General features: G+C 73.2%; 63 protein-coding genes (2 of these 63 only partly in view). 29 read left to right on the top strand and 34 right to left on the bottom strand.

What is annotated here, in order from left to right; translation table 11 throughout:
• Window positions 1-539: the 3' portion of a ZIP family metal transporter gene (locus C7S10_RS16665; protein WP_108345558.1), read on the top strand. The gene continues 226 nt to the left of window position 1, outside the view; only the last 539 of its 765 coding nucleotides appear in the window; the start codon falls outside the window, past its left edge; it ends in the stop codon at window positions 537-539.
• On the opposite strand, the gene C7S10_RS16660 is transcribed toward C7S10_RS16665, so the two are convergent.
• Genes C7S10_RS16660 through C7S10_RS16640 form a run of 6 tightly spaced genes read right to left on the bottom strand, consistent with a single transcriptional unit; the run spans window position 505 to window position 5,218 of the window.
• Window positions 505-1,002 carry a DUF6328 family protein gene (locus C7S10_RS16660; protein ID WP_108345557.1) on the bottom strand — a complete coding sequence of 166 codons (498 nt, stop codon included), beginning with the start codon at window positions 1,000-1,002 and terminating at the stop codon, window positions 505-507. The two genes, C7S10_RS16665 and C7S10_RS16660, sit on opposite strands and share 35 nt — an antisense overlap.
• A gap of 15 nt (window positions 1,003-1,017) precedes the next feature.
• Window positions 1,018-1,146 (bottom strand): hypothetical protein, encoded by a 129-nt coding sequence (locus C7S10_RS23025; RefSeq protein ID WP_279303176.1) that lies wholly within the window; start codon window positions 1,144-1,146, stop codon window positions 1,018-1,020.
• 34 nt (window positions 1,147-1,180) lie between these two features.
• Window positions 1,181-1,993, bottom strand: a complete 813-nt coding sequence (locus tag C7S10_RS16655) for a glycosyltransferase family 2 protein (RefSeq protein WP_207769420.1) — start codon at window positions 1,991-1,993, stop codon at window positions 1,181-1,183.
• Entirely contained in the window at window positions 1,990-3,009 is a 1,020-nt protein-coding gene (locus tag C7S10_RS16650; RefSeq protein WP_108345555.1) for a glycosyltransferase family 28 protein, read from the bottom strand. The genes C7S10_RS16655 and C7S10_RS16650 overlap by 4 nt, the downstream gene beginning before the upstream one ends.
• An 11-nt stretch (window positions 3,010-3,020) precedes the next feature.
• Complete coding sequence (locus C7S10_RS16645) at window positions 3,021-4,115, bottom strand: glycosyltransferase family 4 protein (RefSeq protein WP_108345554.1); 1,095 nt, start codon at window positions 4,113-4,115, stop codon at window positions 3,021-3,023.
• On the bottom strand, window positions 4,112-5,218 hold the full coding sequence (locus C7S10_RS16640) for a hypothetical protein (protein WP_108345553.1): 1,107 nt from the start codon (window positions 5,216-5,218) through the stop codon (window positions 4,112-4,114). Before C7S10_RS16640 ends, C7S10_RS16645 begins: the two co-directional genes overlap by 4 nt.
• A gap of 199 nt (window positions 5,219-5,417) precedes the next feature.
• Between C7S10_RS16640 and C7S10_RS16635 the strand changes: the two genes are divergently transcribed.
• The 10 genes from C7S10_RS16635 (at window position 5,418) to C7S10_RS22310 (ending at window position 14,437) form a co-directional block, all read left to right on the top strand.
• Window positions 5,418-6,230, top strand: coding sequence for a sigma-70 family RNA polymerase sigma factor (locus C7S10_RS16635; RefSeq protein ID WP_108345552.1), 813 nt, complete (start codon window positions 5,418-5,420; stop codon window positions 6,228-6,230).
• An 82-nt stretch (window positions 6,231-6,312) separates the two neighbouring features.
• Entirely contained in the window at window positions 6,313-7,386 is a 1,074-nt protein-coding gene (locus C7S10_RS22595; protein WP_207769419.1) for a polyprenyl synthetase family protein, read from the top strand.
• Window positions 7,383-8,267, top strand: a complete 885-nt coding sequence (locus tag C7S10_RS22590) for a phytoene/squalene synthase family protein (protein ID WP_207769418.1) — start codon at window positions 7,383-7,385, stop codon at window positions 8,265-8,267. The genes C7S10_RS22595 and C7S10_RS22590 overlap by 4 nt, the downstream gene beginning before the upstream one ends.
• Window positions 8,264-9,889, top strand: coding sequence for a phytoene desaturase family protein (gene crtI, locus C7S10_RS22585; protein WP_207769417.1), 1,626 nt, complete (start codon window positions 8,264-8,266; stop codon window positions 9,887-9,889). The genes C7S10_RS22590 and crtI overlap by 4 nt, the downstream gene beginning before the upstream one ends.
• Entirely contained in the window at window positions 9,886-10,236 is a 351-nt protein-coding gene (locus C7S10_RS16620; RefSeq protein ID WP_207769416.1) for a lycopene cyclase domain-containing protein, read from the top strand. Before crtI ends, C7S10_RS16620 begins: the two co-directional genes overlap by 4 nt.
• Entirely contained in the window at window positions 10,233-10,565 is a 333-nt protein-coding gene (locus C7S10_RS16615) for a lycopene cyclase domain-containing protein (RefSeq protein ID WP_108345550.1), read from the top strand. The genes C7S10_RS16620 and C7S10_RS16615 overlap by 4 nt, the downstream gene beginning before the upstream one ends.
• Window positions 10,562-11,953, top strand: a complete 1,392-nt coding sequence (locus C7S10_RS16610) for a cytochrome P450 (protein ID WP_108345549.1) — start codon at window positions 10,562-10,564, stop codon at window positions 11,951-11,953. The genes C7S10_RS16615 and C7S10_RS16610 overlap by 4 nt, the downstream gene beginning before the upstream one ends.
• On the top strand, window positions 11,950-13,122 hold the full coding sequence (locus C7S10_RS16605) for a glycosyltransferase family 2 protein (RefSeq protein WP_165807195.1): 1,173 nt from the start codon (window positions 11,950-11,952) through the stop codon (window positions 13,120-13,122). Before C7S10_RS16610 ends, C7S10_RS16605 begins: the two co-directional genes overlap by 4 nt.
• Window positions 13,116-13,601, top strand: coding sequence for a glycosyl-4,4'-diaponeurosporenoate acyltransferase CrtO family protein (locus C7S10_RS22315; RefSeq protein WP_165807194.1), 486 nt, complete (start codon window positions 13,116-13,118; stop codon window positions 13,599-13,601). The genes C7S10_RS16605 and C7S10_RS22315 overlap by 7 nt, the downstream gene beginning before the upstream one ends.
• Window positions 13,598-14,437, top strand: a complete 840-nt coding sequence (locus tag C7S10_RS22310; RefSeq protein WP_165807193.1) for a phosphatase PAP2 family protein — start codon at window positions 13,598-13,600, stop codon at window positions 14,435-14,437. Before C7S10_RS22315 ends, C7S10_RS22310 begins: the two co-directional genes overlap by 4 nt.
• A gap of 12 nt (window positions 14,438-14,449) precedes the next feature.
• Here C7S10_RS22310 and C7S10_RS16595 read toward each other — a convergent pair whose 3' ends face one another.
• Both C7S10_RS16595 and C7S10_RS16590 read right to left on the bottom strand, forming a co-directional pair.
• Window positions 14,450-15,541 carry a carboxylate-amine ligase gene (locus tag C7S10_RS16595; protein WP_165807192.1) on the bottom strand — a complete coding sequence of 364 codons (1,092 nt, stop codon included), beginning with the start codon at window positions 15,539-15,541 and terminating at the stop codon, window positions 14,450-14,452.
• A gap of 156 nt (window positions 15,542-15,697) precedes the next feature.
• On the bottom strand, window positions 15,698-16,435 hold the full coding sequence (locus C7S10_RS16590) for a GAF and ANTAR domain-containing protein (RefSeq protein WP_165807191.1): 738 nt from the start codon (window positions 16,433-16,435) through the stop codon (window positions 15,698-15,700).
• A 130-nt stretch (window positions 16,436-16,565) separates the two neighbouring features.
• Here C7S10_RS16590 and C7S10_RS16585 point away from each other — a divergent pair, with 130 nt between their 5' ends.
• Window positions 16,566-17,183: a methyltransferase domain-containing protein gene (locus tag C7S10_RS16585; RefSeq protein ID WP_243395430.1), complete on the top strand. Its 618-nt coding sequence runs from the start codon at window positions 16,566-16,568 to the stop codon at window positions 17,181-17,183.
• Between the two features lie 15 nt (window positions 17,184-17,198).
• Here C7S10_RS16585 and C7S10_RS16580 read toward each other — a convergent pair whose 3' ends face one another.
• Window positions 17,199-17,405 (bottom strand): CDGSH iron-sulfur domain-containing protein, encoded by a 207-nt coding sequence (locus C7S10_RS16580; RefSeq protein ID WP_108345544.1) that lies wholly within the window; start codon window positions 17,403-17,405, stop codon window positions 17,199-17,201.
• Window positions 17,402-18,436, bottom strand: coding sequence for an iron-containing redox enzyme family protein (locus C7S10_RS16575; protein ID WP_243395429.1), 1,035 nt, complete (start codon window positions 18,434-18,436; stop codon window positions 17,402-17,404). Before C7S10_RS16575 ends, C7S10_RS16580 begins: the two co-directional genes overlap by 4 nt.
• 186 nt (window positions 18,437-18,622) lie before the next feature.
• On the opposite strand from C7S10_RS16575, the gene C7S10_RS16570 reads away from it, so the two are divergent.
• Window positions 18,623-19,906 carry a cation:proton antiporter domain-containing protein gene (locus C7S10_RS16570; protein WP_108345543.1) on the top strand — a complete coding sequence of 428 codons (1,284 nt, stop codon included), beginning with the start codon at window positions 18,623-18,625 and terminating at the stop codon, window positions 19,904-19,906.
• An 11-nt stretch (window positions 19,907-19,917) separates the two neighbouring features.
• On the opposite strand, the gene C7S10_RS16565 is transcribed toward C7S10_RS16570, so the two are convergent.
• Window positions 19,918-20,364 (bottom strand): DUF1810 domain-containing protein, encoded by a 447-nt coding sequence (locus C7S10_RS16565; RefSeq protein ID WP_108345542.1) that lies wholly within the window; start codon window positions 20,362-20,364, stop codon window positions 19,918-19,920.
• Entirely contained in the window at window positions 20,361-21,053 is a 693-nt protein-coding gene (locus C7S10_RS16560) for an ANTAR domain-containing protein (protein WP_108345541.1), read from the bottom strand. Before C7S10_RS16560 ends, C7S10_RS16565 begins: the two co-directional genes overlap by 4 nt.
• 209 nt (window positions 21,054-21,262) lie before the next feature.
• On the opposite strand from C7S10_RS16560, the gene C7S10_RS16555 reads away from it, so the two are divergent.
• Both C7S10_RS16555 and C7S10_RS16550 read left to right on the top strand, forming a co-directional pair.
• Window positions 21,263-21,634 carry a hypothetical protein gene (locus C7S10_RS16555; protein ID WP_108345540.1) on the top strand — a complete coding sequence of 124 codons (372 nt, stop codon included), beginning with the start codon at window positions 21,263-21,265 and terminating at the stop codon, window positions 21,632-21,634.
• 13 nt (window positions 21,635-21,647) lie between these two features.
• Window positions 21,648-21,911 (top strand): hypothetical protein, encoded by a 264-nt coding sequence (locus C7S10_RS16550; RefSeq protein WP_108345539.1) that lies wholly within the window; start codon window positions 21,648-21,650, stop codon window positions 21,909-21,911.
• A 7-nt stretch (window positions 21,912-21,918) separates the two neighbouring features.
• Here the strand turns inward: C7S10_RS16550 and C7S10_RS16545 are convergent, their stop codons facing one another.
• Genes C7S10_RS16545 through C7S10_RS16530 form a run of 4 tightly spaced genes read right to left on the bottom strand, consistent with a single transcriptional unit; the run spans window position 21,919 to window position 25,413 of the window.
• On the bottom strand, window positions 21,919-23,508 hold the full coding sequence (locus C7S10_RS16545) for a phytoene desaturase family protein (protein WP_207769415.1): 1,590 nt from the start codon (window positions 23,506-23,508) through the stop codon (window positions 21,919-21,921).
• Complete coding sequence (locus C7S10_RS16540; protein ID WP_165807190.1) at window positions 23,505-24,446, bottom strand: SDR family NAD(P)-dependent oxidoreductase; 942 nt, start codon at window positions 24,444-24,446, stop codon at window positions 23,505-23,507. The genes C7S10_RS16545 and C7S10_RS16540 overlap by 4 nt, the downstream gene beginning before the upstream one ends.
• Window positions 24,443-24,877 (bottom strand): SRPBCC family protein, encoded by a 435-nt coding sequence (locus C7S10_RS16535; RefSeq protein WP_108345537.1) that lies wholly within the window; start codon window positions 24,875-24,877, stop codon window positions 24,443-24,445. Before C7S10_RS16535 ends, C7S10_RS16540 begins: the two co-directional genes overlap by 4 nt.
• A 35-nt stretch (window positions 24,878-24,912) precedes the next feature.
• Window positions 24,913-25,413 (bottom strand): hemerythrin domain-containing protein, encoded by a 501-nt coding sequence (locus C7S10_RS16530; protein WP_108345536.1) that lies wholly within the window; start codon window positions 25,411-25,413, stop codon window positions 24,913-24,915.
• Window positions 25,414-25,567: 154 nt separating this feature from the next.
• Between C7S10_RS16530 and C7S10_RS16525 the strand changes: the two genes are divergently transcribed.
• Entirely contained in the window at window positions 25,568-26,749 is a 1,182-nt protein-coding gene (locus C7S10_RS16525) for a zinc-dependent alcohol dehydrogenase (RefSeq protein WP_108345535.1), read from the top strand.
• Between the two features lie 23 nt (window positions 26,750-26,772).
• Here C7S10_RS16525 and idi read toward each other — a convergent pair whose 3' ends face one another.
• The 8 genes from idi to C7S10_RS16485 form a co-directional block, all read right to left on the bottom strand.
• Window positions 26,773-27,348, bottom strand: coding sequence for an isopentenyl-diphosphate Delta-isomerase (idi, locus tag C7S10_RS16520; protein ID WP_108345534.1), 576 nt, complete (start codon window positions 27,346-27,348; stop codon window positions 26,773-26,775).
• Window positions 27,345-28,385 carry an NAD(P)/FAD-dependent oxidoreductase gene (locus tag C7S10_RS16515; RefSeq protein ID WP_207769414.1) on the bottom strand — a complete coding sequence of 347 codons (1,041 nt, stop codon included), beginning with the start codon at window positions 28,383-28,385 and terminating at the stop codon, window positions 27,345-27,347. Before C7S10_RS16515 ends, idi begins: the two co-directional genes overlap by 4 nt.
• Complete coding sequence (locus C7S10_RS16510; RefSeq protein WP_108345532.1) at window positions 28,378-28,923, bottom strand: isoprenylcysteine carboxyl methyltransferase family protein; 546 nt, start codon at window positions 28,921-28,923, stop codon at window positions 28,378-28,380. Before C7S10_RS16510 ends, C7S10_RS16515 begins: the two co-directional genes overlap by 8 nt.
• Window positions 28,920-29,975: a type III polyketide synthase gene (locus C7S10_RS16505; RefSeq protein WP_108345531.1), complete on the bottom strand. Its 1,056-nt coding sequence runs from the start codon at window positions 29,973-29,975 to the stop codon at window positions 28,920-28,922. Before C7S10_RS16505 ends, C7S10_RS16510 begins: the two co-directional genes overlap by 4 nt.
• Window positions 29,972-31,156, bottom strand: a complete 1,185-nt coding sequence (locus C7S10_RS16500) for an NAD(P)/FAD-dependent oxidoreductase (protein WP_207769413.1) — start codon at window positions 31,154-31,156, stop codon at window positions 29,972-29,974. The genes C7S10_RS16505 and C7S10_RS16500 overlap by 4 nt, the downstream gene beginning before the upstream one ends.
• Window positions 31,157-31,164: 8 nt before the next feature.
• Window positions 31,165-31,989: a UbiA family prenyltransferase gene (locus tag C7S10_RS16495; RefSeq protein WP_108345529.1), complete on the bottom strand. Its 825-nt coding sequence runs from the start codon at window positions 31,987-31,989 to the stop codon at window positions 31,165-31,167.
• An 80-nt stretch (window positions 31,990-32,069) separates the two neighbouring features.
• Window positions 32,070-33,281, bottom strand: a complete 1,212-nt coding sequence (locus tag C7S10_RS16490; RefSeq protein WP_108345528.1) for an NAD(P)/FAD-dependent oxidoreductase — start codon at window positions 33,279-33,281, stop codon at window positions 32,070-32,072.
• Complete coding sequence (locus C7S10_RS16485) at window positions 33,278-34,258, bottom strand: TIGR03557 family F420-dependent LLM class oxidoreductase (RefSeq protein WP_108345527.1); 981 nt, start codon at window positions 34,256-34,258, stop codon at window positions 33,278-33,280. Before C7S10_RS16485 ends, C7S10_RS16490 begins: the two co-directional genes overlap by 4 nt.
• Before the next feature lie 86 nt (window positions 34,259-34,344).
• On the opposite strand from C7S10_RS16485, the gene C7S10_RS16480 reads away from it, so the two are divergent.
• Both C7S10_RS16480 and C7S10_RS16475 read left to right on the top strand, forming a co-directional pair.
• Window positions 34,345-35,001, top strand: coding sequence for an HAD family hydrolase (locus C7S10_RS16480; protein WP_108345526.1), 657 nt, complete (start codon window positions 34,345-34,347; stop codon window positions 34,999-35,001).
• Between the two features lie 71 nt (window positions 35,002-35,072).
• Window positions 35,073-35,504, top strand: a complete 432-nt coding sequence (locus C7S10_RS16475; protein WP_108345525.1) for an SRPBCC family protein — start codon at window positions 35,073-35,075, stop codon at window positions 35,502-35,504.
• 30 nt (window positions 35,505-35,534) lie between these two features.
• On the opposite strand, the gene C7S10_RS16470 is transcribed toward C7S10_RS16475, so the two are convergent.
• From C7S10_RS16470 to C7S10_RS16460, 3 genes are read right to left on the bottom strand one after another with little or no spacing between them, the layout of a single operon-like run.
• The gene (locus C7S10_RS16470) at window positions 35,535-36,233 is read right to left on the bottom strand and encodes a glycosyltransferase family 2 protein (protein WP_165807189.1); all 699 of its coding nucleotides are present in this window, start codon (window positions 36,231-36,233) and stop codon (window positions 35,535-35,537) included.
• Window positions 36,230-37,552 (bottom strand): bifunctional PIG-L family deacetylase/class I SAM-dependent methyltransferase, encoded by a 1,323-nt coding sequence (locus tag C7S10_RS16465; protein WP_165807188.1) that lies wholly within the window; start codon window positions 37,550-37,552, stop codon window positions 36,230-36,232. The genes C7S10_RS16470 and C7S10_RS16465 overlap by 4 nt, the downstream gene beginning before the upstream one ends.
• Window positions 37,546-38,613 (bottom strand): acyl-CoA dehydrogenase family protein, encoded by a 1,068-nt coding sequence (locus tag C7S10_RS16460; protein WP_108345522.1) that lies wholly within the window; start codon window positions 38,611-38,613, stop codon window positions 37,546-37,548. Before C7S10_RS16460 ends, C7S10_RS16465 begins: the two co-directional genes overlap by 7 nt.
• Window positions 38,614-38,717: 104 nt before the next feature.
• Here C7S10_RS16460 and C7S10_RS22305 point away from each other — a divergent pair, with 104 nt between their 5' ends.
• Window positions 38,718-38,864, top strand: a complete 147-nt coding sequence (locus C7S10_RS22305) for a hypothetical protein (RefSeq protein WP_165807187.1) — start codon at window positions 38,718-38,720, stop codon at window positions 38,862-38,864.
• Window positions 38,865-38,925: 61 nt separating this feature from the next.
• Here the strand turns inward: C7S10_RS22305 and C7S10_RS22300 are convergent, their stop codons facing one another.
• Window positions 38,926-39,099, bottom strand: a complete 174-nt coding sequence (locus C7S10_RS22300) for a hypothetical protein (protein ID WP_165807186.1) — start codon at window positions 39,097-39,099, stop codon at window positions 38,926-38,928.
• Between the two features lie 33 nt (window positions 39,100-39,132).
• Window positions 39,133-40,494: an FAD-binding oxidoreductase gene (locus C7S10_RS16455; protein ID WP_243395428.1), complete on the bottom strand. Its 1,362-nt coding sequence runs from the start codon at window positions 40,492-40,494 to the stop codon at window positions 39,133-39,135.
• Window positions 40,495-40,593: 99 nt separating this feature from the next.
• On the opposite strand from C7S10_RS16455, the gene C7S10_RS16450 reads away from it, so the two are divergent.
• The 5 genes from C7S10_RS16450 (at window position 40,594) to C7S10_RS16430 (ending at window position 47,230) form a co-directional block, all read left to right on the top strand.
• The gene (locus tag C7S10_RS16450) at window positions 40,594-42,756 is read left to right on the top strand and encodes a malate synthase G (RefSeq protein ID WP_108345521.1); all 2,163 of its coding nucleotides are present in this window, start codon (window positions 40,594-40,596) and stop codon (window positions 42,754-42,756) included.
• The gene (locus C7S10_RS16445) at window positions 42,753-43,178 is read left to right on the top strand and encodes a GlcG/HbpS family heme-binding protein (RefSeq protein ID WP_108345520.1); all 426 of its coding nucleotides are present in this window, start codon (window positions 42,753-42,755) and stop codon (window positions 43,176-43,178) included. The genes C7S10_RS16450 and C7S10_RS16445 overlap by 4 nt, the downstream gene beginning before the upstream one ends.
• 59 nt (window positions 43,179-43,237) lie before the next feature.
• Entirely contained in the window at window positions 43,238-45,253 is a 2,016-nt protein-coding gene (locus tag C7S10_RS16440) for an MFS transporter (RefSeq protein ID WP_108345519.1), read from the top strand.
• Entirely contained in the window at window positions 45,243-46,208 is a 966-nt protein-coding gene (locus C7S10_RS16435) for a formylglycine-generating enzyme family protein (protein WP_108345518.1), read from the top strand. The genes C7S10_RS16440 and C7S10_RS16435 overlap by 11 nt, the downstream gene beginning before the upstream one ends.
• A 110-nt stretch (window positions 46,209-46,318) precedes the next feature.
• Window positions 46,319-47,230, top strand: a complete 912-nt coding sequence (locus C7S10_RS16430) for a cation diffusion facilitator family transporter (protein ID WP_108345517.1) — start codon at window positions 46,319-46,321, stop codon at window positions 47,228-47,230.
• 122 nt (window positions 47,231-47,352) lie between these two features.
• Here the strand turns inward: C7S10_RS16430 and C7S10_RS16425 are convergent, their stop codons facing one another.
• Window positions 47,353-47,619, bottom strand: a complete 267-nt coding sequence (locus C7S10_RS16425; protein ID WP_108345516.1) for a hypothetical protein — start codon at window positions 47,617-47,619, stop codon at window positions 47,353-47,355.
• The gene (locus tag C7S10_RS16420; protein ID WP_108345515.1) at window positions 47,616-48,332 is read right to left on the bottom strand and encodes a TetR/AcrR family transcriptional regulator; all 717 of its coding nucleotides are present in this window, start codon (window positions 48,330-48,332) and stop codon (window positions 47,616-47,618) included. The genes C7S10_RS16425 and C7S10_RS16420 overlap by 4 nt, the downstream gene beginning before the upstream one ends.
• 77 nt (window positions 48,333-48,409) lie before the next feature.
• Between C7S10_RS16420 and C7S10_RS16415 the strand changes: the two genes are divergently transcribed.
• Complete coding sequence (locus C7S10_RS16415) at window positions 48,410-49,252, top strand: 3-hydroxybutyryl-CoA dehydrogenase (protein WP_108345514.1); 843 nt, start codon at window positions 48,410-48,412, stop codon at window positions 49,250-49,252.
• A gap of 37 nt (window positions 49,253-49,289) precedes the next feature.
• Window positions 49,290-50,465 carry an acyl-CoA dehydrogenase family protein gene (locus C7S10_RS16410; protein ID WP_108345513.1) on the top strand — a complete coding sequence of 392 codons (1,176 nt, stop codon included), beginning with the start codon at window positions 49,290-49,292 and terminating at the stop codon, window positions 50,463-50,465.
• A 58-nt stretch (window positions 50,466-50,523) separates the two neighbouring features.
• On the opposite strand, the gene C7S10_RS16405 is transcribed toward C7S10_RS16410, so the two are convergent.
• Window positions 50,524-51,096 (bottom strand): TetR/AcrR family transcriptional regulator, encoded by a 573-nt coding sequence (locus C7S10_RS16405; protein WP_108345512.1) that lies wholly within the window; start codon window positions 51,094-51,096, stop codon window positions 50,524-50,526.
• A 74-nt stretch (window positions 51,097-51,170) separates the two neighbouring features.
• Here C7S10_RS16405 and C7S10_RS16400 point away from each other — a divergent pair, with 74 nt between their 5' ends.
• Entirely contained in the window at window positions 51,171-51,749 is a 579-nt protein-coding gene (locus C7S10_RS16400) for a dihydrofolate reductase family protein (protein WP_108345511.1), read from the top strand.
• 90 nt (window positions 51,750-51,839) lie between these two features.
• Here C7S10_RS16400 and C7S10_RS16395 read toward each other — a convergent pair whose 3' ends face one another.
• Window positions 51,840-52,136: a hypothetical protein gene (locus C7S10_RS16395; protein ID WP_108345510.1), complete on the bottom strand. Its 297-nt coding sequence runs from the start codon at window positions 52,134-52,136 to the stop codon at window positions 51,840-51,842.
• A 218-nt stretch (window positions 52,137-52,354) separates the two neighbouring features.
• Entirely contained in the window at window positions 52,355-52,915 is a 561-nt protein-coding gene (locus C7S10_RS16390; RefSeq protein ID WP_243395427.1) for a TetR/AcrR family transcriptional regulator, read from the bottom strand.
• A gap of 69 nt (window positions 52,916-52,984) precedes the next feature.
• Between C7S10_RS16390 and C7S10_RS16385 the strand changes: the two genes are divergently transcribed.
• Window positions 52,985-53,311 carry a DMT family transporter gene (locus C7S10_RS16385; protein WP_108345508.1) on the top strand — a complete coding sequence of 109 codons (327 nt, stop codon included), beginning with the start codon at window positions 52,985-52,987 and terminating at the stop codon, window positions 53,309-53,311.
• 94 nt (window positions 53,312-53,405) lie between these two features.
• Window positions 53,406-53,772, top strand: partial view of an ABC transporter ATP-binding protein gene (locus tag C7S10_RS16380; protein WP_243395426.1) — the beginning only. It continues 1,430 nt past the right edge of the window; the window shows 367 of its 1,797 coding nt (coding positions 1-367); its start codon is at window positions 53,406-53,408; the stop codon falls past the right edge of the window.

Below are 53,772 nucleotides of genomic sequence, written 5' to 3'. Positions count from 1 at the left end.
GGCTGTCGGCGGGGGCGGTCGTGTTCTACGGCGGCGACGTCCTGATCGCGCGACGTGGGGGACGCCGGCGCAAGGACCCGTCCGGCACGTCGGCGGCAGCGGGGGCGTCGGGGGCCTCGGCTCTCGTGCTCGGTGCCCTGCTGGACGGCATCCCCGAGTCGGCCGCGATCGGCGTCAGCCTGGTGGACGGGGGATCGGTGGGCCTGGCCGTCGTCCTGGCCGTCTTCTTGTCCAACATCCCGGAGTCGCTCTCGGCCAGCGCCGGCATGCGCCGCGACGGCCGCTCGGTGGCGTACATCCTGGGCCTGTGGGCCGCGGTCGTCGCCGCCTCCACCGTCGCATCGGCCGTCGGCTACGGGCTGCTGGGTGGTGCGGGCGAGTCGACGGTGGCGTTCATCGAGACCTTCGCGGCCGGGGCGATCCTGACCATGCTGGCCGACACGATGGTGCCGGAGGCGACGGAGCACGCGGGCCAGGCAGTCGGGCTGTCGTGCGTGATCGGGTTCATCGCCTCGTTCCTGCTGTCGATGTGGGGCTGACGCCCGAGACGACCGGGACCACGAGCCAGCACACGACGAAGAAGACCAGGGACACGGCCAGCGCCACCAGGCCGGCCGTCGTCCCTGCCACGACGTCGAAGACCAGGAAGAGCGCACCCGAGCTGGTGAGGCCGAGCAGCATCAACCCGACGCGGGCGCACCGGTTGCCGGCCTCCACCAGCCAGCGTCGCTCGCGCTGGCGGAACAGGATGCGGTGGAACGCCACCGGAGCGACCACGAGACCGGTCGTGAGGACCGCGCCCGCCATCACGACCAGGTAGCTGGTGCGCTGCAGCCGGTCGAGGTCGGCGAACCGGTCGCTGAACGGCACGGTGAGGAGGAAGCCGGTCAGGATCTGGACACCGGTCTGGGTCACCCGAAGCTCCTGCAGCAGCTCGTTCCAGTTGCGGTCCAGCGTCTCGGGGTCATCCGGGTCGGGGTTCTTGGTGTCCGGGCCGTTCATCTGGTCACGCCGACTTCAGGAGTCCCGGGGGTCGGGGTCCGGGTCGCTGGCAGGCTCGGAGTCCGGGTCGAGCGGCTCGGTGTCCGGTTCCCGTCCGTCCGGGGTGGGAGGTTCGGCGTCCTGGTCGTGGTCGGTGCCTCGCATGGTCATGAGGATGCGTACCCCGATCGCTCCCAGGTCATCCCGGGGCGACGACCCGCCACCGGCCCTGCTCGTCCGTGCGGGCGAGGCCGCGACGCTCGAACTCGTCGAGCCACCCGCGCATCGGGATCTCGCCCCAGCGGGAGCGGAAGATCTCGGCGTTGCGCACGATGTCGGCAAGGTGCTCGACCGGGGGCCGGGAGACCGGGTGCCACTGGTGGAACGCGCGGGCCGCACCCACCCACCCGAGCCCGAGTCCGACGGAGTCGACGACGCGGGCGAAGTCGGTGTCCTCCCCGCCGTACCCCGCGTAGTCCTCGCAGAAGCCGTCGGTGCGCTTCCACGCGGCGCTCGAGCAGGCGAAGGAGAGCGACCAGAACAGGGCCGGGTCCGCGCCCGTCGTGAGCTCGCCGGGAGCCGGGGCGGGACGGGCGGGGTGGGGGGAGTCGAGCTCGTCCAGCCGGTCGAGGTCGTAGCCGCCGCGCGGCGGAGGGTCGAGGTAGGTCACCGGCCCCGACCACACGGTCTCGGGGTCGCCCCGGACCGCGTCGGCGTAGGCGCCGAGGAGCGACGGGCCGACCAGGCAGTCGACGTCGAGGAACACCACTACGTCGGCGCCCAGGCGCAGGGCCTCGTCGGCACCGCGGTTGCGGGCGGCCGCGAGCGGAAGACCCTGGGGCGTCGTGTCGACGACGACGCGGGCGATCCCGCTCGCCACGAGGTGGGGGTCGTCCATCGCGACGACGACGTGCGCGTCGGGCGTGCGCGCGGAGCGGTCGAGGGACAAGCGCTGGCCGGCGAGGTGGTCGTGGCGACCGTGCGCGACCGTGACGACGGCGACGCCGCTCACGGGAGCCCGGCCCGGTCGACCGCGCGTGCCACGACCTGGGCCGCCCGGTGCGCGGCGCGCCCGTCGACCCATCCGCTCCACGCCTCACCGTCCAGGCCCCTGGCGCGGTCGAGGACGTCGGCCCACGAGACGCCGGCGTCCGAGACGTTGTCCACGACCACGGCGGGCCAGCCGTGCCGGAGCGCGTCGGCCGTCACGTGCTGCTCGTCGAACGGGCGGGGAGCGGGCACGACGACGGCCGGCAGCCGTGACGCGGCGATCTCCGCGAGCGAGTTCTGGCCCGGGTGGATCACGGCCACGTCCGACTTCGCCAGCACCGAGGCGGGGTCTGCGTGCCAGGTGCCCAGGGTCCGGCTCAGCACGGTCCAGTCCCACCCCGGCGTCCGTGCCTGCATCGCGGCGACGGAATCGCGGGTGAAGCCGTCACCGCCGGTGCCGGCGAGCAGCACCGCGTGCGGGCGCCGTCGCCACGACCGGCTGCGGGCGGCGACCGGCAAACGGGACACGCCGCCCACGGCGTGGAAGCGCGTCGCCACCTCGTCGTCCTGCCCGGGCAGCATGCGGTCCGTCCAGCCTGCGGGCCACGGCCCGACGAGCTCGGTGCAGGCGTCGAAGCCGAGGCGGTGGGCAGGGTCGGTGCGGTGACCGGGGGCCGTCAGCCCGATGGTCGGCACCCCGTGCAGGCGGGCGAGCAGGCACACCTCGACGGACTGGTCCACGACCATGGCCTGCGGGGAGGTCCGGTCGATCCAGTGCGACAGCGACGCCATCCGCCCGCGCAGTCCCGGGTCGCCCAGCGGCACCCAGTGGAGACGGCCGTGGGCGGTGACGTCGCGCCCGGCGGCGTACCCCGCGGCGTCCCCGTCGTCGCGGGCCAGCTGGACCCAGTCGCCGGTCCACGTCCGTGGCCGGGGCAGTGACGAGAGCCCGGTGACGGAGACCTCGCTTGCGGCCGCGATGGTCTGGGCGCGGTGCAGGTGGCCGTTGCCGTGGTGGTGCACGTAGTAGCCGATCACGGCCCCCGCCCTCACGCGGCGGCGTCGCAGCGCGCCAGTCGCAGGTACATCGCTTCGTACTCGTCGACCATCCGGGTCAGGGAGAGCTGCTCCACCGCGTGTGCCCTGACGGCAGCGCGATCGAGGGTCGCGGCGTCGCGGATGGCTTCCGCGAGCATGTCCAGGTCGCCCGGCGCCGCGAGGCGGCCGACGGAGGGGCCGACGATCTCGGGGAGGGCGCCGCGGGCGTACGCCGCGACGGGGGTGCCACAGGACATGGCCTCGGCGGCGACGAGACCGTAGGGCTCGTCCCAGGCCGGCGTGACGACGGCGACCGCGGACCGCCCGACCAGGTCGGCGAGGGCGTCCTGGTGCAGGTGACCGGCCCAGGTGACGTCTCCACCGAGACGCGGCTCGACGCTCGCGCGGAAGTAGGCCGGGTCGAGGACGGGACCGGCCAGCACCAGGGGGACCCCGGCACGCCGCGCTGCGTCGATCGCCTCGTGGGGTGCCTTCTCGGGGACCAGTCGGCCCGACCACACGGCCGTCGGTCCGCCTGGTCCGGGCCTCCACCGCTCGGTGTCGACGCCGTTGGGGACGCACACGGAGTCGACCACCCCCGACCAGGCGTCGGCGGTGAAGGAGGAGACCGCGGCGAACGTGCTGGCGCCGGCGTCGATGCGGATCGCCGACTCGAGCCACGTCAGCGGTGGCGTGTGCAGCGTGGTCACCAGCGGGACGGACAGGGCCGGGGCCATCGCCACCGGGAGGTAGTGCAGGCTGTTGTTGTGCACCACGTCGAACCTGGTGGTGCCCTCCCGCGCCAGGTCGAGCATCAAGGACAGGTAGGCGTGGTGGTCCGCGACGGCCACCGGCGCCGGGGTGTCCACGTCCAGCCGGCCGGTGCCGTCACCGGGCAGTGGTGAGACGGGCAGGTCGATGACCTGCAGCTCGGGATCGGAGCCCGGGGCGGCGAACACGGCCACCTCGTGACCACGACGCACGAGCTCGTGGGCGAGGTGCCAGGTCATGGACTCCAGCCCGCCGGTGAAGGGTTCGCGGATCGGGAAGCGGCAGTGGGCGATCAGGCAGATCCGGAGGCGGTTCCTCTCGTCGACGGGCCTCATGCGGTCAACGATCGGTACAGGTCGTCGTGGAAGGCCGCCACCTCCCGACGCTGGGTGCGGCGCTCATCGATGCTCGCTCCCAGCTGGGGGCGGCGGACGAAGGCATCGCGCACCGCTGCGCGCAACGAGTCCGCGTCGAACGACTGCTCGTCGTGCACGTAGGACAGCACCGGGCCCTGCTCGGCGTAGAAGCCACACGTCGGCGCGACCACCGTGGCGCCGAGGTCCCGGCACGCCTCGAGCCAGCCGGAGTGCGTGCCGAATCGGTAGGGCAGCACCGACACGTCGAGGGAGGCGAGGTAGGACCAGAGCTCTGCCTCGGAGAAGTAGTCGTGCACGTGGAGCTCGACACGTCCTCGTCGCTCCTCGGCGCGCAGGAAGCCGACGAGCTCGGGGTCGTGGTGCTCGCCGGTGGGGTCGAACACGTCCCGGTGCCCGTTGACCTGCAGCACCGCACCGTCAAGGTCCGCCACGGTGGACACCAGCGTCGGCAGGATCTGCAGGGGGGCCATGTTGGGGCGCAGGCTCTTGAGGTGCAGCCCGACACGGAAGGGCCGGTCGAGCCACTTGGTCCGCACGTCCATGGCCACCGCCATCGTCTGCAGGTCCACCACGTGCGGATGGGGTGAGACATGGGCGGTGCGACCCCAGCGTGCACGGATCGCGTCTGCTGCGCCCTGGGTGAGGGTGACGATCTCGTCAGCCGCGGGGACCAGCACGTCGAGGTGCTCGTCGTGCAGTGCGCGGTCGCGGTGGTGGGGGTTGCGCAGGTCGTGCACGGTGAACACGAACGGCTTGCCACGGTCGCGGAGCGTGCGGGTGAGCCGATCGAGCTCCTCGGGTGTGCGGGCGTCGAAACCGAAGTGGAGGTGGAAGACGTCGAACGCGTTCTGCTCCGCCCATGACGGCTCGAGCATGCTCGGCGGCCACCACGTGTTCCCGGCCGGTCGACGAGGATCGGCGGGGTCCGGATCGAGGAGGCGGCGCGGCCCGCCGCCCGAGAGGGGCGAGAGGTGCCGGACGTACACGTGCCCCGAGGGCACGGACGCGATCGTGCAGGGCGACGCGTGCTGCGTCGAGCTGCGTTCGTGGGTGAGCGTCATGCACCCTGATACCCGCTCCCGGACGGTTGATTCTCGCCCATGTCGATCAGGGTTCACCTCCAGGCCCCGTGGCGCCCTTGCGGCCGATACCGGGGAAGGCTACGTTCGACGAGTGCGTCGGGCACCTCTCGTCTCGAACGGGTGACCCCTCGGCTCCAACAGCGGGCCTCCATCGCACCGTCACCGTCAGGTGAGCATCATGACCATCGTCCAGGAACGACCTTCTGTCCGCGCGTCCAGCCGGGACCGCGAGCACCGTAGGGATCGGACGGCCGCCCTGTTCGCCGCCGCCTCCCTCCCCGACAACATCGACCGCCTCGACGAGCTGCGTGAGGAGGTGTTGCTGATCAACATGGGAGTCGCGCGCAGCGTGGCTCGGCGGTTCGCCCAGCGCGGCATCGACCTCGAGGACCTCGAGCAGGTCGCGTGCGAGGCGCTGGTCAAGGCGATCCGTCGCTTCGACGCCTCGCGCAACCACGATTTCCTCGCCTATGCCGTCCCGACGATCCGCGGCGAGGTGCAGCGCCACTTCCGCGACCTCGGCTGGATGGTGAAGCCGACGCGGCGGGTGCAGGAGAACCAGCAGCGCTCCGCCCGGATGGCGGAGGACCTCAGCGCCGAGCTCGGGCGGCGACCGGACACCGCCGAGCTGGTCTCTGCACTCGGGATCTCGGCCCGGGAGCACGCCGAGGCCGAGTCCGCTCGCGGCTGCTTCCACGCGACGTCCCTCGACCAGCGCCTCTCCGACGACGGCGAGACGGGCGACATCGGGTCGACGCTCGCAGCCGACGACCGCGACCTGCCCGCGTGCGAGGCCCGGATGATGGTCATCCCGGCCCTGCTCGACCTGACCGAGCGCGAACGGCACGTGGTCTACATGAGGTACTTCGAGGACCGCACCCAGAACGAGATCGGGGCGGACATCGGGGTCGGTCAGGCGCAGGTCTCGCGCATCCTCGCCTCGGCACTCGACGGGATGCGCTGCACGCTGGAAGGGCGGGTCGCCAGCTAGTGGCGTCGGGGCACTGCGCGCATGGAGCCACCGGCACCGGGTACCGTCGCCTCTCGGGGTCGGAGGGATGAGAGGGACACGCATGCTGCAGGGGGACACCTCAGCCGTTCGTGGCGACCCCGCCCCCTGGGACGAGGCCATCGACCGGATGCTGGAGGCCGGACGTGCCCGGGCCGCGGCGAACGACGCCCAGCACGCCAGGCTGTGGGACGCACTGGCTGCCGCGACGCGCGGGGGCAAGCGCTTCCGGCCGGTCCTGGTCATGGCCGCGCACGATGCCTTCGGCGGCGACCAGCAGCAGGCGGCGGCCGCGGTCGGGGCCGCCGTGGAGCTGATGCACACCGCCTTCGTCATCCACGACGACCTCATCGACGGTGACGACGTGCGTCGCGGACGTCCGAACGTGAGCGGCACGTTCCGCGCGTCGGCGCTCGGCGACGGCGCGTCGGTCGACCAGGCCGACAGCCTCGCGCGGACGGCGGGGATCCTGGCGGGCGACCTCGCGCTGGCCGCGTCGGTGCGTGCTGTGGCCACGTGCGGGGCGTCCGAGGCGGTCACCCACGAGCTGCTGGACCTGTTCGACGCCGCGCTCCACACCACGGCCGCCGGCGAGCTGGCGGACGTGCGGCTCTCGATGGGCACCCACGCCGCGACGCTCGAGGAGAGCCTGGCGATGGCCGAGCAGAAGACCAGCGCCTACTCCTTCGCGCTGCCCCTGCGCGCCGGGGCCGTGCTCGCCGGTGCCGAGGGCGGCGCGGTCGAGCGGCTCGGCCGGGTCGGTCGCTCGCTGGGCATCGCGTTCCAGCTCTTCGACGACCTCATCGGGGTCTTCGGCGACCCGCGTCGGACCGGCAAGAGCGCCACCAGCGACCTGCGCACCGTCAAGCAGACGCCGCTCCTGACGCATGCCCGCTCGACCGGGGAGTGGACGCGCATCCGGACCTACCTCGGGCGCGAGCTGACGCAGGACGAGCTGGGCGAGGTGCGAGCACTCCTCACCACCTCGGGGTCGCGCGAGTTCGTCGATGCGTTGGCCGCCGGCCACCAGACGGCCGCTCGGTCGGAGATCGAGCAGCTGGGCGTCTCCATGGCCGCCCTGGAGGTCGTGCTGCGCCGTCCGCCGGCGTTGGCCGGGAGCGACGAGGTCGCGGCGTGACCATCCACCTGCTTCACCGCCGACCCGTGCGCAGCCTCTACGACTCGGTCTCCGAGGGCAGTGCGGCCATCGTGATCCGCGCGTTCTCCAGCTCCTTCGGTCTCGCGTCCCGGCTGCTGGCGGAGCCGGTGCGGACCGAGGTGCGCAACGTCTACGCCCTGGTCCGGGTGGCCGACGAGATCGTCGACAACCCCGACACCAGCCTCGGCGCCGAGCCCCGGGCCAGGATGCTGTCGTGGCTGCACGACGACGTGCGGCACGCGCTGCGCCACGGCTACAGCGCCAACCTGGTCGTGCACGCATTCGCGAGGACGGCTGTGCGGTGCGGCATCGGCGAGGAGCTGATCGACCCCTTCTTCGCCTCGATGCGGACGGACCTCGAGACCGACTCCCACACCGTGGAGACCTTCGACCGCTACGTCTACGGGTCCGCGGAGGTCGTCGGGCTGATGTGCCTGCGCGTCTTCCTCGCCGAGGTGGGGCCCGAGGACCGGTCGGACGACTACGCGCGCCTGGCACCGGGGGCCCGCCGTCTGGGCGCCGCGTTCCAGAAGCTCAACTTCCTGCGCGACCTCGCCGAGGACGTCGACCTGCTCGGGCGCAGCTACTTCCCGGACCTGGACGTGGACGCGTTCTGCGATGGCGACCGGGACCGGATCCTCGCCGACATCGCCGCCGATCTCGACGCCGCCGCGGCCGTCGTCCCCGACCTCCCCCCGAGCAGTCGTCGGGCGGTCCGGGTTGCTCACGCCACGTTCCTCGAGCTGGCCGACCGGCTGCGCGCCACACCGGCCGCGCAGATCCGGCAGACCCGGGTCCGCGTCCCCGACCCGGTCAAGCTGAGGCTCGTCGCCGGCGCGCTCTACGGCGGGCGGTCGTGACGTCACTGCTCCCTGGTCGTGGGGCAGAGGGCCGCACGTCGACGTCCGCGACCGACCGCGGGCCGCGGCGCGTGGTCGTCGTCGGGGGCGGCATCGCGGGTCTGGCCACGGCAGCACTCCTGGCCTCACGCGGCCACAGCGTCGACGTGCTCGAGAAGAACGACGACCTGGGCGGGCGCGTCGGGACCCTCGAGCGAGACGGGTTCCGGTTCGACACCGGCGCGTCGTGGTACCTCATGCCGGAGGTGTTCGAGCACTTCTTCGCACTGCTCGGCACCTCCGCCGCCGCGGAGCTCGACCTGACGGTGCTCGACCCGAGCTACCGCGTCTTCTTCGAGGGACACGACCAGCCCCTCGACGTACGCCCCGACCGCGCCCACAACCGGGCGGTCTTCGAGTCGATCGAGCCGGGGGCAGCGGAGCGCTTCGACGCCTACCTCGCGTCGGCCGAGGAGACCTACGACCTCGCGCTGCGCCGTTTCCTCTACAGCAACTTCGACTCCACCTCGTCGTTCCTGCAGACCGACGTCCTGCGGCGCACTCCCCGGCTGGGCAGGCTGCTGACCCGCTCGCTCGACGCCCACGTCGCCGATCGGTTCTCCGACCACCGGCTCCGCCAGCTCCTCGGCTACCCGGCGGTGTTCCTCGGGTCGTCGCCCACCCGCGCGCCGAGCATGTACCACCTGATGAGCCGCCTCGATCTTGGTGACCGCGTGCTCTACCCGCAGGGCGGTTTCGCGCGCCTGATCGAGGTGATCGCATCGCTCGCGGAGCGGCACGGCGCGCGACTGCACCGGGGCGCCACCGTGACGCAGATCCTCACGGATGCAGCGGCGGGACGGGGTCGGCCCCGGGCCTCGGGGGTCGTGCACACCACCTCCGCCGGCACCCAGCGCCTCCTCGCCGCCGACGTGGTCGTCGGCGCCGCGGACCTGCACCACCTGGAGACGACGCTGCTGCCGCCCGACCTGCAGTCCCACCCGCGCTCGTCGTGGCGGCGTCGTTCGCCCGGCACCGGTGCGGTGCTGGCCATGCTGGGCGTGGACGGGACGCTGCCACAGCTGCCGCACCACTCCCTGTTCTTCACCACCGACTGGGAGCAGAACTTCGGCGACATCTTCGGGCGCCACGCCCGCGTGCCCAGCCCGGCGTCGGTCTACGTGTGCAAGCCCTCCGAGAGCGACCCGAGCGTCGCGCCGGCGGGCAGCGAGAACCTCTTCGTCCTCGTCCCCGTGCCCGCCGACGTGTCGATCGGCGAGGGCGGGGCGGACGGCCGCGGGTCCGAGGTCGTGGAGCGCACGGCCGACGCGGCGATCGACCAGGTCGCGGCCTGGGCGGGGATCCCGGACCTGCGGGACCGCATCCGGGTGCGCCAGACCGTCGGCCCGGCCGACTTCGAGACGCGCTTCAACGCGTGGCGGGGGAGCGCCCTCGGCCTGGAGCACACCCTGCGCCAGAGTGCGTTCCTCCGGCCGGGCAACACGTCGTCGAAGGTCGACGGCCTGTTCTACGCGGGGGCCAGCACCGTCCCGGGCATCGGGCTCCCGATGTGCCTGATCAGCGCCGAGCTGGTGCTGAAGCGGCTGGCCGGCGACCGCTCCTCGTTGCGGGTGGCCGAGTGAGCTGGGTGCACTGGTCGTACGTCGCCATGCTGGCCCTCTGCCTCCTGGGCACCGTGCCGCTCGCCCCCGCCTTCGGGTTGCGCGTGCTGCACCGGCCGCTGCGGCTCCTGCTCACCGTCCTCGTCGCCGGGACGCCGTTCCTCCTCTGGGACCTCTACGCGACGTCGGCCGGGCACTGGCACTTCGACGCCGACCAGACACTGCCGTGGCGCGTCGCAGGCCTGCCCCTCGAGGAGATCGCCTTCTTCGTGGTGATCCCGCTGGTGGCGGTCCTGACCTTCGAGGCCGTCCGGGCGACGCGTCGCCACGGTCTGCGCGGGGCGCGTCGCGAGGCCGCGCGCCGATGACCTACACCGCGATCGCCGTCGTGGCGGTGCTGGTCGCCCTCGTGCTGGACCGCTGGGTGGCCCGCACGGGACTGACTGCGATGCGTGACTGGTGGCTGGCCTACGCCGTCATCGTCTTCTTCCAGCTGGTCACGAACGGCTGGCTCACCGGGCGCGGCATCGTCCGCTACGCGCCCGACGCGATCATCGGCAGCGAGCGGGTCGCGTTCGTCGGGGACGGCCGCCTGGCCTACGCGCCGGTCGAGGACCTCGCGTTCGGATTCGCGCTGGTGCTCACCAGCTGCGTGACGTGGACGTGGCTCGGCCGCCGCAGCGGGGAGGACGCGTGAGCGTCGCGGCGCGCCTCCAGGCCATGCAGCCCACGGACATCGGCGTCCCCGGACCGAGCTCGTGGGACATGGCGCGCGCGTTCAGGTCGGTGCGCGCGGATCCGCTGACGTTCCTCGCCGACGTGTCGCAGCGTCACGGCGACCTCGTGTCCTTCCCCGTCCCCGGACCGCCGGCGCTGCTGCTCAACGACCCGGCTGCCGTGCGCCACGTGCTCCAGACCGCGTCGCGCGACTGGGGCAAGCAGACGGTGCAGTACGCCGCCCTGGCCCGGCTCACCGGTCCCGGCCTGCTCGCCTCGGCCGAGCCGAGCTGGATCGAGCATCGCCGGCTCGCTGCCCCGGCCTTCCACCACGAGCGCCTCGAGGCCGTCGGCGTCCAGGTGCGGGCCGCCGCCGACGCCGCGATCACCACCCGGCTCGGGGCCTTGCCCTCGGCGTACGGCGAGGTCGTGGACGTGGCCGACCTGACGCACCGGATCGGCCTCGACGCGGTCGGACGGGCCCTGTTCTCGACCGACCTCTCGGACCACGCCCGCCAGCTCCTCGACGCGACGAGCGACGCGGCCGACCTGGTCGTGCGCCTGGGACGGTCGGTGGTGCCGACCGCGCGCCTGGCCCCCACGCGGACCAACCTGCGGCTGCGCTCGACCCGCCGACGCCTCGACGTCATCGCGTCGCGGATCATCGCCGAACGCCGGTCGGGCGGCCGGGCGTCCGACGCAGGAGCCTCGGGGGACGACCTCCTCGGCCTGCTGCTGGACAGCGGGCTCACCGACACCGAGATCCGCGACGAGCTGGTGACGATGGTGATCGCGGGTCACGAGACGGTCGCGGCAGCGCTGGCGTGGACGCTCATGCTCCTGGCGGAGCACCAGCCGGCGCAGGACCGCGTCCGGGCCGAGGTCGCCGGGCACGCGGGACCGGTCTCCCTGCTCCGTCACCGCGAGACGCTGCCGTGGACGCGGGCGGTGGTCGACGAGGCGCTGCGGCTCTTCCCCCCGGCGTGGGTCGTGTCGAGACGCTCACGGAGCGCGGACGTCATCGGCGGCCGCGCGGTCCCGGCGGGGACGCTGGCCATCATCAGTCCCTGGATCCTGCACCGTCGTGCCGACATCTTCCCCGAGCCCGAGTCGTTCCGGCCCGAGCGGTTCCTGTCGCCCGGCCCGCCGCCGGTCGGCTACCTGCCCTTCGGCCAGGGGCCCCGGCTGTGCATCGGACGGGAGTTCGCCCTGGGGCAGATGGTCGTCGTGCTGAGCCGTCTCCTGGCGCAGCACCGGCTCACCGTCGGCCCGCGGTGGTCGCGACCCGAGGCGCTGGCCCAGGTGGCCGTCCATCCCGCCGGCGGAATGCCGCTCGTCGTCACCCGCATCCCGCCGAGGGCCTCGTGACGGACCTGACCGACCTCGTGCTCGCCGTCGTCCTGGCCGCAGCAGCGGCTGGGGCCGCGTTCCTCCTCCGCGACCCGCGCCGGCTCCCGACCGGGGCCGGGGCCGTGACCTCGCCCTCGTCCTCGGTGTCGGTCGTCGTCCCCGCACGGAACGAGGAAGCCACGCTGCCGCTCCTGCTGGCGTCCCTGCGCGGTCTCGCGCACCCGGTGCTCGAGGTGGTCGTGGTGGACGACGACTCCGACGACGCCACGACCGCGGTGGCGCGAGCCGGCGGTGCCCTCGTGGTGCGCGCCCCCGCCCCGCCCCCCGGGTGGACCGGCAAGGCGTGGGCCTGTCACCACGGGGTCCGGGCGGCCGCCGGTGACCTGCTCCTGTTCCTGGACGCCGACACCGTGCTCGCCCCGGACGCCCTGCACGGCCTGCTGGAGATGCACGAGCGCCACGGCGGCCTGGTCTCGGTCCAGCCGTTCCACCGCGTTGTCCGGCCCTACGAACAGCTGTCTGCCTACTTCAACGCGATGTCCACCCTCGCCAGTGCCGCCTTCACCCGACGCCCCGTCGCTGCTCCGATGGCGTTCGGGCCGTGCCTGATCACCTCGCGCGACGACTACGAGCGCGCCGGCGGTCACGCCGCCGTGCGGGGCGAGATCCTCGACGATGTCCGGCTCGCAGCGGCGTACGACCGGGCCGGCCTGCCGGTGCGCTGCGCCCTTGGCGGACGCTCGGTCTCGATGCGCAGCTATCCCGGCGGGCTCCGACAGCTGGCCGACGGCTGGACCAAGAACTTCGCCTCGGGAGCCTCGGCGGCGGCGCCGGGTCCGGCCGTGGCCGCCGGGCTGTGGATCAGCGCGCACCACGCGATCGCCGTCGGCACGCTGCTGGCCGTCGTCGAGGCGTCGACCGGCGCGGGCGCTGCCCTGTCCGTCGGCAGCCCGGTCCTGTGGTTCGTCGCCTGGATCTGCTCGGCGGCGCAGCTGCGGTCGATCCTGCGTCGGCTGGGAACGTTTCGCTGGTGGACGTGGGCGCTCTTCCCGGTCCCGCTGCTGGCCTTCGACCTCGTCTTCGCGCGATCGGTCGCGCGGACGCTGGTGCGTCGATCCGTGTCGTGGCGCGGTCGCGAGGTCCGGCTCGGTGCGGCCGACGGCCGCGAGGAGGCTCCTCGATGCTGAAGCTGCTCATGCCGCAGGCCCTGACCGTGGTGGTCGACATCGTGGCCTGGGGCGTGTTCCACGCCGGCACCGGCTATGCCGCCCACCGGCTGGGCGGGGCTCGGCTGAGCCGGGACGGGTGGCTCCTGCGGCCTCGCCCGTTCGAGGACGACGGTCGCTGGTACCGCCGGCGGCTGCGGATCCACCGGTGGAAGGACAAGGTGCCGGAGGCTGGCGCCCTGTTCGCGGGCGGGGTCAGCAAGAAGGAGGTGCCGGCGTACGACGACGAGTCGCTGCTGCTCTTCGTGCGCGAGACCCGGCGGGCGGAGCTCACCCACTGGTGGGCGATGGCGTGCGGTCCGCTGTTCGTCCTGTGGAACCCGCCGCTCGCGGCGGCCCTGCTCGTGGCCTACGGCGTCGGGATCAACCTGCCGTTCATCGCCATCCAGCGCTACAACCGGTTCCGCATCCAGGCCATCCTCCGGCGGCGTCGCCGATGACCCAGGACCTCGACCGCGGCCCGGAGCGGATCGGCGACCAGTGCGGGCGGGGCGACGCAGATCGTGGGTCGCGGCACGGCCCCGTCGCGCAGCTGCTCATCGCTTGGTCGCCGCTCAGCCTGATCCTCGTCGCCTACGCGGCGGCGACATGGATCAGCGCGCCGCTCGGGGCCGGGGACGGGTCGGCGACCAACCGACTCGGGTTCGGCGTCCACGTGACCGGCCCCGCGGCCGTCGACCGGCACGCGTTCGGCGCGGTCCCGTCCGTCTGGCTGCAGGAGCGCCTCGTCGACGGGTCGGTGCACTGGTACGACGCGGTCGCGGCGCTCGTCTACGTCACCCACTTCGTCGCCATCCCGCTGGTCACGGCCATCGTGTGGTTCTGCGTCCGCGACCGGTTCGCGCGGTGGATCGGCGCCGTGCTCGTGTTCACGACGATCGGGACGACGGTCTACGTCGTGTGTCCCGCCGCCCCGCCGTGGCTGGCCTCGCAGCAGGGGGCGATCGGCCAGGTCGACCGGATCTCCAACCTGGGGTGGGAGCTCCTGCGCCTCGACTGGATCGGGGTCCTCAGTGCGTCGGGCCAGGGCGGCAGCAACCCGGTGGCCGCGATGCCGTCGCTCCACGCCGGGGCGACCGTGCTCATCGCGCTGTTCCTGTGGCCGACCGTGAACGCGGGGCTCCGAGCCGCCCTGGTGGCGTACGTGCTCGTGATGGCCGTCGTCCTCGTCTACACCGGCGAGCACTACGTCGTGGACGTCGTCGCGGGGTGGCTGACGGCCGCCGTCGCGGTCTGGCTCGCGGCCGTCGTCCGCCCCACGGCCAACCCACGCTGACGGCACGGTCCCTCAGCCGCGGGCCGTGCGGCCCACGAGGTCGGCCAGGAGGCCGGGGAGCCCGTCCGAGGCCACGAGGCGGCGCTGGCGTTCGGGCTCGGTCTGCCCGGCCAGCAGCTCGTCGAGGTCGTCCAGCGGGGCATCGAGGCCGTCGGGCGCCAGCTCGGCGCGGACCTCGGCCAGGACGCGCGCCGCGACCTCGCGCAGCGGGCGGACCACGCCGTCGAGGTCGGCGACCCTGGCCTCCAGCCCGTGCCGGGCGACCTGGTGGTCGTTGACGGCGAGGACGTCGTCACTCAGGTCGCCGCGGTCGGGGCAGGTCGCCGTACGGCGGGCGATGCCCTGCACCAGGGCCGTCAGCCCGCCGACGCGAGACAGTGACCACTGGGCGTCCATCACCCGCACCTCGAGCGTCCCCAGGAGGGGACGTGGCCGCAGGTCCCACCACACGAAGGTGTGGTCGGAGGCCTCAGCCGCCCTCATCAGCGCGGTCGTGCGCGCGACGTACTCCTCCCACGACCTCAGCAGCGGGGGCACGGTGGTGCGCGGGTAGGACCGCAGGATCGCGGACCGAGTCGAGGCCAGCCCGGAGTCCACGCCGTGCCAGAAGGGGGACGCGGCCGCCAGCGCCCGCAGGAGCGGCATCCGGGCGCGCAGCCCGCGGTAGGCCAGCATCGCCGTCGTGGCGTCGGGCACGCCGACGTGGACCTGGAGGGCGGCGGTCGGGGTCCTCAGCAGCCCGGCGTACTCCTCCAGGATGGCGTCGTAGCGCGGCGAGGTCGTCAGGACGGCCGTGCCCAGCGCGGCCGTGGGGTGGACACCGACCGCCATCGTCCGGGCGCCTGCGGCGCACAGGCGCCCGCGGAGGACGCGCACGGAGCGCAGGACGTCCTCGGCACCCGCGCACACCAGGGAGTTGAGCTCGACCTGGTCGGCGTAGATCTCGCCGGTGACGATCCCGGCGGCGGGATCGCTGGCGCGGAGCCGGTCCACGACATCGACGGCTGCCCGGCCGAGCAGGACGCCCTCGTCGTCGACGAGCATCAGCTCCTCCTCGACGCCGACGGTGAAGTCCCCGCCGGGCCGGTGGTCGGGGACCGTCACGGGTCCAGCCGACGGGACCGCCGCCGGTGGCCCCAGGGCCTCGAGAGCACCGTCGTCCATCACCGCTCCTGGGTCGTCGTCAGCGCCGCGGGACAGGGTCGCCGACTGCTGCGTACCCGGTCACCCCCGGGACATGCCGGCGATCGGACGGCTGGCTCAGGGCCGCGCCGCGGTCGCCCCGCTTCTGGTCCCGTCGCCCGACCCGCTGGGCCGGGCTGCGTCGTCCTTCGCCTGCACGAGCTCCTGGGCCACCACGCGCAGCTTGCGGTTCTGGTCGCTGCCCAGCCGGACGAGGTACTTGAAGGCCTGGTCCTGGCCCAGGCCGTAGCGCTCCATGACGATCCCGATGGCGGTGCCGATGATCGTGCGCGTCCCGACGGCGGTCTTCAACTGGTCGGAGGCGCGGGCGTGCCCCAGGGCCAGGGCCGCGTGCACGGCGAAGTGCTCGGCCACGCCGACCGATCCGGCGTCGAGGTCGTCGTGGGTGGTGGAGTGCAGGTTGAGGCAGATCGCCCCGCGAGTGTCGCTGGACAGCTTGATGCCGAGCTGGGATCGCAGGCCGAGGGCGAGGGCCGCCTCGATGTAGCGGGGCCACCGCTGCTCGTGGCGTGCGTCGTCGACGAGCATGACCTCGTCGAGCCGGCCGGCCTCCACACAGGGTCCGCCCCGGGCCTCCGACTGTGCCCGGTCGAGCTCACGCGCCAGGTCCGTGGTCGCTGCGAGGGTGTCGAGCTGTCGGTCGGGGAGGATCAGCGAGATGCTGACGTGCTCGAACTCGGGCAGGCAGAGTGCGGCCTGGTCGACCACCTCCTGCAGCACGTCGGCGTGAGTGCGGTGCTGCGAGATGGCGAGGCTGGCGCTGGACAGGGACTCGAGGGCCTTCACGTCGATCACGTTCGTCTTCCTGGCATCACGAAGCGGATCGTCCGGCTGCCTGAACGTGTTCATATTCAAGCACCAGTGCCGGCCCGACGCCAACACGGACCAGGGCATGACGGCGCGACCGCCGGGGTACGGCTCGCGGGTGACTGAGGAGACGACCTTCGGGTCCTTGACGATCGCGTACGACGACCGGGTGCTGCGGCCACGTGAGTGGACGACCGCGCAGTCGGACTGGGCCGCGGAGCTGGCCGCGACCGTCCCACCCGGTCCGATCCTGGAGCTCTGCGCCGGTGCCGGTCAGATCGGGCTGCTGGCCGTGGCAGGCACCGATCGTCGGCTCGTGTGCGTGGACGCCAGCGACGTCGCGTGCGACTTCGCGCGGGCCAACGCCAGCGCCGCCGGCCTCGCCCAGCGGGTCGAGGTCCGGCAGGCCCGCCTCGAGAACGCGCTGGCCTCCGACGAGGCGTACCCGCTGGTCATCGCCGACCCGCCCTGGGTGCTGAGGACCGAGACCGGGCAGTTCCCGGAGGACCCGCTCCTCGCCATCGACGGCGGCGACGACGGTCTCGACGTGGCGCGCGCGTGCCTGCGCGTCATCCGGCAGCACCTCGCCCCGGGTGGATCCGCCGTCCTCCAGCTCGGCACCACCGAGCAGGCCACCCGCCTCGAGCACGACGAGGGTCTCGACACCGGCGACCTACGCCTGGTCGAGGCTCGACGGTTCCCGCGAGGCGCGCTGGTGCGCATCGACCGGGCCTGACCGCGCGAGCCTCGGTCAGGAGTGGCCGCGCGGGATCACCTTGTGGGTGCCGTCGCACCACGGCAGCCGGCTCGACTTGAGGCAACGGCAGACGGCGACCACCGGACGGTCGACCGCGTGCACCGTGCCGTCCGCGTCCTGCACGCTGTCGACCCCGCGCAGCAGCATCGGCCCGTCGGGGCAGAGCACGACGTCCGGGTGCTCGAACTGCTCGGCGCTCATGGCTCGACGCCCCACGCGGTGAACATCGCCCGCGCGAAGCGGGCCTCCAGGTCGAGGCAGGTGAAGGCTCCGAAGAGCACCTCCTGCGCCTGGGCGGGCTCGTCGGCGGCCAGGGTGCCGCAGATGTCGCGGGCCGCCAGCTGCTCGTGCACGGCGTCGGCCTCGACGTGCTCGCTGTAGTAGCGCACCATCGGCTCGACGAAGTCGAGTCGCTCGAGACCCTGCACCATGCGTCGCGAGGGGAGCGAGCTCGTCGCCTCGAAGGCGGCCAGGTGACCGACGGCGGCCCCGCGCAACCGGCGCCTGAGCCCGAACATCGAGAGAGCGTTGTTCATCTCCAGCACCTCGGGAAGGGCATCGTCGATGTAGGCGCCGTACTCCGCCCGCAGCCCGACGGCCTCCAGGCCGCACGCGAACAGGTGCGAGTGCAGGCGGTTGGGGTCGCCGTCGCCGTACTCGTCGAACTGCAGCTCCATCAGCGCGGCCTTGGCACGGGTGGGGAGCCGGGGCACGACCCAGGTCGTCGGGTCGGCCTCCTTCAGGTGGTAGACCGATCGCTGGCGCAGTAGCTCCAGCACCTGGTCGCGGTCGGCGCGCCGGTGCACGAAGGCGGCCAGGGACGGGCCGTCGTCGCCGGCGACGAGCTCGTCGATCGCGGCCGGGACCTCGACCGGCTCGACAGGTCGGCCGACCCAGCGGGACCGGAGCCGCTGCTCGAGCTCGCGCTCCAGGTGGGTCCTGGTCGCCTGGGCGGCGAGGTCCTGCTCGGCGTGCTCGGAGACGTCCTCGAAGCCGCCGTACGACAGCTCGTGCAAGGCCCACAGCGCGATCGCCGCGTCCTCGTCCTCGGTCGCGCCGGGGATCGGTGCCCCGGACCATGGTCGGGGCTCGTCCGTGACGGAGCGGAGGCGGTGGAAGACCCACTCGCTCAGGTTGCCGCGCGGCTTGGGGAGGATCATGGGGCAGACGTACCCGGTGTCGTCGACCTCATCCGTCGACGACACGGCGTCGCCGATCGAGAGTGGGCGCATGGTCTGCGACGTCGCGGGTACGGCGGTCCACAGGTCGGTCCGTCGCCTGCCCCTCCCTGAGGGACTGTTGATTCCACTCCGCGCGGCGGACCACCCGACCAGCCGGTCTCCGCGCTCACGCAGCTGCGGGGACCGGCTGGCGTCGGTCGACGCATCATCGGCGGGCGCACGGGTACCGCCCGACCAATGACTGCCGACTTCGTTTACCTCGTCGGCGGCGCGTGCCTGTTGCTGGCCATCCTCCTCCCCGACCTGCTCTCGCGGTGGGCCGTCTCCGCGCCCATGGTGCTGGTCGCGCTCGGCATGCTGATCGGCCTGACGCCGCTCCCCGACGACCTGCCCCTCGACCCGCAGGACAACCGCGCCGCCATCGAGCACGTCACCGAGCTCGTGGTGATCGTCGCGCTGATGGGAGTGGGGCTGGCCCTCGACCGTCCTCTCGACCCCCGCAACCGCTCGAGCTGGGGGCGTTGGGGAGCGACGTGGCGGATGCTGCTGGTCGGCATGCCGCTCACGATCGGCGGCGTGGCCCTTCTCGGCTGGGGAGCCGGGCTCACCCCGGCCGCGGCGCTGCTGCTCGGCGCCGCCCTCGCGCCGACCGACCCGGTCCTCGCCTCGGACGTGCAGGTCGCCGGGCCACAGACCGGGGACCTCGAGGTGGACGAGTCCGACGAGGTGCGGTTCACGCTCACCTCGGAGGCCGGCCTCAACGACGGACTGGCCTTCCCCTTCGTGCACCTCGCGATCCTGATGGCCGCGGGCGGGTCGGTCTCCGGCTGGGCCCTCGAGTGGGTGGGCCTCGACCTGGTCGGCCGGACGATCATCGGCGTGGCCGCCGGTCTCGCGGTCGGGTGGGCGTTGGCACGCCTCGCGTTCCGGTCGCAGAGCCGGACGCTCCGCGTCGCCGAGCGCGGGGACTCGCTGATGGCCCTGGCTGCCCTGGCGGCGTCGTACGGCGTGGGCGAGGTCCTCGGTGGCTACGGCTTCCTCTCGGTCTTCGTGTGCGCGTTGACGTTCCGCTCCGCCGAGAGGTCGCACGACTACCACGCCGCGATGCACGAGGTCGCCGAGCGCCTGGAGCGCCTGCTCACGCTGTTCGTGCTGCTCGTGCTCGGCATCGCCGTCACCCGCGGGCTGCTGGAGGCGCTCGACTGGCGAGGCGTGCTCGTCGGGGTCGGCCTCGTGCTGGTGGTGCGCCCGCTGGCCGGTGTCGTCGCCCTGCGCGCGTGGAGGCGTCACCAGGAGCCCGGCGAGATGCGTCGGTCCGAGAAGCTGGTCGTCGCCTTCTTCGGCATCCGTGGTGTCGGCTCGGTCTTCTACCTGGCGTACGCCGCGGGGGAGGCGCCGGAGCTCGGACAGGACTGGTTGTGGTCGACCCTCGGGTTCACCGTGATCCTCTCCGTGCTCGTCCACGGCGCGCTGGCAACACCCGTGATGGCCCGCATCGACGCGTCGAACGAGCGCCGGTAGTCCGTGGGCCCTCAGTCGGCCGTCGTCAGCAACCGATCGGTCGCGTCGTCGGCCTCGCCGTCGAAGTAGGCGTCGAGCACCTCACCGAACACCGGCTCGTCGGGCGCGGCCCGCGCGAACAGCGTCATCGACGACCGGAGCTTCATCGCGTCGACCGGCCCGAGGACGTCGACCGCGGTGGACCCGCGGATCTCGAGGACGGCGCGACAGCACTCGCGCAGGCGCTCCCCGAGCACCGGGTGCGCGAGGAAGGCCCGCGCCTCGGCCAGGTCCGCCAGCGCGAACTCGCGCGCGATGCTGCTGCGGCCGAGCCCGGCGACCTGCGGGAAGACGAACCACATCCAGTGGCTCCTCTTCCGACCGTCGCGCAGCTCGGCCAGGGCGTGGTCGTAGGTGTCGCCCTCGTTCTGGGCCACCACGAAACGCGTGAGGTCCGCGCTGCTCGCCGAGCCCGTCACCCCTGCTCCGATCGGCGCTCGTCCATGTCGACCAGCAGGGTCTCGGCGACGTCGCGCAGCTTGATGTTGTTGTCCTGCGAGAGCCTGGCCAGGAAGCCGAAGGCGCGGGCGTCGTCGAGGTCGTACCTCTCCATGATCGCTCCCACCGCCTGACCGATCCGCTGCCGGCTCCGCATCGCCTCGGTCAGGTTGGTGATCTCGTAGGCGTAGGCCAGGGCCGTCGCCGACTGGTGGGTGAAGAGCTCGCCGATCGCGCCGAGCTCCTCGAACCTCCCCGGCTGCGAGGCGTAGAGGTTGAGGGCCCCCGAGCTCGTCGGGGTGTCGAAGAGGCGGATCCCCGCCTGCGCCTGCACCCCCAGGGCCTCGGCCTCCCGGGCGTACTGCGGAAAGCGGCTGTCGGTGGCCAGGAAGGGGGCCAGGACGTGCACGCGGTCGGTCGCCGCGTCGTAGCACGGACCTTCACGCAGGTCGTACTGCGCCGCGTCCAGCTCGAGGAGCATCTCGCTCGTCGGGGCGAAGGTCTCGAGCCGGCCGTCGGTGTGCCGCACGGTGATGCTGGCCTGCTCGACCTCGGGCAGCACCTGCACGGCCGCGGCGGTGATGTTCTCCAGCGTCTGGTCGAGCGTGCCGGGCCTCAGCGCGTCCGCCAGCTGGCGGCTCGCTTCCAGGACGGATTCGTCGGTCGCCATCGGACCAGTCCTCCTCGGTGTGCCGCCCCGCGCCGGGGCGCGGGGGTCGATCGGGTTCGGGGCGGCTCCCGGGCCCTGCTTTCTGAAGACCCGGGAGCCTGGACGGCGCGATCACCCCGGGGTCACCGGCCATCTGGCGAGGAGGTACCCGATGCCGGTCGCAGCATGTGGACCCTCCGGCGCTGGGTAGTCGCACGTAGGTTCGCGACATGGACTATCCCCTCACCAAGGCCCTGGCCGTCGCGACCCTGGGATACAGCGCGTGGGTGATCACCCACCCCGACGCGCTGCGTGACCAGCTCGACGATCCGGGAGCCTGGAGCCGCCCCGTGGCCCGGCTCGCCTACACCTATGCGGGGCGAGACGTCCCGATCTCGGTCCTGACGCTGCTCGGCGGCCGGCAGGGTGCGCGCACCGGCGCGCTGCTTCGGCTGGCGGGTGACCTGACGGACGCTGCGACCCTGGGGGCCACGGCGTCGTCGAGCTCCTCGCGGAAGAAGGCCGTCGCCACCGCTCTGGGGTACGGCGTCGTCAACGCCGTGGCGCTCGTCGTGGACGAACGTCGTCACAGCCGAGCGTGACGGTGGTCCTCCCGTGACGGCGTTCCTCGCGTGGACCGAGCACCCACCGCAGGACCTCGACGGGCCGTGGGTCGAGGCGCGGCAGATCGCTCCCGGCCTGCTGGCGCTCGAGAGCACCGAGTCGCTGTCCGCGGTCTACCACGCCCTCAAGTGGTCCCTGCCCGACGGGTCGGCGTTGATCGTGGTGCCGGTGGTCGAGGCCCCCAAGTCGCGGGGGATGGCGACCGGGACGACCCGTTGGCTGCGGGAGCGCTCGCGGAGCGCGGGCCAGTCCTGAGGTCCCGCTAGGACTTCCGCCACGGCAGCACGGCGTCGACCCGCGCGTGGGCGAGTGCGGCTCGCGCCGCGTTGTCCCCGCAGGCGCCGTGCACCCCGCCTCCGGGGTGAGCAGAGGCGGACCCGAGGTAGAGCCCCCGGACCGGCGTCTCGGCCCGGCCGAGGCCGGGCACGGGCCGGAACACCAGCTGCTGGTGGAGCTGGGCGGTGCCGCCGTTGAGGGCGCCGCCGACGAGGTTGGCGTCGCGGGCCTCGAGCTCGCGCGGCCCGAGCACGCGGCGCGACATCACCGTCGAGCCGAAGCCGGGGGCACGCTGCTCGAGGCGCGCCTGCATGCGGTCGGCGTAGCGCTCGCAGTCGTCGTGGTCCCACACGCCCCGGATGCCGTCGTCCCCGGCGTCGCGAACCGTGCGCTGCGGGACGTGGGCGTAGGCCCAGAACGACTCGGTCCCCGCCGGCGAGCGGGTGGAGTCGCTGGTCGTCATCTGGCCGGTCAGCATGAACGGCGCGGCCGGGACGGCGCCCGCCTGCACCTGGCTCATGGCCAGCGCCATGTCGCGCACGTCGTCGGCGACGTGCACCGTGCCGCTGGCCAGCGCCGGGCCGTTGGTCCACGGGATCGGCCCGCTCAGTGCGAAGTCCACCTTGACCGTGCCGGGGTCGAGGACGAAGGCGCGCAGCGAGCGGCGTACGCGATCGGGGACGTGGGCCGGGTCGAGGAGCTTCGTGTACAGCGTGGGCGCCAGCACGTCGGCGACGACGGCGCGGCGGGCGGCGTGGCGCTCGCCGTCACCGGTCCGCACCCCCGAGGCGCGGCCGTCGGACACGAGCACCTCCACCACCTCGGCGCCGGTCCGGAGCTCGCCGCCGTTGGCGCGGAAGCGCCGCGCGAGCGACTGGGTGAGCTCGCCCGCACCGCCGCGGGGGACGGGGAACCCGACGTCCTGGCCCATCATCGCCAGCAGCAGGCCCATGAGACCCGAGCCGGGGGAGTCGAGCGGGATGTCCGCGTGGGCAGCGTTGCCGGCGATGAGCATGCGGGCGCCCTCGCCGCCGAAGCGCTCGCTCGTGAGCTCGGTGACGGGGGTCAGCAGCGTCTTCACGAAGTCGAGCCCGCCCACGTGCCGCAACGCGGCGAGCATCCCGAGGCCGTGGCGCACCGGCGGGAAGGGGGTCAGGAGGGCCCCGATCAGGTGCGGGCCGACGCGGTCCCACTCGGCGCAGAGCCGCAGCCAGGCCTCGCCGTCGCCCGGGTGCAGGTCGTCGAGACCCGCCGCGGTCCGGTCCCGGTCACGGTGCAGGACGGCCCAGCTGCCGTCGGGCAGCGGGTGCCCGAGCACGGACGGTGCGTGCGTCCACTCGAGGCCGTGCTGCTCGAGGTCGAAGGACGCGATCGTCGGCGACGACGCGGCGAGGGGGTAGAACGCGCTGAAGGTGTCGTGGACGAAGTCGGGGTGCAGCTCGCGGTCGCTGCGGACGGCCCCCCCGACGTCGGGCTGGGCCTCCAGCAGCAGCACCGACCAGCCGGCGTCGAGCAGGCGGTTGGCGGCGACCAGCCCGTTGGGACCGGCGCCGACGACGATCGCGTCCCAGCTCACGACCCGCTCCGGCGGCGCCGGACGACAGCTTGGAGGTTGCGCGCGACGCCGACGAGCGCGTTGCCCTGGTCTCCGCGCAGTCCGTTGAGCCGTTGGTCGGACGCCAGCACGTTGCCCGGTCCGCGGACCACGGGCGCGACGAGGTCCTGGGCGACGACCCGGAACAGCGGGTTGACGAGTCGGTCGTAGACCCAGGGCAGGGCGGTGAAGCCGAACCGGATCACGTCGTTGGCCGGGCCCACCTGGCTCGGCAGCCACGGACGGTCGGCAATCGCGAGGACGCGCCGGGCCACCCGCTCGGGGGAGGCCACCGGGAACGGCGGCCGGCCGACGGAGTCGCCGTACGTCGCTGCCTGACGGTAGATCGGGGTGTCGACGCCGCCGGGGGCGACGTAGCCGAACCTGATGCCCGGTCGGTCGCGGTTGTCCACACGCAACTGTCGCACGAGGGCGCGCACGCCCCACTTGCTCAGCGCGTAGGCCCCCATGTCGGGGACGGCGAGGTGGCCGATGAGCGACCCGACGAGCACCATGCTGCCGCCGCCCTGGTCCCGCAGGACGGGCAGCACGTGGCGCGCGAGGTTGGTCGACCCGTGGAGGTTGGTGGCGAGCACCTGGTCGAACACGTCGACCGGGACCTCCTCGAGGCGGCCGTAGGCGACGACACCGGCGCAGCCCACGACGACGTCCAGCCGCTGGTGTCGCTCCATCGTCGTGGCGACGGCCTCGCTGACGGCCGCGTCGTCGGAGACGTCGGCCGGCACGACCAGGGTGGAGGCGGCACCGAGGGCGTCGCAGTCGGCGGCGACCCGCTCCAGGCTCTCGCGACCGCGCGCCAGCAGCACCACGTGGTCGCCGCGGGAGGCGGCCGCTCGCGAGGTGGCCTCACCGATGCCGCTGGAGGCGCCGGTCACCAGCACCACTCGAGGTGACGTCACGCCTTGCCCTCGGCGATGTAGGCGAGGCGGCGCAGGGTCTCGGTGTTGCGCCACCGCAGGCTCATCCCGCGCACGGGCGGTGGGATGAGCGCCCCCGGTCCGGACAAGGGCTCCTCCTCGATGTGGACCTCGGTCTCGGCGCCCAGCGAGTCCAGCCGGATCGTCACCTCGGCCTCGCCGATGGGCCAGGCGCGGGCGCGCAGGGTCAGCGAGCGGCCGGGTGTCGAGGCGATCACCTCGGTGGTGTCGTCGATCAGTAGCGGCCACGGGCCGACGGAGTGGTGCAGCTTGCTGCCGACGGCCGGCCAGGTGTCGTCGACCTCGCGCATGCGGGCCGCGCCGACGACCCAGACGGGATAGACCCATCCGTCGCTCAGGACGTCCCAGACCTGCTCGGGGGTCGCGTGGAAGAGGCGGGTGTTCTCGGCCATGGGGGATCCTCTCGATCGGGTCGGGGCCGGTCCGATCAGCTGATGACGGCGTCGACGGTCTTCTTCAATGCGCTCGGCTGTGACGGGCGGGTCGGCGCCTTGGCGCGTGCCTCGATCAGGTCGGCCCCGATCTCCTGCAGGGCCTTGCGCCCGAGTCCCTGACGCACCTTCGGGAACCAGTCCTGCTCCTCCTCGTCCATGTGGTGCGTGACGTTCTCGATCAGGACGGTCGTCTTGGCGTCGAACCGCTCGTGGTCGGGAGAGAGCCCGGCCAGCTCCACCACGAGCAGGTCCGCGACGTGGTGCTCCTCGTAGGACTCGAGGACGTCGTCCTCGAGGTCTGGGAGGAGCTCCCGCACACGCGGATACATGACCTCGTTCTCGATGTAGGTGTGGACGGTCAGGAGCTCGATCATGCTGTCGACGAGGTCTCCCTTGCGCTTGGTTGCGTTCTCGCCGGCCTGCTGGAACTGGCGGAAGACGCGACGGATCTCCTGGTGGTCCTGCTTGAGCAGGACGATGGCGTCCGTGGACATGGGGGGACTCCTCGGTGTCGGGGTGCGGGCCGGGTGGCTGCCCGCCATGACTGCGACGTACCCGACCCTCGTGCCCGCATGCGGACACGGGCGTCGGGTACGCCACGGGTGAGCACCACACGAGCACGATGACGGATCCACGAGAGGGAACGCGATGAAGGCAGTGACTTGGCAGGGCCGGCGCGACATGCAGGTGATGGAGGTGCCGGACCCGGTGATCGAGCAGCCGACGGACGTCATCATCGACGTCACGTCGACGGGGCTCTGCGGGTCCGACCTGCACCTCTACGACCCGCTCACCCCGTTCATGGCGCCGGGCGACATCGTCGGCCACGAGCCGATGGGCATCGTGCGCGAGGTCGGCTCGGCCGTCTCGACGCTCGAGGTCGGCGATCGCATCGTCGTCCCGTTCAACATCAGCTGTGGGTCGTGCTGGATGTGCAGCCGCGGGTTGTTCAGCCAGTGCGAGACCACGCAGAACACCGATCAGGGCACCGGGGCGAGCCTGCTCGGCTACAGCAAGCTCTACGGCTCCGTGCCCGGCGGGCAGGCGGAGGCGCTGCGCGTGCAGTTCGCCGACACGCTGCCGATCAAGGTGCCCCACGGCCCGCCCGACGACCGCTTCCTGTTCCTGTCCGACGTGCTGCCGACCGCGTGGCAGGCGGTGGAGTACGCCGACCTCCAGCAGGGCGACACCTTGGTCGTGCTGGGCGCCGGCCCGATCGGCGACATGGCCGGGCGCATCGCGACCAGCCGCGGTCTGCGGGTCGTGGTCGTCGACCAGGTCCCGGAGCGGCTGGGCCGCGTGAGTGCGTACGGCGCTGAGGTCATCGACATGTCCGACGTCGACGACGTCGCGGAGCGCGTGCGCGAGCTGACCGACGGACGCGGCGCGGACGGGGTCATCGACGCCGTCGGCATGGAGGCGCACGGCTCGCCCAAGGCCGAGCTGGCCCAGAAGGCGGTCGCCCTGCTGCCGAAGAAGCTGCAGGAGAAGGCGATGCTCACGGTGGGGTCAGAGCGGCTGGCCGCGCTCTACTCGGCGATCGACTCCGTCCGCCGCGGCGGCACGGTCAGCGTCTCCGGCGTCTACGGGGGAGCGGCCGACCCGTTGCCGATGTTCCAGCTCTTCGACAAGCAGATCCAGCTGCGCATGGGCCAGGCCAACGTCCGCAAGTGGAGCGACGACATCCTCGCGCTGCTGCTGAAGGACGAGGACGTGCTCGGTGTCGAGACCTTCGCCACCCAGCACCTCCCGCTCGAGGACGCGCCCGAGGCCTACCGCAGCTTCCGGGACAAGGAGGACGGCATGGTCAAGGTGGTCTTCACACCCTGACCGACCGTCCAGCGACGCCCCGGTCAGCGACCGGGGCGTCGCGCTGCCGGCGGCAGGCCGTCGGCAGCGGCGGCCGGCGCGGTCCACGGCTCGGCGGGGAGCGCGGCGACCTGGTCGCGGCACCACGGCGAGATGGCCCGCGTGCCGTCCAGCACCCCGCTCCTGAACCCGTCCCACGACTCCCAGGCGGCGTCCGCCACCTCGGCCGGGTCGGGGCGGAGCGAGTCGGTGCTGACCGCGGCGAAGACCGGGCACATCTCGTGCTCGACGACGCCGAGCATCTCGGCGCGGTAGCGGAAGCCGGGCAGCAGCAGCACGAGCTGCTGGAGCTCGATCCCGAGCTCGTCGCGCACCCGTCGCCGTACGGCGTCCTCGATCGGCTCGCCCGGGCCCGGGTGCCCGCAGCAGGCGTTGGTCCACACTCCCGGCCACGTCACCTTCGTGTGCGCCCGCTGGGTCACGAGCACGGAGCCGGCGCCGTCGAAGACGTAGCAGGAGAAGGCCAGGTGGAGCGGGGTGTCCTGGTGGTGCACGGTCGCCTTGTCGGCCGTCCCGACCGCCTGTCCCTGCTCGTCGAGCAGCACCACGAGCTCGGTCATCGGACTGCTCCCGCCGGGCGGGCGAGCTGGTTGACGGCCGCCGAGAACAGCCACGGCGCGCGGGCCGCGACCTCGACGAGGCGCGTGCGGACGATCCGGTGCGAGGTGGCCCGGAGCAGGGCGTGGGTCAGCAGCTCGTGGCGACGCGCGAGCGAACGGGCCCGCGCCTCGTAGCCCGTGGCGTCGCCCGCGGCGAGGCACTCGACCACCGCACGGGCCTGCGCGAGACCGACCGCGAGGCCCTCTCCGGTCAGCGCGTCGACGTACCCTCCGGCGTCGCCGACCAGCAGGACGCGTCCGGCGACGCGACGCGTGACGCGTTGGCGCAGCGGACCGGCGCCGAGCACCTTGGTCCGCTCACCCGTGAGCTGGTCGCGCAGCGCGGGGAGCTGGTCGAGGGCGTCGTCGAAGCCGCCGCCCTGGTCGGTCAGCACGGCCACCCCGACGAGGTCGTCGGCGACCGGGGTGACGTAGGCCTCGGCGTGCGGCGCCCAGTGCACCTCGACGAACGGCGACCACGGCGCCTGCGTCACGTGGCAGCGCAGCCCGAACCGGCGTCGCGGGGCCGGCCCGCGGTCGAGGCCGGCCAGGGTGCGGACGCTCGAGTGCAGCCCGTCGGCTCCGACGAGGTGGCGCGCCGGCTCGTCGTCCACCAGCACGTGGTCGCGCACGTCGCGGACGGCCCGCACTGCTCTCTGCTCGACGGGGACGCCGGCTGCGGAGACGGCCTCGGAGAGGGCTGCGTGCAGGGTCGTACGTCGCACACCCCGCCCGGGTCCCGCCCGGAACCGCGCCTCGACCGACCGGTGCGGCCGCAGTCCGTCGAGGTAGCGGATGCCGGCGAGGTCGTGCCCCTCGGGATCGACCCCGAGGGCGGCGAGCTCGCCGAGGGCGCCCGGCATCAGTCCCTCCCCGCAGGCCTTGTCGATCGGACCGTCGCGGGGCTCGCGCACCACGACGTCGAGGCCCGCACGAGCTGCGTGCAGCGCGACCGCGAGCCCGACGGGACCGCCGCCGGCGACGACCAGGTCACGCACGGGGCGCCTCGACCCGGGCATCGGGGAGGGTGGCCAGGGCGGCGTCCTCGGCCCGGATGCGCACGGTCAGGAGCGCGGCGTTGGCGAGCGTGAAGACGACCGCCGTGATCCACGAGGCGTGGACCAGCGGGAGGGCGACGCCCTCGACGACGACGGCGACGTAGTTGGGGTGGGTCATCAGGCGGTAGGGCCCCTCCCGGACCGGTGCCAGCCCGGGCACCACGATGACGCGGGTGTTCCACCGCGGCCCGAGGGTGGTGATGCACCACCAGCGCAGGGCCTGGGAGGCGAGGACGAGCGCGAGCATCGACCAGGCGAGGACGGACGGGACGTCCGGTCGGCGCCACCACGCCTCCGCCAGCGCCCCGACGAGGAGGCCCGTGTGGAGCACGACCATGAAGGGGTAGTGGCCCTGCCCCGACTCGACGCCGCCGCGCTCCATGCTCCAGGCGGCGTTGCGCTTCGAGACGACGAGCTCGGCGAGCCGCTCGACGCCGACCAGCGCGACGAGCACCGTGAACGCGACGAGGCCCGTCACGACGTGGCCCGCAGCAGCACCAGCTCGGAGCAGAAGCCCGGCCCCATGGCCATCAGCACGCCGTGGCTGCCCGGCTCGGGCGGTCGCTCGCGCAGGGTGTCCTCGAGCACGTGCAACACCGACACCGACGACAGGTTGCCGACCCGCGCCAGCGAGTCCCAGGTGAGCTGGACCGCCTCGCGGGGCACCTCGAGCGCCGCCTCGAGCGCCTCGATCACCTTCGGCCCACCGGGGTGGCAGACCCACCACCCGATGTCGTCGCGGGTCAGGTCGTGGTCGGCGAGGAAGGCGTCCACGTCGCCGCGCAGGTGCTGCTCGACGAGCGAGGGCACCTCGGCGTCGAGCACGATCCGCAGCCCGCTGCCCGTCACGTCGAAGCCCATGGTGCGCTCCGTGTCGGGGTAGAGCCGGCTGCGTGAGTCGAGCACCTCGACCGGGCCGTCGGGTCCGGCGTCGCCCACGGCGACCACCGCGGAGGCGCCGTCACCGAAGAGCCCGCTGGCCACGAGGTTGGGCACGGACACGTCGTCGGCCTGCACCGTCAGCGAGCAGAGCTCGACGGCGACGAGCACGGCCGTGTGACCGGGGTGACCGACGAGGTGGTCGTTGAGGCGGGCGATCCCGGCCGCCCCGGCCACACAGCCCAGCCCGACCAGCGGCACCCGCCTCACGTCGGGTCGCAGGCCGACGACGGCGGCGATGCGGGCGTCGAGGGACGGCACGGCGAGGCCGGTCACCGTGGCCGTGACGATCAGGTCGACGTCGCTCGGCGTGAGGTCGGCGGCCTTCAGCGCGTCCACCAGTGCGCGGGAGCCGAGCTCCACGGCGTGCTCGATGAACAGGTCGTTGGCCCGGCCGAAGTCGCCCAGCCCGGCGTAGTCCTCCAGCGGCAGCACCGTGTGGCGGCGCGCGACGCCGGCGTTGGCGTGGAACCGCTTCAGGAGCGCGCGGTCGAGGGAGCGCTGGGAGATCACGTCGGCGAACGCCTCGGTGATCTCGGACTGGGGGTGGGAGTGCCGCGGGAGCACACCGCGGGCGGACAGGATCCTCATGACAGCTCCATCGTGGCGCGGGGGTGGTGGGACGGCCGGACCAGCGAGCCGACGAGCCCGCGGACCAGGCCCGTGTCGATGCGGCCGTCGCCGAGACCGATCTCGACCAGGGTGTCGAACACGTGCCGGTCACGGCCGGCGGCGCGGATGCCCGCGTCGACCACGGCCGGCGACTGCGCCAGCCGCGACGAGACCCAGGTGTGACGGAGGTGTGAGCCCAGCAGGCGGCGTACGTCGCGGCGGTGCATGGCTCCGGCGTCGTCGGCCGTGCCGACGGCGAGCGCCCGGGCGGCGGTCCGGCCCGCGGAGATGCCGGTCGCCACCGCGTAGTAGATGCCCTCGCCGGTCATCGGGTTGACCAGCCCGGCCGCGTCACCGGCCAGCAGGACGCGACCGTCGGGCTGGTGCCAGCGCCAGCCGCTGAGCGGGAGGTGGTGGCCCTTCCAGTCGCCGCCGGTGGTGGCCGCGCCCGGGACCAGCTGCTCGAGCTGCTCGAGCAGCAGCGCGCGGCTCGGTGCCGGCGAGCGGCGGCGGTCGCCGGGCAGCAGCTCGCCGTAGCCGACGTTGACGAGCCCGTCGCCGCGGTCGAACGCCCAGGCGTACGACGGCTGGCGGCGATCGCCGTACCGGATGACCTGGCGGCCGAGGAGCTCGGGCGTCGTGGGGGCGTAGCCGCGGATCGCGATCGCGCGCGGCTCTCCCCGGCGGTCCGTCAACCGCCGGCGCACGAGCGAGCCGGCCCCGTCCGCGCCGATGACGACCCGCGCTCGCAACGAGCCGGAGACGACGAGGGGGTCGAGGTCGAGCGACGTGACGCGGTGCCGCCGGAGCACGGCGCCGGCACCGGTGGCCCGCTCGACGAGGCGGGCGTCGAAGACCTGCCGCGGCACCACGTGCACCTCGCGGGCCATGTCGCCCTCGACACGCACGTCACCGTGGGACAGCTCGAGCCGGCGCAGCGGGGTCCAGCCCGCCACGACGTCGGCCGCGCCGACGGACGCCAGCGCGTCGAGGACGTGCGGGGCGATGCCGTCCCCGCACGACTTGTCGCGCGGGAAGTCGCTGCGGTCGAGCAGCAGCACGCGCAGGCCGGGGTCCTCGGCGAGCGCGGCCAGTGCCGCAGCCGACCCGGCCGGTCCGGCGCCGACCACGACGACGTCCCAGTCCTCGTGGCTGCTCATGGCGCCGGTCATCGGGCGGCCACCAGGATCATCGCGTCGATCAGGGCGATCCCGACGGCGGCGACGAACGGTCGCCGTCCCGAGCCCGAGACCACGACGGCCGCGAGCGCGAGGGCGACGACGGCGGCGGCCACGGCGACCACGGTGGGGGGCGCGCCACCCAGCAGCACGACCGCCGTGCCGGCGAGGAGCACCGCGGTGGCGACGGGGGCGATCCAGCGCCGACCCAGGCGGTGCGGCAGTCCGTGCACGCCGGTGGCCGCGTCGTCGGCGAGGTCGGGGAGCACGTTGAGCAGGTGGGCACCGACGCCCAGCAGCGCAGCGCCCACGGGCCACCACCACGGAGCCCGGCCATCGCCGGCCAGCGCGACGAAGACGGTGAGCCCGCCGAAGGCGACGGCATAGGGGAGCCAGGACCAGACGGTCGACTTGAGCCCCAGGTTGTAGGCCCACGCGGCGGCCACGCACAGCAGGTGCACCAGGCCGGCGACCACACCGCACGCGAGGGACAGCCCGACGCACGCCGCGACGGCGACCGCGCAGCAGGCCGTGACCAGACGGACGGGGACGGCGCCAGCGGCCAGCGGCTTGTCGGCGCGGCCGGCCCGCCGGTCGCGGCCGAGGTCGACGAGGTCGTTGCTCCACCCGACGGACAGCTGGCCGGCCAGCACCGCCGAGACGACCAGCACGAGCCGGGTCGCCGACAGGTCCTGGGCCAGCGCCAGCAGGCCCGCCAGGACGGTCACCGCGACGCCCGGGCCCAGGTGGGCGGCGCCGAGCAGGCTCGCCGACAACGACGGGGGCCGTGCGCGGTCGGAGACGTCAGCGGTCACGCGGACCTGCTCCTCTCCACCCGGTCTGACTGGTCGCGACGCTACCCGCGCCCCACGGCTGCGCAAGGCCTCCGTCCCGGTCACCCTCCGGTCTCCAGGGACTCGGCGAGGGTTGCGCGCCGGGCGAGGAGGTCACCGCCGCGCTCGTAGTCGTCGTCGCAGCCGTGGGTCAGCACGCCGACGAGCTCACCGTCCTCGTCGGCGTACCACACCGTGAAGGACCCGGCGTCGTGCTCGACGACCGACGCCCGGTCGAAGCCGTCGCCCCACGCGGAGTACTTCAGCGTGTGCCCGCCGATCTCGCTCCAGAAGCCGGGCGGGTCCGACCACTCGGTCGCGGCATCCGGTGTGTCGAGGCTCGCCGCGGCCGCGTTGGCGCCGGCGGTGCGACCCATCGCGATCGCGTCGCCCCAGTGCTCCACGGTCAGCGTGCGACCCGCGACCGGGTGGTGGGCCGCGGCGACGTCGCCCACGGCCCACACGTGCTCGTCGGTGCTGCGCATCCCGGCGTCGACGACGACCCGGCCCTCGTCGACCTCGACGTCGATCGTGCGCAGCAGGGGCTGGTCCTGCTGCACGCCGACCGCGGCGAGCACCAGGTCGGCGGGGACCTCCTCGCCGTCGCCGAGGTGGACCACGCCCGTCCGTGCGACCGACTCGACCTCGACGCCGGTGCGCAGCTCGACCCCCGCCGCGATCAGCCAGGTCGCGATGCGGCCGCCGGCCCAGTCGCCGAGACGCGCGGCCTGGGGAGCGTGCTCCGGGGTGACGAGGACCGTGCGCAGGCCGCGCCCGGCGAGCGCGGCGGCCGCCTCGCAGCCGATGAAGCCCGAGCCCACGACCACGACGGTCCCAGCCCCGTCGAGGGCGCCGACCACGGCCCGGGCCTGCTCCAGGCTACGCAGCAGGTGCACCGGCGCGTCCGCGTCGGCCCCGGGCAGCGGGACCGGCGCGGAGCCGGTGGCCAGGACGAGCCGGTCGTAGGGCAGGCGGCGTCCGTCGTCGCACAGCACGCTGCGGCGTACGACGTCGACGGCCTCGACCCGGGTGCCCAGCTCCACCTCGACCCGGCGCCACGCGTCCAGGTCGTCCTCGTCGTCGAGGATCGCCGTCCCCTCCACCGGGTCGTCGCCGGCGAGCACGCCCTTGGACAGCGGCGGTCGTTGGTACGGCGCATCGCGGTCCGCGGAGACCAGGAGCACGGACCCCGCGCCACCCGCCCGCAGGTAGGCCGCAGCGGCGTGGACCCCGGCCGGACCACTGCCGACGACGAGCAGGCCGACGGACGTCATCGGGTGGACGCGCCCTGGTCGGCGCTGCGCTCGCGGAGGACCGGCAGGACCTCCGAGCCGAACGCGCGGATCATCTCGGCGTAGTGCGGGCCCATGTTGGCGACGTACACGTCGTCGAAGCCGGCCTCGACGTAGGGCATCAACGCATCGATGTGCGCGGCGACGTCGGAGCCGCACGACACCGACTCGCGGGTCTGCTCGACGGTGACGAGCGTGGAGGCCTGCTCGAAGTGCCGGGGCGACGGCAGCACCTGGGCCAGCTCGCCGGGCAGCCCGCTGTTGGCCCAGAGGCGGTGCGCGATCTCGGCCCCCTCCTCCTCGGTCGCCGCCCACGACACCTTGACCCCGCCCTGGGTCGGCTTGCCCCCCGACTCCTCGCGGAAGCGGTCGAGCAGCTCGCGCTCGGGCGAGGTGGTGATGTAGCCGTCACCGACCCGGGCCGCCAGGTCCGTCGCCTTCGGGCCGAAACCGGAGACGAAGACCTGTGGCGGGGTCTCGGGCAGCGTGTAGATCCGGGCGGTGTCGACGGTGTAGTGCTTCCCGTGGTGGTTGACGAAGTCGCCGTCCCACAGCTCGCGCATCACGCCGATCGCCTCCTCCAGCATCTCGAGACGGACGTCGAGGGTGGGCCACACCCGGCCGAGCACGTGCTCGTTGAGCGCTTCACCGGTGCCGACCCCCAGGGTGAACCCACCCTCGAGCATCACGGCGCTGGTCGCTGCCGCCTGGGCCACGACGACGGGATCGATGCGCACGGTGGGGCAGGTCACGGCCGTCGTCACGGGCAGCCGGGTCGCCTGCGAGAGCGCGCCGATCACCGACCACACGAACGGGCTCTGGCCCTGCTCGTCGTTCCACGGGTGGAAGTGGTCGCTGATCCACAGGCACTCGAAGCCCGCCTCCTCGGCGAGCACGGCCTGCTCGACGAGCTGGGCAGGGGTGTACTCCTCGCAGGACAGGAAGTAGCCGAAGCGCATGGTGGTCTCCTCGCGTGGACGCTGGGAACCCGCCGTACCCGCTCGTGACCGGCGCATGTGGACGAGTGGCGCGGGTACGTCCGCGGATGACCACCTCAGCAGTCCTCTTCGACATCGACGGCACCCTCGTCGACTCGACCTACCACCACGCGGTCGCATGGTTGCGTGCCTTCGCCCGCCTCACCGACGTCCCGCCGATGTGGCGCGTCCACCGCTCGATCGGCATGGGCGGGGACCGGCTGGTCGCGGAGGTCGCGGACGACGAGACGGAGGAGCGGTACGGCGACGACCTGCGCGACGCCTGGCGCGAGGAGTACCTCGAGCTGCGGGCCGAGGTCCGCCCGCTGCCCGGCGCGTCGGAGCTCGTCCGCCTCCTGGCCCGTGAGGGGCACGTCGTGGCGCTCGCCTCGTCCGGCGACCCGCAGTTCGCCCGCGAGGCGGTCGACCTGCTCGGCATCGGGTCGGACATCGCGGAGCTCGTCACGTCGCAGGACGTGGACGCGTCCAAGCCGGCGCCCGACCTCGTGCAGGAGACCCTGGACAGGCTGGGCGACGTCGACAACGCGGTCCTCGTGGGCGACACGGTCTACGACGTCCGCTCGGCCGAGGCCGCGGGGATCGGCTGCGTCGCGCTGCGCTCGGGTGGCTTCGGTCGCGCCGAGCTGCTGGAGTCCGGCGCGCTGCGCGTCGAGGAGGTGCCCGGCGACCTGCTGGGCCTGGACTGGGTGCCGGGTCGCTCCTGACCGCCGCGCACATGGACGGGCGACACGGGGGGTACGGCGCAGCCACACCGACCTCGACGAAAGGACGACCCATGCCGTCCGTGGAACGCACGATCACCGTGGACCAGCCCGTGGAGCGGGTCTGGACGTACATCAGCGACTGGACCAACACCGAGGAGTGGGACCCGCCGACCGTCAGGACCGAGCGCACCTCCGGCGACGGGGGAGTGGGCACGCGCTACCACAACGTGTCGAAGTTCCTCGGCTCCGAGCAGGAGGTCGACTACGAGGTCAAGGAGCTCGTCGAGAACCAGCGGATGCAGCTCGCCGGCGACGCCGGCTCGCTGACCCTGCTCGACACCATCACGCTGCGCCCGACCGCGTCGGGCACCGAGCTCACCTACCACGCGGAGTTCACCCCGCACGGGGCCGCCAAGCTGGCCGAGCCGCTCATGCCCGCCGGGCTCAAGCTGCTCGCCGACCGCGTGGCCGAGAGCCTCGAGGAGCACCTGCGCGCGCTCTGACGCCGACCCGCTCGGCGGGCCGGTGGCCTCCTACGCACCCAGCCCGTCGAGGTAGGCGGCGAAGCCGTCCGGAGCGCGGCCGTGCCGGCGCCCCGACGTGGTGACGCTCAGGCTGCCGGTCGCCACCGTGGCGACCCCGTCGGCGCGCATCGCGGCGACCAGCTCGACGTCCTCGTGGACCCGTAGCGGACGGAAGCCGCCGACCGCGCGGTAGGCGGCCAGCGTGAAGCCGAGGTTGGCGCCGTGGACGTGCTGATGACCGTCGCCGACGCTGTGGCGGGCCCGCCACAGGACCATCTCCTCGGCCGTGAGGTCGCCGGCGGTGGGTTCGACGGTGCCGACGACCAGCGTCAGTCCCGCGGTCGCGAAGCGCACCTGGTCCACCAGCCAGTGCTCGGGGACGGTGCTGTCCGCGTCGGTGTTCGCGATCCAGACCCGCGGGGCGGCGGCGCGACCGGACCACACGGCCGCCGCGTCGACGCCGGCCGCGCGGGCGGCACCGACGCATCCCGCCTGCACCGGGACCGCGCTCACGTCGCGACGTCCGGCCACGATCCCCGCCGTCCCGTCGTGGCACGAGTCGAGCACCACGAATGTCCGGCAGCGCACCTCCGGGTGCTCCCGGCCGAGCGCACGGACCGCGCGGGACACCGAGTCGAGGCAGCCCGGCAGCAGCGCCTCCTCGTCCCGAGCGGGGATGACCACCGCCACGGCGAGCGGCGTGCTCACGCGGGTCGCCCCAGGACGTGCAGCAGGAAGTCGGGCTCGTCGTGCGCGACGAGCACCGGCGCTCCGGTGGCGAGGAACGCGGCGTGGACGGCGGGCCCCGCGAGCGGCCAGCCGACCGGCTGGTGCCGCCAGTGGCACAGGAGCAGGTGTCCGTCGCGCGTCAACGACGCCAGGCTGCGCTCGACCAGCTCGCCGAGCGCACGGGGACTCAGGAAGTAGCCCACCTCGGAGATCGACACGAGGTCGAAGGCCCCGTCGGGCCACTCGGTGCGTACGTCGATGCGTCGGACCTCGACGTCGCGGAGCCCGGCGACGCGGTGCCGGGCCGCTGCGACCGCCGCCTCGCTCGCGTCCACGGCCAGCAGCCGCTCGCTCCGCGTCGCCAGGTCGACGGCGAGGGCGCCCACGGAGCAGCCGACCTCGAGCGCCCGCCCGTAGGACTCGCGGGGCAGCGCGGCGAGGGTGACGGCGCGCTTGCGGCGCTCGTAGAAGGAGTCCACCTCCCACGGGTCCGGGTCGTCACGATGGACGCGCTCGAGAGCGTCGTCGGGGACCCGCCCGGTCGTCTCGACGAACAGCTCGTCGGCGCGGTCGAAGTGGGCGAGCACCTCCGCAGTGAGCAGCACCTCGTCGCCCGGGGCGGGCGAGATGGGTGCGATCTGGGTGGCGTGCGCGGCGATCGCCGCACGCTTGGTGGCGCGCGCGTCCTCGTCGAGGGGCAGGCGCCGTACGTCGTCCCACGGCAGGTCCGCGTCGTGGCCCCAGTGCCAGAGCCAGATCGGGTACTCGAGCAGGTGCGCGTCGGTGCGTCCGGCGGCGATCGCCGCCGCGCGGCCGACCGCCTCGTGGTCGGGGTGACCGTCGGAGCGCCACGGGGCACACAGCACCACCTCGCTGCCCTGGGTGCCGATCGCGGCGACCACGTGGTCGACCAGCTCGTCGACGTGGGACGCGACGTCGCCGTCCGGGAGCCCGAGGCACGCCGTCGTCGCGGCCGGTGCCGCCACGGCCACGGACGCGCTGAGCTCGAGGCGCCGGACGGTCGCCAGCCCGGCGGGGGACAGGGTGACGGAGTCGGGGTGCGAGCCCTCGCCCGAGGTCGCGCACAGCACGCCGACCTCCCACCCGGCGAGCGAGGCCGACCGCATCAGCCCGGACGCGCCCAGCGCCTCGTCGTCCGGGTGGGCGCCGAGGACGAGCAGCCGGCGTGCCGTGGCCGGGAGGCGGAGGGGCGGCACGTCGCGGTCGGCCAGCGACCGCGACCAGGCCTCCTCGGGTGTGCCGGGCCGGTCGTGGCGGAAGGCGGGCGCCGTCACCACGGGGCGGGTCCCGCGGCGCCCACGGCCTGTCCCAGGGCAGCCTGGTCGCGCTCCGCGTGCCACTGACGGAGGTAGAGCTCGAGGTCGGCGACGCGCCGAGCGTGGTCCTCGTCGGTGGCCAGCGGACCCGGTCCGAGCCCGTGCGCTGCGCGGCGCAGGACGTCCTCGGCGGCCAGCGCCACCACCTCGCGCACGCGCAGCGCCGCGCGGGCACCGGCGTCGCCGGTCAGCTCGCCCGCGTCCAGTGCCGCGGCAGCGTGGGACAGGGTGCAGCGGGCCGCGTGCAGGGCGGCGTCCACCGCTCCGAGGTGCATGAGCCCGACCTGGTCGGGAGGCCGCGTCGTCGCGCTCGTGCGGATGCGTCGGGCCAGCGCGACCGCGCCACCGAACCACACGGCGGCCACCCCGATCCCGCCCCAGGCGAAGCCCGGCCGCTCGAGGTACCACCCCGGCTCGCCGACCGCCCGCGCGCTCGCGCCGTCGAAGTCGATGGGGCCGGAGTCGACGTCGGCGAGCCCGCGCGCGACCCAGGTCCCGGCCACCGCCCGGACGCCCGGGGCCTGCAGGTCGACGGCGAACAGCTGTCGACGGTCGCCGACCCAGGCGCTGACGAGCGCGTGGTCGAGCACGGCACCGAGGGAGCACCAGTGCTTGCGCCCGTCGAGGCGGTACGCCGCCCCGCCGCCCGCCCCGTCGCCCGTCGCGGCGCTGCTCGCGCGCAGCGGCTCGCCCGGCCCCTCGGCCGCGAAGACGCCCCACGTCCCCGGTCCGGCGGGCTCGCCGGCCTGGTCGAGGATCGCGATCGCGTCGAGGTGCGGCTCCAGCACCCGGGCGACGGTCAGGTCGGACGCGCCGAGCGTGGCCAGCACGGACCAGACGAAGGCGGACTGGCCCGATCCCGGCCGCGGCAGGGACGCTCCCACGTCGGCGGCCAGCTCCAGTGCCGCGTCGACGTCCCCGGCGACGGCTGCGGCCCGTGCGCCGAGGGCGGCGAGCTCGCGTGTCCCTGCCGTCGTCAGCTCGTCGAGCAGGACCGGCTCTCCCGAGGGGGTGGTCGTCATGGGCGGCGGGTACCCGCGCGAGCGTCGGGTCATGCCAGTGCCGCGGCGCCACCGCCTCCGGCGGGCGTCGATCATGGTCATGTCGGCGATGGGTACCTGACGACATGACGACGACCCCCAGCGCACCGCAGCCCCCCGACCCCGAGGTGGTCCCCGCCGGCGACCCGCTGCCGACCGAGCCGGGCGAGCCCGTGGTCGACCCCGATCCCTCGACCGGACCGCAGGTCGTGCCCGCCCCCGACCCGGTCTGAGGACGCGGCCATCGGGCTCGTCATCGGGCTCGTCACCGGGCTCGTGACTCAGCGGCGGTGACTAGTCGTCGTCGCCGTCGTCCGTCGCCGTGGCCGGTCCGGACGGGGTGGCGCCGCCCTCGGACGACCACCCCTCGTCCTGGTCGGTGTCGTGGGCCGGGTCGGTGTCGACGTCCGGGGTGTCGACGTCCGGGGTGTCGACGTCCGGGGTGCTCGGGTCGTGGGACGAGGTCATGGTCGCTCTCCTTCGTGGTCGGGTCGGTGGGGCTCAGTACCCAGCGCCGGGGTTGAGGATCCCCTGCGGGTCGAGCGCGTCCTTGATCTTGTGGGTCAGGGCCAGCACGTCGGGGCCGAGGTAGTCGGCGAGCCACGGTCGCTTGAGGCGACCGACGCCGTGCTCACCGGTGATGGTCCCGCCCAGCCGCAGGGCGAGGTCCATCACCTCGCCGTACGCCGTCTGTGCGCGCTCGGTCATGTCGGCGTCGCCCGGGTCGAAGACGATCAGCGGGTGGGTGTTGCCGTCGCCGGCGTGCGCGATCACGGCGATGGTGAGGTCGCGGTCGGCGGCGATGGCGGCGATGCCGTCGACGAGCGCCCCGAGCTGGGGGAGCGGCACGCCGACGTCCTCGAGCAGCAGGGTGCCGGTGCGCTCCACCGCCGGGATGGCGCTGCGGCGGGCGACCACGAACGCCTCGCCCTCGTCGGGGTCGTCGGTGTGGAAGACCTCGGTCGCGCTGTGCTCGCTGCAGAGCTTCGCGATGAGCTCGCACTCGGCGGTGGCGTGCCCGGCGGGCTCGTCGGACTGGATCACCAGCATCGCCGCGGCGGTGCGGTCGAGGCCCATCTTCGTCAGGTCCTCGACCGCGTTGATCGTCGGGCCGTCCATGAACTCGAGCATCGAGGGCCGCAGCTGCCGCGTGATCGCCAGCACCGTGTCCGTGGCGTCGTCCAGCGTGGCGAAGGTCGCGACCAGCGTCGCGGGCGGGCGCTGCCGCGGGATCAGCCGGAGCACGACCTCGGTGACGATGCCGAGCGTCCCCTCCGAGCCGACGAAGAGCTTGGTCAGCGAGAGCCCCGCGACGTCCTTGAGGCGCGGTCCGCCCAGCGTGACGGCGGACCCGTCGGCCAGCACGACCGTCATCCCGAGCACGTAGTCGGTGGTGACGCCGTACTTCACGCAGCACAACCCACCGGCGTTGGTCGCGACGTTGCCGCCGATCGAGCAGATCTCGTACGACGACGGGTCGGGCGGGTACCACAGGTCGTGCTCGGCGGCCGCGGCCTTCACCTGCGCGTTCATCAGCCCCGGCTGGACGACGGCGGTGCGGGTGACCGGGTCGACCTCGATGTCGGCCATCCGCTCCGTCGACACGACCAGGCACCCGTCGACGGCCGACGCCCCGCCCGACAGTCCCGACCCGGCCCCGCGGGGCACGACCGGCACGGCGTGCGCCGCCGCGAACCGCACCGCGGCCTGCACGTCGGCGGTCGACCGGGCGCGGACGACCGCGAGCGGGACGCCCGCCCCGGGGTCGTCCGCACGGTCGCGGCGGTACTTGTCCATCCGCTCCGCGTCGGTCACGACGACGTCGCTCCCGAGCTCGGCGACGAGTTCCTGGATGGGGCTCACGCGGATCGCCCTTCCGGCTCGGCGACCTCGGTGACGCCGGCCCTTCTATATTGCGGAGAGGTTATTGCGCCGTGCACGAATACGAAAGGACGTCCCTCGATGGACCGCATCCAAGTCGGCCGGCTGGAGATCGCGCCCGTGCTGCACTCCTTCGTCCGCGACGAGGCCCTGCCCGGCTCGGGCCTCGACGAGGCCGCGTTCTGGGGCGGCGTGGAGGGCATCCTCACGGAGTTCGCCCCGCGCAACCGCGCCCTGCTCGATCGCCGCGACGAGATCCAGGCGCGCCTCGACGAGTGGCACTCCGCCCACCCCGGGCCGGTCACCGACCAGGCGAGCTACCTCCAGCTGCTGCGCGACATCGGCTACCTCGTGCCGGAGCCGGCCGACTTCACCATCGAGACGCAGGACGTCGACCGCGAGGTCGCGGTCCAGGCCGGCCCGCAGCTGGTGGTGCCGATGCTCAACGCACGGTTCGCGACCAACGCGGCCAACGCCCGCTGGGGTTCGCTGTACGACGCGCTCTACGGCACCGACGTCCTCCCGGAGACCGACGGCCGCGAGCGCGGAACGTCGTACAACCCCCGACGCGGCGAGGAGGTGATCGCCCGCGGGCGTGCCTTCCTCGACGAGCACGTCCCGCTCGCGGACGGCAGCCACGCCGACGTGACGGCCTACGCCGTCGACGACGGCACACTCAGCCCGGCGCTCGCCGACCCCGGCCAGCTCGTCGGCTGGCGCGGCGACCCCGCCGCACCCGAGGCGGTGCTGTTCGTGCACCACGGCCTGCACGTCGAGGTCCAGGTCGACCGCGACGACGAGATCGGCCGCACGGACGCCGCCGGGGTGAAGGACCTCCTGATGGAGTCGGCCGTCTCCACGATCATGGACCTCGAGGACTCGGTGGCCGCGGTCGACGCCGACGACAAGGTCGCGGGCTACCGCAACTGGCTCCTGCTCAACCGCGGCACGCTGACCGCCGAGGTCACCAAGGGCGGCACCACGACGACGCGCCGGCTCGAGCAGGACCGGGTCTACGACGGACCCGACGGCGAGGTCGTGCTCCCGGGCCGCTCGCTGCTGTTCGTGCGCCAGGTCGGCCACCTGATGACCTCCGACGCCGTCCTCGTCGACGGCGAGGAGGTGCCTGAGGGCGTCCTCGACGCGGTGATGACCGCGCTGTGCAGCCTCGTCGACCTCCAGGGCCGCGGCGAGCTCGCCAACTCCCGCGCCGGCTCGATGTATGCCGTGAAGCCGAAGATGCACGGGCCTGACGAGGTCGCCTTCACCGACGACCTGTTCGCCGCCGTCGAGGACCTGCTCGGCCTGGGACGGGGCGCGATCAAGCTCGGGATCATGGACGAGGAGCGGCGCACTTCGGCCAACCTCAAGGCCTGCATCCACGCCGCTCGCGGCCGCGTCGCCTTCATCAACACCGGCTTCCTCGACCGCACCGGCGACGAGCTCCACACCTCGATGCTCGGCGGCGCCATGATCCGCAAGGGCGAGATGAAGTCCACGCCGTGGATCACGGCCTACGAGGACCAGAACGTCGACATCGGGCTCGCCTGCGGGCTGCAGGGCCGGGCGCAGATCGGCAAGGGCATGTGGGCGATGCCCGACGAGATGGCCGCGATGCTCGAGCAGAAGATCGGCCACCCGCGATCGGGTGCCTCGTGCGCCTGGGTGCCCTCGCCGACGGCCGCCACCCTGCACGCGCTGCACTACCACCAGGTCGACGTCGCCGCTCGACAGCAGGAGCTGGCCGGCGGGCGCCGTACGACGCTCGAGGACCTGCTCACCGTCCCTCTGGCCGAGCAGACCGACTGGTCCGAGGAGGAGCGCATCGCCGAGGTCGAGAACAACCTCCAGGGGATCCTCGGCTACGTGAAGCGTTGGGTCGACGACGGCATCGGCTGCTCCAAGGTGCCCGACATCCACGGCACCGCGCTGATGGAGGACCGGGCCACCTGCCGCATCTCCTCGCAGCACGTCGCCAACTGGCTGCGCCACGGCGTCGTCACGGCCGACGAGGTCGACGCCGCGTTCCGCCGGATGGCCGACGTGGTGGACCAGCAGCAGGCCGCGGACGGCTACGTCGCGATGGGGCCGGCGTACGACGGCGTGGCGTTCCGCGCCGCCCGCGAGCTCGTCCTCGACGGGCTGGCCCAGCCCTCCGGCTACACCGAGCCGATCCTGCACCGCCACCGTCGCGCCGCGAAGTCCGACCACCAGTCCGAGCATCAGCAGGGAGCCGCCTCGTGAACATCACCCTCGCCCAGGCCCGCCAGGTGGTGGCGGGCGCGCTCGCCGCCGGCCGCGCGGCGTCGTACAAGCCGCTCACCGTGGTGGTGCTGGACTCCGGCGGCCACGTCGTGGCCGTCGAGCGGGAGGACGGCGCCTCCACCAAGCGCTTCGAGATCGCCCACGCCAAGGCCCACGGCGCCGTCGCGCTCGGCCTGGGCTCGCGGGCGCTGATGGCGCGCGCGGAGCAGCAGCCCTACTTCATCGCCGCCGTCACGCAGACGGTCGGCGCGCTGGTGCCGGTGCCCGGTGGCGTGCTCGTGCGCGACGCGGACGGCGGGCTCCTCGGCGCAGTGGGTGTCACCGGCGACACCTCCGACCACGACGAGCTGGCCGCGCTGGCCGGGATCGAGGCGGCGGGCCTGGTCGGGCAGCCCGACTGACGGCGACCGACCGACGGATGGAAGAGTCGCCACGACGACCGCCGACTCGAGGGGATGCCATGACCGCGACCGCCACCCGGGGGGCGGTGATCCCGGCCCCGACGCGACGGTCGGGACCGATCGTGCTCGTGCTCGCGCTGTGCGGCACCGCGGTGTCCCTGATGCAGACCCTCGTGGTGCCCCTGCTCCCGGACTTCCCACGGCTGCTCGGCACCACCTCGGACAACGCCTCGTGGCTCGTCACGGTCACCCTCCTCACCAGCGCCGTGGCGACCCCGATCCTGACCAAGCTCGCCGACATGCACGGCAAGCGGCGGATGATCGTGGTGTCGCTGGTCGTGCTCCTGCTGGGCTCGGTGCTCGGCGCCGCGAGCGACTCGCTGGCCGTGCTCATCGTCGCGCGGGCGCTCCAGGGCTTCGCGCCGGCGCTCATCCCGATCGGCATCTCGACGATGCGCGACGAGCTTCCGCCGGAGAAGATCGGCGGGGCCGTCGCCCTGATGAGCGCGACGCTCGGCATCGGTGGTGCCGTCGGCATCCCGCTGGCGGGCGTCATGTACTCCCACTTCGGTTGGCAGTCGGTCTTCTGGGGCAGCGTCGCGATGGCCGTCGTGATGCTCGGCCTCGTGCTCACCATCGTCCCGGAGTCCAAGGTCCGCGCCCCCGGCACCTTCGACTGGCTCGGCGCGATCTTGATGTCGGTCGCGCTGACGGCGCTCCTGCTCGGCATCTCCAAGGGCGGTCAGTGGGGGTGGACCTCGCAGTGGACGTTGCTGACGTTCTTCGTCGCGGTGCTCTTCTTCGCGCTGTGGGCCCCGTGGGAGCTGCGCACCGGCCAGCCGCTGGTCGACCTGCGCACGTCCGCGCGCCGGCCGGTGCTGCTCACCAACATCGCCTCGCTGCTCGCCGGCTTCGCGATGTTCGCCAACCTGCTCGTCGTCGTCCAGGTGCTGCAGTTCCCGGTCGCCAGCGGCATCGGGTTCGGGCTCTCGGTGACCGAGGCGGGGCTGGCGATGCTGCCCGGCGGCCTCCTGATGGTGCTGATGTCGCCGGCGTCGGCCGCGATCACCCGGCGCTTCGGAGCACGAATCACGCTCATCGCCGGGCTGCTGACGATGGGCTTCGGCTACGTCCTGCGCATCCTGCTCGACGGCTCTGCCCTCGAGCTGCTCATCGGCGTCGCGGTCGTGTCCATCGGCGTCGCCGTGAGCTTCGCGGCGATGCCGGTGCTGATCATGCAGTCGGTGCCGATCACCGAGACCGCCGCCGCCAACGGCCTCAACACCGTCGTCCGCTCGATCGGCACCTCGACCTGCTCGGCCACGGTCGCCGCCGTGCTGACGGCCGGGACGGTGGCCGGAGGCTTCCCGTCCGAGGCGTCGATCCACGCGACGAGCTGGCTGGCCGCTGGCGCCGCGTTCCTCGGGGCGGCAGTCGGGATGCTCGTGCCCGCCCGGATCTCGCCGGCCCTCGTCACGCTGCCCGAGACCGGGCCCGGGAGGCCCACGCCGGCCCGGCCCGACGCCGTACGCCGCGGTGAGGGCGCCGAGGTCGTCGTCCGCGGGCGGGTGGAGGCGCCCGACGGGACCGGCGCGCGACTCGCGGTGGTCTCCGTCCTGGAGCGCAGCGGTCGCCAGGCCGACTGGGCGCGCGCGGACAACAACGGCCGGTGGTCGGTGGTGCTGCCGGGGCCGGGGGAGTACCTCGTCGTCTTCGGTGCCGAGGGCTGGGCGGCCCGCTCCGAGCTGCGCCCGCTCACGCCCGACGCGACGCCCACGCTGCAGATCCGCGAGCGGCTGACCGTGGCGGGAGTGGTCTCGCGCGACGGGTGGCCGGTCGCCGACGCGCTCGTGGTCCTGACCGACGCCTCCGGCGAGTCGATGGGCGCGACCCGCACCGACGACGAGGGGCACTACGAGCTCACGATGCCGCCGATGGGTCGCTACGTCCTGACCGCGCTCGACACCGCGAGCCGGGTCTCGCAGTCGGAGGACGTGGTGGTCACCGCGCAGCGCCGGCGCTTCAACGTGGTGATGCCCGAGGTGGTCGAGGAGGAGACGACCGATGTCGGATGACGCTCGACGCCCGGCCGAGCACGCCTCGGCATGCTGCGCGCCGGGCGGGAGCGGTGCGTCGCCGGCGCCCGACGCCCCTGCGGCCGTCGCGCGGCCGCGGAGCACGCGGGGGCAGGTCCTGCTGCCGGGCGGTCGCTTCGCGATGGGCGACGCCTTCGGCGAGGGCTACGCCAGCGACGGCGAGACCCCGGTGCACGAGGTGCGGCTCGAGCCCTTCTGGATGGACGCGACCGCGGTGACCAACGCGTCGTTCGCCGCGTTCGTCAAGGACAGCGGCCACGTCACCGACGCCGAGGAGCTCGGGGTCTCCGCCGTGTTCCACCTCGCCTTCCGGGGCGAGCGGTCCGACGTGCTGCAGGAAGTGGCGGAGGCGCCGTGGTGGTGGGCGGTGCGCGGTGCGTCATGGCGGCACCCGGGCGGGCCGGCGACCAGCATCCAGGACCGGCAGAACCACCCGGTCGTGCATGTCACCTGGCGCGACGCCGCGGCCTACGCCGCGTGGGCGGGCAAGCGGCTGCCGACCGAGGCGGAGTGGGAGCACGCCGCCCGCGGTGGTCTCGAGGGGCGCCGCTTCGCGTGGGGCGACGAGCTCACCCCGCGCGGTCGCTGGCAGTGCAACATCTGGCAGGGCGACTTCCCACGGTCCAACACCGAGGAGGACGGCCACCTCACGACCGCGCCGGTCAAGACCTACCGGCCCAACGGGCACGGCCTGTGGCAGATGGCCGGCAACGTGTGGGAGTGGTGCGCCGACTGGTTCGATCCCGGCTACTACGCCACCAGTCCCGTCGACGACCCGCGCGGGCCGGACACCGGCACGGCCCGGGTGATGCGCGGCGGCTCCTACCTGTGCCACCACTCCTACTGCCACCGCTACCGCGTCGCCGCCCGCTCGAGCAACACCCCCGACTCGGCGAGCGGCAACACCGGCTTCCGCTGCGCCAACGACGCCTGAGACTCCCGTCTCATCCTGGCTCGGCGGCCCCGCCGGTCGGGCTAGCCTCGGACCGGATGCGGACGACCGGCCGCGACGGAGCAGTGACACGGAGCAGTGACGAGGACGACATGGGTGCGGGACACGGACACGGTGGAGGCGTCGCCACCGCCGCCGGTGGGCACCGCCGTGGCCTCGCGATCTCGTTCGCGATGGTCGCTGTCTTCTTCGTGGTCGAGCTGGTCGTGGGCGTCGTCAGCGGTTCGCTCGCGCTGATCTCCGACGCCGGGCACATGGCCGCCGACGTCGTCGCGCTCGGCGCGGCCCTGGTCGCCACGAAGATCGCCACCCGCCCCGACACCACGGGGCGCCGGACGTACGGCTCCTACCGCGCCGAGGTGTTCGCCTCCGGCCTGTCCGTGCTGCTGATGCTCGGCGTCTCGGTGTACGTCGTCGTCGAGGCGTTGCGCCGGACGGGCGACGACGTCGAGGTGGCGAGCGCGCCGATGCTCGTCGTCGGCGTGGTCGGCCTCGCGATCAACGTCGTCTCGATCGCGCTGCTCCGCGGTGGCGCCCAGGAGTCGCTGAACGTGCGCGGCGCCTACCTCGAGGTCGTCGCGGACGCGGCCGGGAGCGTGGGCGTGATCGCGGCCGGCCTGCTGGTCGCGTGGACCGGCCGCGGCTGGTGGGACACCGTGGTCGCGCTCGCGATCGGGTTGTTCGTCGCCGTACGCGCCATGGGCCTCGGCCGCCAGGTGCTCGCGGTGCTGGGCCAGCACGCGCCCGACGGCGTGGACGTCGACCTGATGGCCGCCGACCTGTCGGCGATCCCGGGCGTCGACGACGTGCACGACCTGCACGCGTGGACACTGACGTCCGGGATGAACGTCGCCACCGCCCACCTGCTGCTGACCTCCGACGCCGACAGCCACGGTGTGCTGCAGGCGGCCCAGCGCACGCTCCGCGCCGGCTACGGCATCGAGCACGCGACCCTGCAGGTCGAGGCGCGCCCCACGCCCGGCTGCGAAGAGGTCACCTGGTGACGTCGGGCGTCAGTCGAGGCAGAACTCGTTGCCCTCGACGTCCTGCATCACCTGGCACGACTCGTTGTCCTCGTCGGACACCAGCGAGGACACCGATGATCGGCGGGTGCCGCGCAGCCTGCCTACCGGCGACGGGCCTCGGCGAAGCGCTGGGCGAGGGCGTCGGTGCACTGCGGGCACCGGTCGGACTGCACGGTGACGAAGGCGATGTCCCAGAACTTGAACCAGCTCAGGGTCGACTGGCCGCACAGGGTGACGGTGCTGCCCATCGTCTTGGCGTGCACCCGTGAGGCCGGCACCTGCCGCCACTCGCCCCCGACCCGGCGGGTCTCGGTGAAGGTGGCGGTCGCGAAGGCGGCCTGGCTGGGTCGGCGGTCCTTGACGGTCATGACGGGTCCTCCTGGGTGACGGGGGAGTCGACCAGCTCGCGCAGCGCGGGCACGAGCTCGTCGAGGGGACGGGTGGTGCGCAGGACGACGACGGCGGTCTCGCCGCGGGCGCCGTGGTCGGGCTCGGATTGGGGCTCGGGCTGGGCGAAGATCCGCAGCACCTCGGCCATCGCGGCGGCGAACTCCCGCTCGGCCCGGGGTGCGGTGATGTCCTCGCGCAGCCAGCGGCGCAGCACGTGGTTGTGCGCGGTCACCACGGCGTTGGCCATCAGATCGGCACGCAGGCCAGCCTCGGTGCCTGTTTCAGTGCCGGAGCCGAGCCAGTCGGCCAAGAAGGCGGCGAACGTGCGCTGGTACTGCTGGAGGCTGGCGATCTCGCGGTTGCGCAGCGACGCCACGGTCCGGGTGAGGCTGTAGCGCTGCTGGGCCCGGGTGCCCTCGGCGAGGTAGTGCTCGAGGACGAGGCGGGCGGCCTCGGTGACGGCGATGGCGGCGGTGGCCGTCGTCGCCGTGCGCAACCGGTCACCGACGGACGCGAGCATCGCGTCGTGGTCGGGGAAGATCACGTCCTCCTTGGACCGGAAGGTCCGGAAGAACGTGGTGCGACCGACACCTGCGCGCGCCGCCACGTCGTCCACGGTGGTGGCGTCGAAGCCGCGCTCGGCGAAGAGCGCGAAGGCCGCGTCGATGAGGCGCTCCCTGGTGGCGGTCATCTGGATCTCCTTGGTACGGTACTCAGTACCGTAGCAGCAACACTGAGTTCCATCACGGAGTCCCAAGGAGTGTGTCCATGCGTCAGGTGGGTGTCGTCGGGTGTGGCCTGATGGGAGCCGGCATCGCCGAGGTCTCGGCGCGCGCCGGCCTGGACGTGGTGGTGGCCGAGTCGTCGACCGCGGCCGCGGACGCGGGGCGCGCGCGGCTCGAGTCCTCGCTCAATCGGGCCGAGGCCAAGGGCAAGATCGACTCGGCGGCCGCGGTGCTCGACCGGATCCGGCTCGTCACCGACCTCGACGCGCTCGCGGACCGTGACCTGGTCATCGAGGCGATCGTCGAGGACGAGACCGCCAAGACCGAGCTGTTCGCGACCCTCGACAAGGTCGTCGAGTCGCCCGAGGCGATCCTCGCGTCCAACACCTCCTCGATCCCGATCATGAAGCTGGGCGTGGTCACCGACCGCCCGGCCAGCGTGATCGGCATCCACTTCTTCAACCCCGTGCCGGTGCTGCCGCTCGTGGAGCTCGTCCCGTCCCTGCTGACCTCGCCCGACGTCACCGCGCAGGCCCGCTCCTTCGTCGAGGACACGCTGGGCAAGAAGGCGATCGACTCCCAGGACCGCGCCGGCTTCGTCGTCAACGCGCTGCTGATCCCGTTCGTGCTCTCGGCGATCCGGATGCTCGAGTCGGGGTTCGCCACCGCCGAGGACATCGACCGCGGCCTCGTCCTCGGGGCCGCCCACCCGCAGGGCCCGCTCGCGCTGGCCGACCTGATCGGCCTCGACACCACCAAGGCCGTCGCCGAGTCGCTCTACGAGGAGTTCAAGGAGCCGCTGTACGCCGCCCCGCCGCTGCTCAACCGGATGGTCGACGCCGGCCTGCTCGGCCGCAAGACCGGCCGCGGTTTCTACACCTACTGACGTCCCACCTCCAGCACCCAGTCCCAGGAGATCCCCCATGAGCAACCCCGACTTCGACGCCTACTCCCTCCCCGAGGAGCACCGGGCCGTCCGCGAGGCCGTCCGCGCGATCTGCGACGCCAAGGTCGCGCCGTACGCCGCGGAGGTGGACGAGGAGGCGCGCTACCCGCAGGAGGCGCACGACGCCCTGCAGGCCGCCGACTTCCACGCCCCGCACGTGCCCGAGGAGTACGGCGGTGCCGGGGCCGACGCCCTCGCGACCGTGATCGTGATCGAGGAGGTCGCCCGCGCGTGCGTCTCCTCCAGCCTGATCCCGGCGGTCAACAAGCTCGGCTCGCTGCCCGTGATGATCGGCGGGTCCGAGGAGCTCAAGGCGACGTACCTCACGAAGCTCGCCGCCGGCGAGGGCGGCTTCTCCTACTGCCTCTCCGAGCCCGACGCCGGGTCCGATGCTGCCAACCAGAAGACGACGGCCGTGCGCGACGGCGACCACTACGTCCTCAACGGCGTGAAGCGCTGGATCAGCAACGCCGGCGTCTCGGAGTTCTACACCACGCTCGCGGTGACCGACCCGACGCTGCGCACCAAGGGCATCTCCGCCTTCGTCGTGGAGAAGTCCGACGAGGGCGTGTCCTTCGGCGCCCCGGAGAAGAAGCTCGGCATCAAGGGCTCGCCCACACGCGAGGTCTACCTCGACAACGTCCGGATCCCCGCCGACCGCCTCATCGGGGCCGAGGGGCAGGGCTTCGAGATCGCGATGAGGACCCTCGACCACACCCGCGTCACGATCGCCGCGCAGGCCGTCGGCGTCGCCCAGGGCGCGCTGGACTACGCACTGGGCTATGTGCAGGAGCGCATCCAGTTCGGCAAGCCGATCGCCGACCAGCAGGGCCTGCAGTTCATGCTGGCCGACATGGGCATGAAGGTGGAGGCCGCCCGCCAGATGACCTACGCCGCCGCCGGTCGCTCCGAGCGCGGCGACAAGGACCTGACGTTCTTCGGTGCCGCCGCCAAGTGCTTCGCCTCCGACGTGGCCATGGAGGTCACGCTGAACGCCATCCAGGCCCTCGGCGGCTACGGCTACACCCGCGACTACCCGGTCGAGCGGATGATGCGCGACGCCAAGATCACCCAGATCTACGAGGGCACCAACCAGGTCCAGCGGATCGTGATGGCGCGCCAGCTCCTCGCCGGGGTGCAGTCCGAGATCTGAGCGTGGTCCTGGTCGTGCCGTGCGACGTCGCGTGATCGGTCCGCAGCTCGTCGGACGGCTAGTCGGTCGGCAGCAGTCCCGCCACCAGTGCGGCGACGACGTCGTCGGTCGGGGTGTCGGGGTCGATCGACTCGGTCAGGCGGTCGAGGACCAGGCCGTCGACCGCGTAGTGGAACAGGGCGATCTCGCTCGGCCCGCCGGGTAGGCCGGCAGTCGCGTTGTAGGCGATGTCGGCCGCGAACCCGTCGCGCAGCACGCTGCCCACGACGGCCGCGATCTCGGGCGACCGGGCGGCTTCCAGCCGGAGCTCGAACCAGGCGATCGTGACGTCCGGGTCGGCGGTCAGGCGGCGCACGATGTCGCGGATGTGCGCGGCGAAGGACTCGGGTCCGGGGGCCGCTCCCGCGAGCGCGGCCAACGACTCGGGCACGGGGGTGAGGCGCTCGATGATGCGGTCCGCGAGTCCGGCCACCAGCTCGGCGCGGGTGCGGAAGTAGTTGGAGGTGGTGCCGAGGGGCGAGCCGCTGGCGCGGTCGACCGCGCGATGGGTGAGTCCTCGCGATCCCTCGCGCGCCAGGACGCCGATCGCGATGTCGGCCAGGTCCGTCCGTCGAGCCTCGTTGCGTGCCACGACCCCACTTTAGACAAACCACTACAGCCGTTGTAACTTTCTGACCACAACAAATGTAGTGATTGGAGACGACGATGCGCGAGCTGACGTACTACGTGGCGACCTCGGTCGACGGGTTCATCGCTGGGACCGACGGCGACACGACCGCGTTCGCCAGCGCGGGCGACCACATCGAGTGGATCTGTCAGGACTACCCCGACACGTTGCCAGACGTGGCGCTCGCCGCCCTGGGGGTGACGGCCGACGGGTCGCGGTTCGACACCACGCTGATGGGGTGGCACACCTACGCGGCAGGGTTCGAGCACACCAGGGACCCGTACCCGCACACCCGCCAGATCGTGTTCTCGCGGACGAGGACCGCTGCAGATGCCGGCGGTGACGTGGAGGTCACCGCCGAGACGCCCGTCGACGTGGTGCGAGAGCTCAAGGGTGAGAAGGGGTCGGGCATCTGGCTGTGCGGAGGCGGAGCCCTTGCTGCCCAGCTGGTCGGCGAGATCGACCGACTCGTCCTCAAGGTCAACCCCGTCGCCATGGGCGCCGGCGTCCCGCTCTTCGGCGACTCGGCCGCCGGGCCACGCGGCCTCCACCTGGACGAGGTCCGTCAGTTCGACTCCGGCGTCGTCGTCCTCGACTACACCCGCCAGGAGGCGTGATGGGCACCCTGACGCCGTACGGGTGGTTCCTCAGCACTCCCTCGCTCGACCACCGGTGACGGCCGGCGTCGATGCCAGGTCAGGCGTTCGTCAGGCGTTCGCCAGCAAGGCCCACCCCGGGTCGTACGCCGGGTGCCGACCGTAGGCGAACAGCAGGATCCGCAGGTCGGCGGGCGCCGGCAGCTCGCCCCGGTCGAGGGTCGTGACCAGGTCGTCGAGCACGGCGACCTGCGCGGCCAGACCGGGGCGCTCGCCCGCGCCGGGACGCGCGTCGCGCTCCCACAGCTGCGCGAGCTCCTCGACCAGTCGGTCGGAGAGGAAGTCCTGGCAGCGCTCGCGCGTCGCCGTACGCGCGGCGTGCGTCTCGGGGTGCAGTGGGTGGCTCATCGGGATCCTTTCCGCGCGGGCGAGACGCGGGGACCCGCCGGGGCGATCACCGTGTCCGGACCCTGTTCACGCGACAGCGGCAGTGGACGTCCACCCGCACGGCGACCCGACTCGTCCTCGAGGGACACACGGTTGCGCGACAGCGCCGGATTCTCACCGGCTTCTCCGAAGCGGTTGGACGGCGCCCACCCTAGGCCGTCGCGCGCCGTGAGCGACGTTCACCCCGCCAGCGCCGCCACCGCATCGGCGAGATCGCCCACGGCCCGCCTGCGCGCGGCGGGCCCGACGAGCGGTGCGTCGAGCTGGAAGCCCATGAACGCAGCGTCGATGATCGTCGCGGCCCTCCTGGCCAGCGGCCGCGCGACCCCGGACCGCGTGAGGTGGGCGACGAGCGCCTTCGCCCAGACCTCGTTGGCTTGGCGGACGACGGTGGCGTAGGGCTCGCGGCCCAGGAGACCGAGCGCCGCGGCCTCGACGTACACCCGCGTGCAGGGCTCGAGCGCGGGCGAGCCGAGAGCCGACCAGAGGTCGTGCACGGCGGCGTGCAGGTCTTCCGAGGGAGGCATGGCGCCGATGCCGTCCACGGCACGGTCGTTGGACTCCCGCAGGATCGCCGCGACCAGGTCGTCCTTGGTGCCGAAGTGGTAGAGCAGCATCCGGTCGCTGGTGCCGAGCGACGCGGCGAGCGGTCGCAGGCTCAGGCCGATCAGGCCCTCCTGGAGCGCATAGTCCGTCGCCTCGCGGGTCCACACCTCGCGGCGGTCCGGTTCGTGAGGCACGACGGGAATGTAGCAGATGCTACAGTTGTTGCTGTAGCACCTGCTACATCAACGACAAGGACCAGCCTCATGTACGCCGCTTTCGGAATCCTGATGGCCGCCATCGCCGCAGAGGTCGCCGCCAGCGCTGCCCTCCCGCGCGCTCAGGGCTTCCGCGATCCCCTCTGGACGGCCTTCGTCATCGGCGGCTATGCGGTGTCGATCTGGCTGCTCGCCGTCGTCGTGCGGCAGATGCCCGTCTCCACGGCCTACGCGATCTGGGCCGGCCTCGGCACGGCCGCGGTGGCGGTGATCGGCGCACTGTGGCTGGGGGAGTCGCTCAACGCCGTCAAGGTCGCGGCCCTGACGATGATCATCGCCGGGGTCGTCGTGCTCAACCTGCAGGGCGCGCACTGACCTCAGCGAGCCGATCGCACGTGTCGGCGCCGATGTCCGGTCGCGGGTAAGGCTCACCTAACCTAGGGGCTCCGCCATCACCATGAGGAGCCACGTGTCCCAGGCACTCACCCACGACGCCGACCAGCCGCTGCGCGCACTCTGGCAGCGCTACCGCGCCTACCGCGCCCGCTTCGTCGGCGCCGTCGTGTCCTCGACCGTCAACAAGGTCGCCGACGTCATGCCCGAGCTGCTGATCGGAGCAGCGGTCGACGTCGTCGTACGCGGCGACGCCTCGTTCGTCGGCGAGGTCCTCGGCGTGGAGTCGCGCTACGCCCAGCTCGGCTGGATCGCGGTGATCAACGTCGTGGTGTGGATCATCGAGTCGGGCTCGGAGTACGTCGCCAGCGTGCTGTGGCGGGGCCTGGCGCAGGGCGTCGAGCACGACCTGCGCGTGGAGGCCTACGACCACGTGCAGCACC

It is taken from the genome of Nocardioides currus (genome assembly GCF_003057875.1).
GTDB classification, from domain to species: Bacteria; Actinomycetota; Actinomycetes; order Propionibacteriales; family Nocardioidaceae; genus Nocardioides; species Nocardioides currus.
The sequence above is the reverse complement of the archived record's forward strand: the minus strand, read 5'-3'. Positions and strand labels throughout refer to the sequence as shown.

Excerpts from the sequence above, each read along its gene's own strand:
- C7S10_RS16530 (WP_108345536.1), bottom strand. The coding sequence starts at position 25,413 with ATGTCCACGGACGCCATCGTCCTGCTCAAGCAGGACCACCAGGAGATC.
- C7S10_RS16460 (WP_108345522.1), bottom strand. The coding sequence starts at position 38,613 with ATGACGACCACCCCCTCGGGAGAGCCGGTCCTGCTCGACGAGCTGACG.
- C7S10_RS16500 (WP_207769413.1), bottom strand. The coding sequence starts at position 31,156 with ATGAGCAGCCACGAGGACTGGGACGTCGTCGTGGTCGGCGCCGGACCG.
- C7S10_RS16440 (WP_108345519.1), top strand. The coding sequence starts at position 43,238 with ATGACCGCGACCGCCACCCGGGGGGCGGTGATCCCGGCCCCGACGCGA.
- C7S10_RS22300 (WP_165807186.1), bottom strand. The coding sequence starts at position 39,099 with ATGACCTCGTCCCACGACCCGAGCACCCCGGACGTCGACACCCCGGAC.
- C7S10_RS16490 (WP_108345528.1), bottom strand. The coding sequence starts at position 33,281 with ATGACGTCCGTCGGCCTGCTCGTCGTCGGCAGTGGTCCGGCCGGGGTC.
- C7S10_RS16555 (WP_108345540.1), top strand. The coding sequence starts at position 21,263 with ATGGACTATCCCCTCACCAAGGCCCTGGCCGTCGCGACCCTGGGATAC.
- C7S10_RS16395 (WP_108345510.1), bottom strand. The coding sequence starts at position 52,136 with ATGAGCCACCCACTGCACCCCGAGACGCACGCCGCGCGTACGGCGACG.
- C7S10_RS16580 (WP_108345544.1), bottom strand. The coding sequence starts at position 17,405 with ATGAGCGCCGAGCAGTTCGAGCACCCGGACGTCGTGCTCTGCCCCGAC.
- C7S10_RS16575 (WP_243395429.1), bottom strand. The coding sequence starts at position 18,436 with ATGCGCCCACTCTCGATCGGCGACGCCGTGTCGTCGACGGATGAGGTC.
- C7S10_RS16410 (WP_108345513.1), top strand. The coding sequence starts at position 49,290 with ATGAGCAACCCCGACTTCGACGCCTACTCCCTCCCCGAGGAGCACCGG.
- C7S10_RS16560 (WP_108345541.1), bottom strand. The coding sequence starts at position 21,053 with ATGGCGACCGACGAATCCGTCCTGGAAGCGAGCCGCCAGCTGGCGGAC.
- C7S10_RS16420 (WP_108345515.1), bottom strand. The coding sequence starts at position 48,332 with ATGACCGCCACCAGGGAGCGCCTCATCGACGCGGCCTTCGCGCTCTTC.
- C7S10_RS16480 (WP_108345526.1), top strand. The coding sequence starts at position 34,345 with ATGACCACCTCAGCAGTCCTCTTCGACATCGACGGCACCCTCGTCGAC.
- C7S10_RS16425 (WP_108345516.1), bottom strand. The coding sequence starts at position 47,619 with ATGACCGTCAAGGACCGCCGACCCAGCCAGGCCGCCTTCGCGACCGCC.
- idi (WP_108345534.1), bottom strand. The coding sequence starts at position 27,348 with ATGACCGAGCTCGTGGTGCTGCTCGACGAGCAGGGACAGGCGGTCGGG.
- C7S10_RS16450 (WP_108345521.1), top strand. The coding sequence starts at position 40,594 with ATGGACCGCATCCAAGTCGGCCGGCTGGAGATCGCGCCCGTGCTGCAC.
- C7S10_RS16435 (WP_108345518.1), top strand. The coding sequence starts at position 45,243 with ATGTCGGATGACGCTCGACGCCCGGCCGAGCACGCCTCGGCATGCTGC.
- C7S10_RS16485 (WP_108345527.1), bottom strand. The coding sequence starts at position 34,258 with ATGCGCTTCGGCTACTTCCTGTCCTGCGAGGAGTACACCCCTGCCCAG.
- C7S10_RS22310 (WP_165807193.1), top strand. The coding sequence starts at position 13,598 with ATGACCCAGGACCTCGACCGCGGCCCGGAGCGGATCGGCGACCAGTGC.
- C7S10_RS22595 (WP_207769419.1), top strand. The coding sequence starts at position 6,313 with ATGCTGCAGGGGGACACCTCAGCCGTTCGTGGCGACCCCGCCCCCTGG.
- C7S10_RS22305 (WP_165807187.1), top strand. The coding sequence starts at position 38,718 with ATGACGACGACCCCCAGCGCACCGCAGCCCCCCGACCCCGAGGTGGTC.
- C7S10_RS16570 (WP_108345543.1), top strand. The coding sequence starts at position 18,623 with ATGACTGCCGACTTCGTTTACCTCGTCGGCGGCGCGTGCCTGTTGCTG.
- C7S10_RS16505 (WP_108345531.1), bottom strand. The coding sequence starts at position 29,975 with ATGAGGATCCTGTCCGCCCGCGGTGTGCTCCCGCGGCACTCCCACCCC.
- C7S10_RS16640 (WP_108345553.1), bottom strand. The coding sequence starts at position 5,218 with ATGACGCTCACCCACGAACGCAGCTCGACGCAGCACGCGTCGCCCTGC.
- C7S10_RS16415 (WP_108345514.1), top strand. The coding sequence starts at position 48,410 with ATGCGTCAGGTGGGTGTCGTCGGGTGTGGCCTGATGGGAGCCGGCATC.
- C7S10_RS16385 (WP_108345508.1), top strand. The coding sequence starts at position 52,985 with ATGTACGCCGCTTTCGGAATCCTGATGGCCGCCATCGCCGCAGAGGTC.
- C7S10_RS16525 (WP_108345535.1), top strand. The coding sequence starts at position 25,568 with ATGAAGGCAGTGACTTGGCAGGGCCGGCGCGACATGCAGGTGATGGAG.
- C7S10_RS16535 (WP_108345537.1), bottom strand. The coding sequence starts at position 24,877 with ATGGCCGAGAACACCCGCCTCTTCCACGCGACCCCCGAGCAGGTCTGG.
- C7S10_RS16400 (WP_108345511.1), top strand. The coding sequence starts at position 51,171 with ATGCGCGAGCTGACGTACTACGTGGCGACCTCGGTCGACGGGTTCATC.
- C7S10_RS16615 (WP_108345550.1), top strand. The coding sequence starts at position 10,233 with ATGACCTACACCGCGATCGCCGTCGTGGCGGTGCTGGTCGCCCTCGTG.
- C7S10_RS22315 (WP_165807194.1), top strand. The coding sequence starts at position 13,116 with ATGCTGAAGCTGCTCATGCCGCAGGCCCTGACCGTGGTGGTCGACATC.
- C7S10_RS16475 (WP_108345525.1), top strand. The coding sequence starts at position 35,073 with ATGCCGTCCGTGGAACGCACGATCACCGTGGACCAGCCCGTGGAGCGG.
- C7S10_RS16660 (WP_108345557.1), bottom strand. The coding sequence starts at position 1,002 with ATGAACGGCCCGGACACCAAGAACCCCGACCCGGATGACCCCGAGACG.
- C7S10_RS23025 (WP_279303176.1), bottom strand. The coding sequence starts at position 1,146 with ATGCGAGGCACCGACCACGACCAGGACGCCGAACCTCCCACCCCGGAC.
- C7S10_RS16430 (WP_108345517.1), top strand. The coding sequence starts at position 46,319 with ATGGGTGCGGGACACGGACACGGTGGAGGCGTCGCCACCGCCGCCGGT.
- C7S10_RS16645 (WP_108345554.1), bottom strand. The coding sequence starts at position 4,115 with ATGAGGCCCGTCGACGAGAGGAACCGCCTCCGGATCTGCCTGATCGCC.
- C7S10_RS16635 (WP_108345552.1), top strand. The coding sequence starts at position 5,418 with ATGACCATCGTCCAGGAACGACCTTCTGTCCGCGCGTCCAGCCGGGAC.